Raw genomic sequence first — 57671 nt, forward strand, 5'->3', positions numbered from 1 at the left:
AATGACTTTCCCTGGCCTGATGTCGGGATTTCCTTCACCGACAGCATCAGCCATAACAAACTCACCGCCTAGTTCATTACACAAAGCTTGGGCGATTTTTGCAGCTTCATTCACACTAAACACAGGCTGGTCTACCACAATCATTTTTGGCTTGACGGTGAATTTTGTGCTACTTGAACTGCCTTTGCCGTTATCTGTATCTGTAATCACCTGTTCTGTGGAGGCTGTAGAAACAATTGCCTTTTTGGTAGAGTAATCCCAGCCGCGTACTTCCACAGAACTAACTTGTTCTGCACTGCTAACACGAACCCGAAAGTTATGGATATCTTCTAACCATTTGAGTGATAAAGATTCGTTTTGGGCGGGTTGACGAAAGTTTAATTTACTATCCTGCACATATAATTCAAAGCCGAGGCGGGCGGCTCGTTCCCGCAAAAATTCCATATTGGTCTGATTTTCTTGAAAGACGTAATCATGAACAATAGTGGTAGAGGTAACTGTACCTGCTGTAATACCTGCTTCACCGATAACTTGGTTTACCACATCGCTATCGGTGACATTTTGAAAGGAGCGATTATAACGTCCTCGGTGCAAGCGGTGGGACATATCATAGCCACGAATGATGATAGGAGCTTGAGAACCACTAGTGAACTCAGTTTCTATGGCGGTAATTTCCCCTTCTAATACGTAACCTTGCTCTGCATCTTCAAAATCTGCGTTTTGCGTTGTGCTGGAAATAAAGCCAATTTTAATTTTCTTACCAATAGCAAATAAACTTTGATGCTTCCAAGTTGCTTCTGTTGTCTGTCCTGGAAAGTAATCATTACGGATTACTAAAGTAAACATTCCTGGTAGATGTAGACTCTCTTCAACTGTGATTTGCAAAATATCATTGAGCAAATCAGCAGAAGCATTAGTGTTATCAATTTGTAATAGTGGCTCAGGGATGTAAAGAACAGGCATACACATTGGCAAGAGGTGATTGCCAATAGCCTAGAGAAGATATTGTGATACACGCTATTCCCCAAAGGTCGAATTAACTGCGGCTACTTCTGCTGTCGCCAGTGCGGTCTACGCTGCTAGATGTCCCCATACCTGGCTGAGATATTGATTCATCCACTTCCTCTAGGGTGAGGTTAACTTTGGCACGTACTGGTGTACCGTCTGGTAAAAACAAAGTCAGGCTGTAGTTAAGAGATTGGACAAAACAGCGTAAATATTGCTGGTCGCCCCAAGTAAATATATATACGGGTGGCCTTTTTTCTTTACCTGCGCCAGCTTCAGCAAAGTTAACGGCTTTTTCAAATTTTTTCAGATGAGTGAGGACGCTAGTACCGCTTTCGTAGGTATCAAATATGATGTTATTAATACTGAGTTTGCATGGTTCTGGGTAAGCAAAACTAACTTTTGGTAAACCTCGCCCGGTACGCGCACCGCTACTTTTGGTCAAATTAATTTGCTGCGAGAAGTCTAACTGGCTGGGGTTAAACATAAACTCGATATCTGGCGCAGCTTGTTCTGTGGCAATGAGTTTTGCTTTGACTAAACGAGTTGTCATGGTTGGGGAGTGGTGATGAAATTTAGAAAGTAAAAAATAAAAAGGCAAAAGTAAAAAGGAACTAATCTTCTACCTTTTGACTTTTTCCTTTTGCCTTACTAGCCCCTATTGCCTATTATTTTTGCTCAACTGTCAAGGTATACTTACGGTTCACATTAGGATTAAATGTGCCGACCCAAATTTGATAAATACCTTTTTTCCAGTTGCGATCGCTAATACTAGCATCTTTACTTCTACCAGTGTCATCGCCGCAACGAATTGTGTCATTGTCTGGGCCTTTAACTAGCAAAGTTGTATCGGTATTACCAGTGTTAACTAATATTGTTAGTTGCTCAAAGTCTTTTTCTAAAACCATTGTGTAATCTGGTTTGGGATCTGCGAAGCCAATACAAGCTTTTTTATCACGATCGCGGTTACTAATGGCAGATAAAGAGTAAGAACCACCTGTATAACCCGAAAATATACCTTGGGCAGGTTCAAAGCCCGGTGCTAGACTAAACCTACCAAAATTTGGTGTGTCTGCTATTACTGGTGTAGCAGTTACAACTGCTAAGATAGCTAAAACCCAGCCGATTCGCTTCTGAAGTCGGGGGCGACAGTCCTTCATGGTAGCCCTCCAACAGGCTTTGATAATTGTATTTATATATACATATTCTAATTAATTTATTCCTGACGAATTTGATTTAACTGTGCCACATTAGGATGTGACACAAAAGTATGAAGTCTGAAGTCTGAAGTCTGAAGTGTGTAGACGCGCGGCGGCTTGCCACAGGCTAGTCTAAAGGGTAGTCCGCGTAGGTGGACTAACGTAAAATCAAGAGTTTTGTCCGTATCGCAACGATTTCAGTCGCTCTCATGCAAGATGTGAATCTTCATTTCATCCTTCATACTTCACACTTCACACTTCATACTTCATACTTCATCCTTCATACTTCATACTTATTCTTGCAGTTGTAAGAAAATACTGCCTTTGAGTGCGTTTGTTTCGCTACCGTAACTACTGACGGTGAGCGATCGCAAGTTGGTAAAAAATGGTTTACCTAAGACTTCTATGAGTTTTAAAACAGGGATTTGCCTTTCTAACACTCCTTGAGTTTTTGCCCAATCTAGATATACATAGCCTTGATTGGGTTGGGGAATCGCTGCAACGCTATTTTGAAAATTGCGCTCGTCTAATAAAGATTTTTCTTTAGCTGCAAGAACTTGATTCATTGTGGCTAAGTCTGAGGCAAAAATTTCGTAATTTTCTAGGGTTGTATGTATTCCTTGGGCTTTGGCTTCAAGGGTGAATGAGGGTCTATCTTGAATTTGTGTTGGTTTAGCTGTTAACTCTGTCCAAGCAGAGATTTTTTGTTTATCTAAACTCAGGGTACTACTGCTAAGTCCTTTTGAAGATGCGATCGCATCTAATTTGGCAATTCCTTCTGGTACTTCCTCGGTTTTTTCCACAACAAAAATCCAATCGGGGAGGATTTGTCCTGTACGCGGTAAAAGTGCGATCGCATATTCTCCCTTCACCCAGCTAAAAACATCTTGATTAAAATTGATTCCCCAGGTTTTCTGCACTTCGGTTAATGGTTGTACCAAGCGGGAAATCACATCTGTTTCCGAACCAGAGATGGCTGTTTTAATTTGCGTCCAAAATTTAGCTAAATTACTGTCACCCAAGTTGCTTAAATTTGCACCGGAAATTGCCAAACCCGCCGATGCTGGAATATATTTCAACGCTTCTACTGGTTTTGTGAGTGGCGTTGTTGGTGGAGTTAGTTCGGATGTTGTTAAAAAGCTGGTTTCTGCTAATAAACCTTTAGAGTTCAAGCCTAAAGAAACAATTTGGCTATCGTAAGTGGGTTCTGCTAGTTCTAAACCTTGCCATTGGGCAATAATAGGAAAATTTAAGAAAGCCACAGCCAAAGAAGCTGATGGTAATTGCTGGAGAGCTTTTTGATATTGGGGAGAACTAGTTAAATTGAGGTCTGGTGCTTGGACGTTGTTAATTGCATCCTTGACAACGCTAGGATTATTAGCAAATAACACAAAGCCATCACCAACTACTGCGGCGGCGAGTTGGTTGTCGTAAAATACCTTCACGCCTTGATATTCTTCAGCGTCTAATTTCGCACCAGCTAATACCCGCTTTGAAAATAGCAATTCGACAAACTCACGGCTTTTGTCTTGTTGAGTGGTGGCTAAAGCCATGAGATATCCTGGCTGCTGTCCGTTAGCGGAATCACGGTCTAAATCTGTGGTAGTGACAGCTAGGGTAATTTCGTTTCCTAGCCAAGGCTGAATATCTTTTTGATACTCAATGCCACTTTTAGTCAATAAACTGGTTTTAATTTTAGAAATTTCCCCTTCTCGTTCTAAAGCTTGCAAACGGTCAGGGTTGGTGAGTAGCGACACCATGACCGGGGAAAGTTTTGACACAAAAATAGCTGCGCCAGGCTCGGAAGTTGTCGAGGTGACAATGTTCACTGGAGTTTTGCTAAAGAACCAAAAACCTGCGATCGCAATTAATACGAGTGCGATCGCACCAGCCGCTATAAAACCAAAAAATGAGCTTTGCCGATTCACCATAAAGCTATTAAATACCTAGTTTCACAGCCATTTAAGCAGAATTAATGAACAGGGTGTAAGGGTGTGATAGATAGGTAAATAGAATATTCGTTTCCCCTTTACCCCTACACCCAGCCTGAACACACAATCTTGAGACTAAGCCGAAATTACTGAGAATGGATGCTCATGCTAAGGAGAAGATTTTCTGTCAACATAAATATATAGGATCGTTTACAAAAACTTCATGACAGATCAATCCTTTGGGCAAGCTATGACTCAGATTAGTGTAGAAGAATTAGCCGAACGTTTAGCGGCTGGCGATGCAAATATTCAGTTAGTAGATGTGCGCGAACCGCAAGAATTAGCGATCGCCCGCCTACCAGGGTTTGTTAACTTACCTTTGAGTGAATACGCCAACTGGAACCAAAAAATTTTCGCTATGTTAAATCCAGAGGCAGAAACCCTCGTCCTTTGCCACCACGGCGTTCGTTCGGCTCAGATGTGTCAGTGGTTAGCTTCTCAAGGATTTACTAACGTCAAAAATATTGCAGGTGGTATTGCTGCTTATTCGCAACTAGTTGACCCCACAGTTCCCCAATATTAGTCAATACTTATTATCCTTTACACCCTACACCCTACTCCCCAGTCCCCATTCCCCATAATCAGCATTTACCCTGACGACATTTAACTTAAATGGTGAGAAAAATAAGTATCTAGCAATACAACTTACTTTGGTAATTTGTGGGAAGATACTTAATAATTTAAAAAATTAAAGTTTTTCACCAGCTTTTTAGCTGAAAAGATTAATAAGTTCGGAATTAGCAATTTAATTAATGTTGCTATAGGTAACTGTATTAAAAATAGAAATTTTGCTATCTTAATTAACTAATATTAATCTTTTGTTGCATTAGCTCAAATAATTTTTTTCAAATTTTTCTTAAATTTGCTTTCAGCAATAGGCACTTTATGGAAGTCCAGTTGACAAATCGACAACAGCACATACTTTGGGCAACAGTACGTCACTACATTGCTACAGCCGAACCTGTTGGCTCGAAGGTTTTGGTTGAAGAGTATGACTTGGGTGTTAGCTCGGCTACCATTCGGAATGTGATGGGTGCATTAGAAAAATCTGGGCTACTTTATCAACCACACACCTCAGCAGGAAGAATCCCTTCCGACTCAGGTTATCGCATCTATGTTGACCAGCTAATTACACCATCAGAAACCTTAGCCAAAGAAGTAGAACTGTCCCTACAACAACGGCTGCACTGGGAAGATTGGAGTTTGGAAGCCCTCATCCACGGAGCCGCGCAAATTTTAGCTTCATTAAGTGGTTGTATTAGCTTGATTACTATGCCCCAAACTGCAACAACATTAGTGCGACATTTACAACTGTTGCAAATTGAAGCAGATAGAATCATGCTAATTGTAGTCACAGATGGCTATGAAACCCATTCTAAAATGATGGATTTGCCGCCGAGAAAAGATGATTCTCAAATTGATGCGGAAGTAATAGAGCGCGAGTTGCAGATTGTTTCTAACTTTTTAAATAGCCACTTAAGAGGGCGGAGCTTATTAGAAATAGTCAACTTAGATTGGAGCCAATTAGACAGAGAATTTCAACGTTACGGGGAATTTTTGAAAAGTTCAGTTGTAGAATTAAGCCGTCGCACTCAAGCACCAACTACAACACAAATTATGGTGCGTGGTGTTGCAGAAGTGTTGCGTCAGCCAGAATTTTCACAATTGCAGCAAGTTAAAACAATTATGCAATTGCTAGAAGAAGAACAAGACAAATTATGGCAATTAATCTTTGATGAACCAGAAATAGAAGATACAAGTAAATCTAGGGTGACAGTGCGAATTGGTGCAGAAAATCCATTAGAGCCAATACGTACCTGTAGCTTGATTTCTTCCACCTATCGCCGTGGTTCTGTACCTATAGGTAGTGTCGGGGTGTTAGGCCCAACACGCCTAGATTACGAAAATGCGATCGCAGTTGTCGCCGCAGCCGCTGATTACCTCTCTGAAGCTTTCAGCTAAAAGTTTTCTAGTAAATATACTGAATAAAACTGTATATCTCATCACTATTGATGATTGGTCTTCATTTAGGTTTTAATGGAGTTTATTCCTGCGCGCGTTTCTAATTTACATCAAATGCCAGGGGATCATCTCGGAAACTATACCGTTACCAAAAAGAGAAACGCAGCTGGAGAGGAAGAATAAACCTTGTAAGCGCGGTTAGGGGATTCAGTCAATGATACAGGTTGTGTTGTTAATGACCGGATTTTGGTTATTAATGCTTTATGACTGTATTCGCAATGAACCGAAGCAGCGATTATGGCTATGGATTTTGATTATTGCAAATTTTCCGGGTGCGATCGCTTATTTTTGCAAACGCTGGCTACTGCGAAGAAAAATCTCACTTCCTCATTATAGAAAACGTAGCCACCAACTTTGGGCAGCAGACACACAAAGTATTAGTAAAACTCATCATAATGAGGCTTTAAATCATAATTTGCTTGATGATTTAGGAATGTTTGAGCAAGCCGAAACAGACTATCAGCAAGCATTGGAAAATACAGCCGATAGCCTGCAACCTCTGTGGAATGAAGTATTTATTGATATTCAAAATCAAGACTTTAATTCTGCTCAACAGTATTTACAAACTATCTTAAAAATAGACCCTGATTATAAATATGGTGACGCTTCCTTAATTTATGGAGAAACACTATTTGCTTTAGGGGAAAGTGCAGCAGCTAAACAGCATTTAGAAAAACACATCCAAACTTGGAGTCATCCACAAGCTTATATAACTTTAGCGGAAATTCTCTCTCAACAGGGGGATGTGGAAAATGCGTGTAATTATCTAGAAACCATTATTGTTAAAATAAAAGAATCTTCCTACTTCCACTACAAACGTAAACAGCTAATAAGTAAAGCAGAGAAACTCTTAAGAACCCTAAAACGTTAAAATAAACTTATTTTTAAGTTTATGTTGAGGAAGATAGCACTAGTTTCTCTTTGGGTTGGATTTTTTGTGTACGCTTTTTTCTTGGCCCCACCTGAGCAACCCGGTACATTTGAGTTAATCAAAAAACTTTCCCTTGTTCAGTGGGAAGGGATTAATCCTGTAATTATTTCGTTATTCAATATCATGGGAGTTTGGCCTCTCATTTATAGCACATTAGTATTTGCTGACGGGAGATGTCAAAAAATTCCAGCTTGGCTATTTGCTACTGCTTCTTTTGGGGTGGGAGCGTTTGCCTTGTTACCTTATCTGTTTTTACGAAAACCAAATACCGAGTTTGTTGGTCAAAAAAATGTTTTTATTAAGCTGCTAGATTCGCGTGTGACGGGTATCATCCTCACAGTAATTGCCAGCATCATAGTATCTTACGGCGTGCAAGCTGGAAACTGGCAAGATTTTATCCAACAGTGGCAAACTAACCGCTTTATTCACGTAATGAGTTTAGATTTTTGTTTGCTGAGTGTATTATTCCCGGTATTGCTAGGAGATGACATGGCACGTCGAGGCTGGAAAAATAATCAAATATTTTGGTTAATTAGTTTGCTGCCATTATTTGGCCCGTTAATTTATTTGTGTGTACGTCCCGCTTTACCAGAAGCTGAGACAACAGGTATATCCAAACAACAAGTGACAGCTAATTAACCTTCTTTGAGGATGCTGTTGGCGAATGCAAGGTCAGACCTTTCATTCAGCAACAAATTAGTTGGTAGATTCACATCTTGCACCTAGCCCCAGCGAATGGAATTCGCGGCTAGACAAACGAAGTCCGCCTATGCGGACTAACGCAATATCAAGGGTTTGGAACCCGCGCAGGCGGTGAGGGGGTCGCAGTCTTGGCGGTTCCCGTCGATTGCGTTAGCGCAGCGTTAGCGACGAAGGAGCGTCACCCCCGAACCCGTTAGCGCAGCGTTAGCGACGCAGGAGCGTCAGGGGTTTTGTCTGTGTAGCCGCGACTTCAGTCGCCCTCGTGCAAGATATGAGTAGAGACGCGAAATTGCGCGTCTCTATCTAGGGTACAATGTATAACTCCCTATTCGTTATAATCTCAGCTTCAAACCCTGAATGGAATAATCTAATAATTCCATTGGGTGGATAACAGAAATATTTTTACCTTGTAATTGCAAATGTTTAGTAATCTGCAATGTACAACCAGGGTTAGCAGAAGCAATTAAATCTGCACCAGTATTTAACAAATTCTGGACTTTTTGCTGACCTAATTCTTCAGCGACTTCGGGTTGCAGCATATTATAAACACCTGCACTACCACAACATAAAGCTGCATCTAAAGGTTCTCTTAAAGTTACACCAGGGATTTGTCTTAACAATTGGCGTGGTTGCAAGCTAATTTTTTGTCCATGCAATAAATGACAAGCATCTTGATAAACCAATGTTAAGGGTTGATGACTGAGTGGTGATAATTTTGCTGTTAAGCCAATATTTGCTAAAAACTCTTGCGCGTCTTTGACTTTAGCCGCAAATTCTTGAGCTTTTTCCTTATATGCTGGGTCATCTTCTAAAATATGACCATATTCTTTCAAGGTATGTCCACAACCAGCAGCATTGATAATTATAAAATCAACATCAGTATCAGCAAAACTATCAATCATCTGTCTGGCTAAGGCTTTGGCTTGTTCTGTTTGTCCTTGGTGTTCGGGAAGTGCAGCACAACAACCTTGTGATTTAGGAATGACAACTTCGCAACCATTTGCTGTTAATACTCGCACTGTTGCTTCATTTACAGGTGAGAAAAACAGCCTTTGTACACATCCTACAATTACGCCGACTCGGTAGCGTTTTTTGCCTTTCGCTGGAATAATATCTGGTAAATTATCTTGAAAAGTTTTGAGAGTAATTTTTGGCAGAATTGATTCCATTGCTGCCAGCCGAGGAGATATATTTTTGAGAATCCCAGTAGATTGAATTAACTTAGAAACTCCTAACTTTTGATAGAAAAATAATGGTATTAGTAAGATTCGCAACAGGTCAGGGTTAGGAAATAGTGTAAATATCAGTTGACGAAAAAGTTTATCTGGTAAACTGCGGGGATAATTCCGTTCAATTTGATGGCGAGTGGATGAAATTAACTTGTCATATTGCACCCCAGACGGACAAGTTGAAACACAAGCCAGACACCCCAAACAACTATCAAAATGCTCGACTGTAGCTGTATTGAGGGCAATTTCGCCTTCGTTAATCGCATCCATTAAATAGATGCGTCCTCTGGGCGAATCCATTTCTTTCCCAATTACCCGATAGCTAGGACAAGTAGACAAACAAAATCCACAATGTACACAAGTATCAATTAACTTTGGTTCGGGTGGATGATTAGCATCGAAACCTTTTAAATTTTTTATACTAGCAACATTATTAATAGAATCGTCTGAAATTTGCATAATTCCTCTCTGTGCATCCCTGTAACTTTGGTGGTTTGCTGTTAGATTCCACCGACAAACCGACCTGGACTTAAAATATTTTTGTGATCAAATTGTTCTTTAATGCGACGCATTAATGGCAAGGCGTTACCTGTATATCCCCAAACATCAATTTTTTGTTTAACTGCTACAGGTGCATCTAATACAGTTAAAAAACCTCGATTAGCTAAAGTGCGATCGCGCAATTTTAAAATCTGATTTTGCTCCTCTAATTGCAGCCAGCCTAAGCCACTACTAATATGAATTAAACCAATGTTTACCTGATTCAAAATATCGACAGCCGCGCTAGGTAATACTCCTATTTTGCAGGTAATAGTCGATTCTGTAGCAGGAAAGTGGATTTGTTTTTGTAATCTCTGCCATAGATTCACATCATTTTCATCGGCATATATCGCCCCATCTAACCCTAAATTTTTCCCGACTTCTAAGAGTCTATTTGATTGTTCTTTGACACTCTCACTAATACTTTGAAACCGGGCAATTAATCCTAATCCTTTACCTAAACCTAAGTTAGAGACAAGTTGTGCAGATAGCAAGTCAGCTTGCGTTGGTGTTAATGCTGAACCGCGCAGAATAGATGCAGCTTGATTTATCGCATCGGCTGTACCAGTTAACACTACGCTACCTGAGACTTCCTGCATGGGGTAAACACGGAAAGTAACTTGACTAATTATTCCTAATGTACCGTAAGAACCAGTAAATAACTTCATCAAGTCGTAGCCAGCAACATTTTTCACTACTCTTCCGCCAGCTTTGGCAATTTGGCCATCAGCACGCACAAAGGTAATACCTAATAGCTGATCTCGCACACTACCATAACGTTGTCGCAGAGAACCTGTATCACCTGTGGCAACAATACCACCAATAGTTGCCGTTTCTGGGTGAGTCGGATCTAAGGCCAGAAATTGGCGAGATTTTGCCAAAATTGCTTGGAGGTGGGAAAATTTCATCCCAGTTTCGACTGTAACGGTTAAATCTCCGATCGCGTGTTCGATTAGCTGATTGATGCGTTCTGTACTAACTACAATATCAATACCTTGAGCTAAACCACCCCAGGTTAGTTTACTGCTATTGCCACACGGCAAGACACGCCACTGATTGCGGTAAGCTGCGGCTATGACTGCGGCGAGTTTTTCTGGCGTTGGCGGATAGACGATACAACTGGGCGGATTAACAGAAGTCGTTGTCTGTTGAATAGATTTTTGCTGACTAATTTCGAGATTTTCCCAAGGGTAAACCGTATTTTCTTCGCCGACGATAGATGCAATATCAGAAGCGATTTCTTTCATCAGTAATTTTCTTATCCTTACATTTAATGATTAAGCTTTTAGCTCCCCAACTTCTTCAACAAGTCGGGGAGCTTGCTGTTTAAAAATATTGAAGACTGCTATATAGACATCCTAAAACATTCATGAACAACAAAATTCCCGACTTTTAAAAAAGCCGGGAATATTAACCTACCTATTTGGACAAATCAAAAATTAAACATTGACTGGCTGTCTCGTATCTGAACCTTTGTAATATTTACTACCCTCATTCTCAACTTTGAGCGGCGATTCTAGCCCGGTGATTAATCTTGCGCCACGCTTACGGGTGATGTAGTTCCATGCCCACTGAATCATGACTAATAGTTTGTTGTCAAACTCGATTAAGAAGTAGAGATGGATTACCAGCCAAAATAGCCAGGCAAAGAAACCTTTGAGTTTCATAAAGCCTAAATCTACTACGGCTAAGTTTTGCCCGATCATCGCTAGGCTACCATGATCGCTATAGTTAAATGCAGCTACAGTGTTACCTTTCAGCTTTTGCTTAATTAAGGCGGCAACATATTCTCCTTCTTGCATAGCTACTGGTGCAACACCAGGTAGGGGTTTGCCGTTTTGATGGGAGAAGTTGGCTAAATCTCCAACTACGTGAATATTAGGGTATCCTTTAATACTTAAGTCTGGTTCCACAACTACTCTGCCGGCACGATCGCATTCTGCACCTGTGCGTTCGGCTAAGACTTTACCCATTGGCGAAGCTTTGACACCAGCGGCCCATAATATTGTTTTGGCAGCAATTTCTTTAACTTCTTCACCTTGTTTGAGGGTGACTACATCATTTTCAATATTGGTTACTAAAGTTTTGGTTTGAACAATCACACCTAATTGCTGCAAAGATGCTTGTGCTTGTTGTGATAACTCTGGTGCAAACGGAGGCAATATCCGATCTAGTCCTTCTAAGAGTAAAACTCTGGCTTCGGAGGTGTCGATGTTGCGGAAGTCTTCTTTGAGAGTTTGATAAGCTAATTCTGCGATCGCTCCTGCTAATTCTACGCCTGTCGGGCCGCCACCAACAATTACAAAGGTTAACCAAGCCCGACGTTTTTCTGGATCTTTTTCTCTTTCGGCTGCTTCAAATGCTGAGAAAATCCGGCGACGCATTTCTATCGCATCTTCAACAGTTTTTAAACCAGGCGCAAATTCTTCCCAGTTATCTTTGCCAAAATAAGAATGTTTAGCACCCGTAGCGACTATTAATGTATCGTATGGTATTGCTTGTTCGCCCAAGAGAACTTGCTGTGCTTGGGGATCTATATCGTTGACTTCGCCCAATAATACTTTTGTATTTTTACTTTTGCTAAGTACGGAACGCAAAGGTGAGGAGATATCAGCTGGTGATAGCGTACCTGTAGCAACTTGATATAACAGTGGTTGAAATAGGTGAAAGTTCCGTTTATCAATCAAGGTAACTTCTACTTTCGCCTTAGCAAGTGCTTTTGCCGCGTAAAGCCCACCAAAGCCACCACCAATAATCACAACCTGATGGGGTGGTTTATTGTCAAGGGAGTCTACCATAAGAAATATTGCCTGGTGTTACGAGTGCTGTAACTATTCTTAACAAAAAAGTATCAAACTTGTCATATATAATTCTGTTCACTTTGCACAAACAAAAAAAATGTCATTGTAAGCAAAATTACAGAAAAATTTTTCACTATTAACGTGCACCACCTCTAGGAGTAACCGATCGCTGCAAGTTAGCGAGCGCGCGATTGTAATCTAAAATTGCGGTGACTCTATTACCTTCAGTTCGGGTGAGGTCGTTTTCGGCAGCTATGACATCTGTTTGTGTGCCGACACCAGCTTGAAATCTAATTCTGGCAATATTTAAAGCTTCTCTAGCTTGTTCTAAAGCAATGCTAGAAGTTTGCACATTATTTAAGTTAGATTGCAACTGAGCATAATATTGTTCGACATTAAAGCGGATTTGATCGCGCTGATTAGCAAATTGAGTTTCCGCAATGGCTATATTACTTCTTGCTTGCGCGGCTCTAGCTTTAGCTGCACCGCCATCAAATAAATTGATGCTACCTTGCAACCCCACAGAATAACCATCAGTGACACCTACACTATCGTTAAAGCGATCGAGTAAGTTATAGTTTCCTACTACACTAAGTTGCGGCCCTAACTGCGAAAGTGCTTGCCGTCGTTGCTGTTCGTAGATGTTGCGTTGTGCTAACTGCTGCGGCAATTCTGGGCGATTTTGAAAAGCTTCTACAATTGTTTGTTCTAGAGTTTGCTGCCATAGTCCCGCTAGCTGTACCGGATCTGCGGCTGTAATATCTACAGACTGCGGCAGACTCAATAGCGTACCGAACTGACGACGCGCAATTTGCTGTTGTGTGATTGCATTTGTCAAGTCTTGTTGAGAATCAGCTAAATTAACTTGAGCTTGCAACACATCAAACCGCGTTCCTACACCAGCTTGTTCTCTAGCTATGGCATCGCGTAAACTTGCTTGAGCATTGGTAACTGCCGACTGATTGATTCTGACTTGTTCGTCGGCTTGTTGCAAATTGTAATATTGCGTCGTGACATTTAAATCAATTTCTCTGGTTTGAGTTTCAACATTCAACTCATCTACCCGCAATTGTTCTTCTGCTTGTCTAATAGTGGCCTGACGACTGCCGGAAGTGTAAAGGTTATAGTTCAGTTGCGCTGTACCGTTGAAAGAAGTAGTGCTATTAGAGGGTGATGGATTGTCAATAATTCCCTGACCGCTATTAGTGACACTGCTATTAATATCGACAGTGGGGAATAAAGCCGCTTGAGACTCCCGTAATGCAGAACGGCTGCGCTGTAATTGTAATACTGCTACTTGTAAATCTCGGTTATTGCGTCGTGCTAATTCTAAAGTCTGTGCCAAAGTCAGAGGTACTGTTTGTTGAATCCGCACTTCCTCTGGTTTGGTGGGAAATTGTAGAGGATTGGGATTAGGGTTCAAATTAGGTGTAACTTGGGCAGAATTATTCAGCAATGGGGCAGTTTGAGCATCAGCAGTGTTAGCCAAAGCTGGCATCAAAATCGCTATCGCTACAGCCGCCCAAGTAGAATGCACATAAAATAGGTTGAAACTCATAACCGCACAATTAACCGACACTAAACAAAATTTGCAAGCCCGATAATTAATATACATTCATAATTGATTTAGATTAACTACCTATCTTTCGGGAGAAATGACAACTTTATTGATTAACTTTAGACAGATAGTAAATATATAAAAGCCAAATAAACTATATAAAGATTAAAGAACAGCATAAAATAAAATTATTTATCTATAAGCCAAGTAGTAATTTTTTATTTGGTTTAGGCTTTTTATTTAACGCCAGTTTATTTATACCACAAGCTCTCACAATTATTAAAACTAAAAATGCTCAGAATATCTCTTGATTAACTTTTGTTGGCTTCAATTAAATTCGATTAAATCGGACTATTTATTGTTATTATCATATTTTGTTGTATGGTAATTTAATTATTTTTTCGCTTTGCTGTAACTGCATTAACAATATATTATCGAAAATCATAACTATGATTTAACTATTAAACCATCTTGGACGCGAATAATTCTTTTAGTTTGAGCGGCTATATCTGGCTCATGGGTAACAATAACAATGGTGATGCCTTGCTCATTTAATTCGGTGAGTAAATTCATCACTTCATAAGAAGTTTCTGTATCTAAAGCACCTGTAGGTTCGTCTGCCAAAACTAGTGCAGGTCTATTAACTAAAGCCCGCGCGATCGCTACCCGTTGTTGTTGTCCTCCAGAGAGTTGACTAGGACGGTTGAGAACGCGTTCTGCTAGACCGACTCTGTTTAAAGCATCTAAAGCTCTTTGCCGACGTTTATATTTAGGCAAATTAGCATAAACCATTGGTAGCATAACATTTTCTAAAGCCGTTGAACGCGCCAATAAATTAAATTGCTGAAAGACAAAGCCGATTCTTTGGTTGCGGATATAAGCTAACTCATCATCATTAAAAGTAGTTAAATTTCGCCCTTCAAAAATATAGTTACCTTCTGTCGGTCTATCTAGACAGCCTAAAATATTCATCAGTGTAGATTTACCTGAACCAGAAGCACCCATGATGGCCACATATTCACCCTCTTCAATTGCCAGGTGAATTCCCTTAAGAATCGGAACTTTCATTTCTCCTAATTGGTAAGTTTTAGTAATCGATTCCATCCAAATCATGTTAGCCATATTTTTGAGTGCTGAGTGTTGAGTTTAAAGTACTGAGTGCTGAGTATTAAATACTTCTGCCTGCTGCCTTCTGACAATTAGTCACTACGTAAAGCCGTAATCGGGTCTAACTTAGACGCGTTACGTGCAGGAATTACGCCTGCAACTAAACCCACAAATAACGATAATCCAAACCCAACAATGACTGATAAAACAGAAATAACAAAGGGAAATTTAAAAATACTAGCAGCAGCAAAAGCAATTAAAATACCGCTACCCATACCGATACCGCCACCCAAAATAGAAATAACGATCGCCTCAGTTAAAAATTGATTAAGAATAGCTGAATTAGTTGCGCCGACAGCTTTGCGAATGCCAATTTCTCGCGTACGTTCCACCACAGAAACTAACATAATATTGGCAATACCAATGCCGCCAACCACAAGAGAAATTCCGGCGATCGCCACTACCATGATTGTGAATAAACCTACAACATTTGTGAAGGTACTAACAATATCAGCTTGGTTAGTAATTCTAAAATCATCTATTTGTGGCGGATAAATCTCATGTCGCAAACGTAAAATGTTCGTGACTTGAAATTGGGCTGCTTCTAATTGCTCTTGATTACTAGCTTTAATTAAAATTCCATTCACAGAAACCCCTGTTAAAGCATTATTTCCCACTAATCTCCCCGACATACTTGTGAGGGGAATAAAAATTTGGTCATCTCGATCCATCGGCCCTTGAGAACCTTTTGGTTCAGTCACACCAATAACTTGATAAGTTTCCCCTTGAATGCGAATTTGCTCACCAATAACTTTAGTACTATTGCCAAACAGTGTTCTTTTAACAGTCGGCCCAATCACCGCAACTTGTTTTGCCGAATCAAGTTCATCTTGATTAAAAAACCGCCCTTCTTGAGGATAAGTGTTTCTCGCTTCTGGATAATTTAAATCTGTGCCATAAATTGTAGTTGAGGTGTTTTCCCCTGCATAAACTACTTGAGCAGAACGTTGCAGATAAGCAGAAACTAGTTGTGCTGATGGTGCTTGTTGAGCTATAGCTTTGGCATCTTCCCAAGTTAAAGTACTGGTAGAACCTAACCCTTGACGAACATTACCAGTTCTGGGCGCACCAGCCAAAACTTGTAACACATCAGTACCTAGTGCTTGTATTTGTTGTTCAACACTTTTTTGCACCCCTTGACCAACAGAAGTAATCGCAATCACCGAAGCAATACCAATGACTACGCCTAACATAGTCAGACCTGTGCGTAATTTATTACTCCACAGTGTTTCTACAGCCATTGACAATATTTCTGTCAACGGAACTGTCTGCTTGTTGGGAACTTTTTTAAATTTATATAAACCCTGAATCATGCCAATTTTAGATTTTTAGATTAAAAGCATTAGTATTCAAACTCTTTGACTTTTACCTTTTGCCTTTAAGGAGCATTACCACCAGAACGGCCACCGCCACCACCTTGACGACCACCGCCACCGCCCACACCTGGGAACACACCTCCGCGCGGTGTTGATTGTGGTCGTGAACCTGGTGGGAAACTCAGCATGACTTTCTCATTACCTGATAATCCCGACTTAACCTCAGTAAAGTTATTCACGGTAACTCCAGTCTCAATGCGAGTAAATCTCGGTTGATCATTCGCACCTAAGACATATACGCCTGTACCATTTTCGCGGCGAACAACTGAAGCTGTGGGTACAACTAAGGCATTTTCTAACTGACCAACTTGAAATTCTACGTCTACATTCATTCCAGAGCGCAAGAGATTTTGCGGATCTGATAGAGATGCTTTGACTTGAAAACTAGTAACGTTTTGCTCGACGGTAGCTTGAGCGGCAATTTGAATTACTTGACCCTCAAAAACTCTTCCTGGGTAAGCATCGGCTTTAATTGTGACTTTTTGACCAAGGCGAATTTTAGAAATATTTGATTCTGAAACATTGGCGACAACTTGATTGGTGGAAGCCAAAGCCAAAATAGAGGAAGAAGTAGCAGAAGAAACAGCACTACCAGAAGTAGTTGGCGTAACGAAAGCCCCCGGGTCGGCAAATTTTTGCGTGACAACACCAGCAAAAGGAGCACGAATTATCGTGTTATTAATTTGAGCTTGGATATCTTGGAGTGCGCCACGAGCCGAGGTGACTTGAGCGCGAGCTGCTTGAATATCTTCTTGGCGTGTTCCGGCTTTGAGTAAGTCTAAAGCTTGTTGTCGTTGTTGGACTGTGGCTCTGGCTTGTTGAATATCTTCTTGGCGCGAACCTGCTTGTTGCAAAGATAATGCTTGCTGTGCTTCATTGACTTGGGCTTGGGCGGTGTCACGCGCTGCCCGTGATTGGTTGACGACTTGCAAAGCGATCGCACCAGAGCTATATAATTGCTGATTGCGGCGTAAATCATCTTCGGCTTGATTCAAGGTAGCTTGCGCACTTCTTAAACGTGCTTGAGCCTGGCCAATATCTTGAGGGCGATTTCCTGCTTCTACCTTCCGCAGATTTGCCTGCGCCTCGTTAAGTTGTGCCTGTGCTTGGGCAATATCTTGAGGGCGATTCCCTGCTTGGGCTTTTTGTAAATTTGCTTGGGCTTGTGCTACTTGTCCTTGTGCTTGAGTCAGATTACCTTGCAGATCAGTATCATCCATGTAAGCAAGAATTTGTCCTTGTTTAACAGAATCTCCTTCTTTGACTAGCAATTGTTTTAATATGCCAGAATTTTTTGGGCTGACGTTAATTGAGCGTTCCGGTTTAATTGTGCCATTGGCAGTAACAGCGATCGCTAAATTTTGTCTTTGTACTGGCTGAGTTACCATTCTGCGTCTGGCTTCTTGGCGAGGCACAACTGTTACTTGGTAATAAATTGCATAGCCAATGCCACCCAACAAGCCAAGAATCAGTAGCCAAGACAGCCAATTATACTGGCGTGGCTTTTTTGGCTCTGGAGCCATCACTGGTGATTCTACGGTTTTTGATGTATCAAGTTTCATAACTATATTTGTGGTCAACAAAGGCTACTGAGCTATTTTGTCAGGGCTAAAACTGGAAATTACTAACCCTGAGTGTTAATTTCCTCTTTTTTAATCGTTATCGTGACTATACAAATTCAGCAAACTTGGCACAATTATCAACGGCTATATTTTGACTATGAGGGAAACTATCTGGCGATAGATTTACGTTTAAGTATTGGCAGGTGGAAATAAAGTTAAAATACTATGACACAGTTTTTTGGCGATATCATTATTGAATCCTAATTTATCCGAAAATTTGCTAAGTCTAAAGTTGCGATAACGTAAATAAGAAATTGGTTTAGTTAATTATCAACCAAACACTTGCACCTTTTAGCATGACAAAAGTCACCAGTATCGCTGATTTCCTGTATGACCAAAGTCACCAATTTACTGATATTAATTGACAAAAGAAGCTTGGTATTTATTTGTTAATATGATGATTTTTACGGCGGCGATCGCTCAATTAAAACTTAAATATTTTAGCCAAGATTATTGAAAAATAGTCAGAAGTCAGAATTGATCAGGAATGTAGTCTGATTTATATATTGAGTCATTAAATATTATTCAACCTCTGGAAATATTTTGGCTCCTGGATTCTGACTCCTGAATCCTGATTTGTATCATTTTTCCAGTGAACCGATATCAGTCCAACGAGTTAAGTAACTCGTTGAGAAAAAACCGAATTATGTTAAGAAAAGTTAATTAACCTAAAACCTTTTCCCAGTGATAAATATTTATGCCGCTCTACTTAAGCTCAGGTGATGCTTCCGTCCAGTGCTAACAATTGTCAATTTATACTAAGTTGCTTTGCTAAAATAGTAGTATTCTTACTCACTATTCCCTACTCCCCACTCCCAGCCTAGCTTACTATCTTTGACTGCAACTTGATATTACCTTTCGCCGAAACCTGGGCAGATGGTTTAAGCTAGCTGAAAGATTATTTGATTTGTGGTCAAGAGGCGGTAGTGTGCCTAAACACGTTCGGTTAATTTCGTTGCTGGTTGCTTGTAGTTTGTTGAGTCTGCCCAAAGTTGCTCACGCACAGGCACTCATTCCTCATACACTGCAACTAGATCCAGCCAAGTTAGAGAAACAAGGGTTGACGCTGGCACAAGAGGCGGCTCAACTAGCACAGTTTCAACAAATTGATTTAGCTTTACCGCGAGCGCGACTAGCTAGCCAACTGGCCCCCAAAAACGATAAAGTATGGTTTTTATTGGGTGGCTTGCATTTGCAAAACCGGGAATTTGATCAAGCAATCACAGCTTTGAACAGAGCCAAGTCGCTCAACCCCAAAAATGCTGACGTTATTTTTGCTATCGGTTCGGCTAACTTCCAGCAGAAAAAGTACGATGTGGCTATTGCCAATTATCAAGCAGGTTTAAAGCTCAAACCCAACGATCCAGAAGCCTTGTTTGATTTAGGTAACGCCTACTATATGCAGGGTAAACTACCAGAGGCGATCGCCCAGTACAATCAGGCAGTAGCTCAAAATAAAAAATTCTGGGCAGCAATTAATAACATTGGCTTAATCCAATACGAACAGGGTAATGTTGATGCAGCCATTAAACAATGGCAAACTGCTGTGTCTATTGATAAGCAAGCAGCCGAGCCTCTATTAGCTTTAGCCGTGGCGCTGTACACTAAAGGCGATGTTCAACAAAGTCTGAAATTCGGCGAAGCGGCTTTACGCATCGACCAGCGTTACGCTGACTTAGATTTCCTCAAAGAAAATCTTTGGGGTGAACGTCTACTAACTGATACAAAGAAATTTTTGGAACTCCCCCGCATCCAAACTGCTCTACAGCAACAGCCTGCCCAGCAGCAATAACAAGTAAAAAGGCAAAAAGCAAAAGTAAAATAATTTTAGCCTTTGACTTTTTACTTTTGCCTTGATTAACTACTTGCGGAAAATAGTATCTTATAGTACACATATACTAGATAAAATGAAAATATTCGCCCAGAACATTTTGGGCGAATATTTCTAACTAAGTCTAGTTAATTCTTGTGGTTATTAGCCAGGGAGAAGTGCCATGATTTGGTCAACAAATTGTTGGTGGTCGACAACAGGTTTAGAGATATAACCATCAGCACCACTTTGCTTGAGGAAGTTCTCGCGATCGCCTTCCATAGCGTGTGCTGTTACTAGAATGACAGGTAAATTTGCTGTTTGTGGATCAGATTTCAACATTTGGGTAATCTTGATGCCATCCACCGATTTACCTTGATAAACACTTCTAGATAAAGAAACATCCATTAAAATTAGGTCTGCTTCCCCTGATTGAGCAATTTGAATCACTTCTTCTACATTTTCAGTATGTTTTACACCTAAGCCACCACGCTTAGTCAAAATTTTGGAAAACACGCGAGCATTAATCAGATCGTCTTCAACAATTAAAACAGTTTTCATGAGAATTTTATTTATAGAGGTGAAGGGGAGAAAGACTTGAACAATAATAGCTGTCTAGCTCCTTTTTAATCATCAAAGTGCGTCCCCGTCATCATGGATAATACTACTGCTTTTTATCCTTTGACCATCAAGAATATGTTAGGAATACCTTTACATCCGTTATGCTGTGTTTGCTGCATTGTTCAGTTATAGCGATTTTTGTGTAATTAAATTTCAGGGAAAAAACTCATGGCAAAACAGTTAAACCTTCTCTCCACGGGACAGGTAATTACAACAGCCCTGCACACCGAGATGCAGCGCTCTTACCTAGAATATGCCATGAGTGTGATTGTTGGGCGAGCCTTACCAGATGTCCGCGATGGCTTAAAACCTGTGCATCGTCGGATTTTGTATGCGATGCATGAACTAGGTTTAACACCCGACAGACCTTATCGCAAATGCGCCCGTGTGGTTGGGGATGTGCTGGGTAAATACCACCCCCACGGCGACCAAGCAGTTTACGATGCTTTAGTGCGGCTAGTGCAAGAATTTTCTAGCCGCTATCCCCTACTAGCAGGACATGGCAACTTTGGCAGCGTCGATAATGACCCACCTGCGGCAATGCGTTACACCGAAACTCGTCTAGCATCCATTAGCCATGAGGGGATGCTGTCAGAAATCGGTGAAGAAACTGTAGAATTTATCGGTAACTTTGATAATTCTCAGCAAGAACCGACAGTTTTACCTGCACAGTTACCCTTTTTGTTACTCAATGGTTGTGCGGGGATTGCCGTTGGGATGGCCACGAATATTCCGCCGCACAACTTGGGGGAAATAGTTGATGGTTTAATTGCCTTAATTGACCAACCAGATTTAACCGATGATAAATTACTAGAGTTAATTCCTGGGCCAGACTTTCCCACAGGTGGGGAAATTGTTGGCGATACCGGGATTCGAGAAGCATACACCACAGGTAAAGGTGGGATTGTGCTGCGGGGAGTCGCCCAAATCGAAGAGATTGCTGGCGGTAAAGGAACCAAACGCCGCACAGCAATTGTGATTACCGAATTGCCTTATCAAGTAAATAAAGCAGGCTGGATTGAAAAGGTAGCGGAGTTAGTTAATCAAAGTCGCTTGCAAGGCATTTCGGATATTAGAGATGAAAGCGATAGAGAAGGGATGCGCGTAGTCATTGAACTTAAACGCGACACTAACCCCCAAGAAGTGCTGCAACATTTGTATCACCAAACCGCATTGCAAACTAATTTTGGGGCAATCCTTCTAGCGATCGTCGAAGGACAACCCCGACAATTAAGCTTACGGCAATTATTACAAGAGTTTTTAAATTTCCGCGAAGCAACTCTTAACCGTCGCTATAATTACGAGTTGGGCAAAGCCGAAAGTCGCTTGCACATCGTAGACGGTTTACTCACAGCCTTATCTCATGTGGATGAAGTAATTCACATTTTGCGGCAAGCTGCTGACGGTAGCACAGCAAAAATAAATTTGTGCAATCAACTAGATTTGAGTGAAGCACAAGCAGATGCAATTTTAGCCATGCCTTTGCGCCGCTTGACTAGTTTAGAACAACAGAACTTACAGCAAGAATTTGAGCAACTCACCGAACAAATTGCCTTATTGGAAAAGTTACTCAACGATCGCCGCGAATTATTAAAGTCCCTGAAAAAAGATTTGCGATCGCTCAAACGTAAATACAGTGATCCGCGACGCACGCAAATCATTACTAACATCCCAGAAGAATTACCGAAAACCAAAGCAGCAGAAGGTAAAAGAAATCGCAGCACCGACGAAGATGAGGACTTAACCGCCGAACAACCTGCCCAAGAAGCAATTTTAGAGTTTACTCAACGGGGTTACGTGCGCCGTCTGGCCACCTCTGGGAAAAAATCAAAAGCAGAAAACGGTCTACCCGATAACGATTTCCTCATCCAAACTGAGTTAACCGACACTAACCAAGACTTGCTGATTCTCACTAGTGGTGGCAAGGTTTACCCTGTGCGTGTCGGGGATATTCCCTTAACTACTGGCCGTTCTCCACGGGGAACACCATTAATTACGACACTCACAACTACTGCCCAAGGTACTCAAGAAGCTGTAGTCAGTCGCTTTTTATTACCGGAAGATTTAGACTCCAAGCAAATGATTCTCCTGACAAAACAAGGCAGAATTAAACGCTTATCTTATGCCGAATTTGCTAACCTCACTCGTCGTGGTATTACCATTGTCAAACTCAAAGACGATGATGAGTTGTTATTTACTCAATCAACTACCACAGGCGAGCATTTAATTTTAGCTAGTTCTGGTGGGCGGTTACTGCGGTTTGCAGTGAATGACGAACAACTCCCAGTCATGGGCCGCACAGCAATGGGTTTACAAGCCTTCCGGTTGTTGAGAAGTCAGCAAATGGTTGGCTGTGCAACTGTGGGCAAAGATGACCAATTGCTTCTAGTTTCTCAACAAGGATATGCCAAGCGGATGGCAGCCAACCAATTAAGAGCCGCTAACCGAGGCGATTTAGGTACGCAAGCACTGAAATTTGCGAATAAATCTGATAACTTAGCCAGTATGGTGAAAGCGACTACGGCTGAAGTTGCTCTAGTAACCAACAAAGAGCGTGTAGTCAGACTAGCTGTAGATACAGTACCTATTTTGGGTCGTGACACTACAGGCGAAAGTATCTTGCAACTCAACCGCGATGAGAAAATTATCTCGGTTGCTGAAGTCCGTTAGTGCCGATGCTCCAAAAAATTGTACATTTTTGGTTACGACACATCCATCCTCGTCTAGCCCCCTTAACTACCACAATTGGTATTTTTGGGCTGGCTAGTTGTCTATTAATTCTTTTTGTTTTAGCAGAGCTTTTTGAAGAAGTTTTCGAGCGAGAAGCTTTTGCATTTGATACACATTTTTTGTTGTGGTTACATCACTTTGCTAACCCTACTCTAGACAATGTGATGCTGGGTATAACGCACCTGGGTAATCCTAATGTGGTGGTGATTGTTGTCGTTGTTAGTGTAGCTATACTCCTGTGGCGACGTTACTATCAAGAAGCCAGAATATTCGCCATTGCTTGTTTGGGTGCTTTTATTCTCAATACTGGGCTGAAGTTGGTATTTACTAAACCTCGTCCTCAACTTTGGCCTCAATTAATTACTGAAAAATCTTTTAGTTTTCCTAGTGGTCATGCACTAGGTTCTTTGGTGTTGTATGGGATGGTGGCTTATTTGTTGGCAACGCACTATCCTAGGTTTTCTCAATTTATTTACATTGTGGCGGTTATGGCGATCGCTGCTATCGGTTTTAGTCGCCTATATTTAGGCGTACATTGGCCTACAGATATTATTGCTGGTTACGGTGTCGGATTTCTGTGGCTGACGATGTGTATCACAATGCTAAAGCTGCAAAAACTCAGAGCAAATTAGTGTGAACTTTTTTAATGATTTCTAACTTTAGTAGTAAAATTCTGAATAAACGTTACATTTTTTAAAATAGTTGTTATATTAATTTACATAAGGCAACAATCCATAGTAAATCCTGATTGGAGTGCAAACCATGACTAACACAACCACAAACATCACTGCCCCTGTAGTTGAAGACCGTAACGCTTGGCGTTGGGGCTTTACGCCTCAAGCAGAAATTTGGAATGGTCGCTTGGCTATGATTGGCTTTTTAGCTGCTGCATTGATTGAGCTTTTCTCAGGTCAAGGTTTTCTCCACTTTTGGGGCATTCTGTAATACCAATTTTGGATTTTAGATTTTGGATTAATTGGCTATTCCAAAATTTTGAAGCAAGTCTTCCTATACCAAATTGGTATGAGTTTTAAAAAAACAAAATTGCTGAGATATAAAAAAGAAAAACCTGGTAGTGATAATTAACTACCAGGTTATTTATTGTTGAGTCAATATCTACTTTTGACTATTTATCTTTAGATTTTGAATTTGAGAATTTAAAATCTAAAATCTAAAATCCAAAATCTCAAATTAAATGATTACCGAATGTATTCTTTGAGGACGCTGTTACGGTTGGGGTGGCGTAATTTGCGGAGGGCTTTGGCTTCAATTTGACGAATACGTTCGCGGGTAACATTGAAGATTTGGCCGATTTCCTCGAGGGTTTTCATCCGGCCGTCATCCAAGCCATAACGAAGTCTGAGAACATCGCGTTCGCGGGGGCTGAGGCTATCGAGGACTTTTTCTAAATCTTCGCGCAGCAAGTTTTTAGAAACCTGATCTTCTGGGGTTTCACCATCGGACTCAATAAAATCGCCAAGTCGAGAATCTTCTTCTTTACCAATGGGCGTTTCTAAGGAGATGGGCAACTGGGCTGATTTAGCAATAAACCGGAGTTTCTCGATGGTCATTTCCATACGAGTAGCGATTTCTTCTTCTGTGGGTTTGCGACCCATTTCTTGAGAAAGCAGCTTAGTGGTTTTCTTAATCCGAGAGATGGTTTCGTAAAGGTGAACCGGTAGGCGGATAGTCCGAGATTGATCTGCGATCGCGCGTGTAATAGCTTGACGAATCCACCATGTAGCGTAGGTGGAGAATTTATAACCTTTTTCGTGGTCAAACTTCTCAGCCGCACGAATCAAGCCCAAACTACCTTCTTGAATCAAGTCTTGGAATGACAAACCACGATTCATGTATTTCTTGGCAATAGAAACCACCAATCGGAGGTTCGACTGCACCATTTTATCTTTGGCTCTGCGACCAACGTGCAGGCGATAGCGGAATGCTGGCAAAGGTAATTGCACTGCTTCTGCCCATTCACTATCACGGGGATCGCGGTCTAACTGTTCTGACAGTTTTTCCCGGATTCTTTCTAATTCCAATAAATCAGCGATTTTGCGCGCCAATTCAATTTCTTCGTCTGCCCGTAACAAGCGAATTCGCCCAATTTCTTGGAGGTAAAGACGAATGGAATCTTCTGTGTAGTGCTTTTTCTTGCTTTGTGTGCGACGACGCGATTTAGCGGCTTTTCCAGACTTTGCGTCGTCCTCATCAGACTGAGGCTCTAAAAATTCATCCATTTCCCCCTCATCGACGAGAAGTAAGTCGTCCTCCTCTTCAATTAAGAGGTCTTCTAACTCCTCGAAATCAGGCTGATTTATTATTTCTAGGTCAGGCTGAAAATTGCTTTCGAGTACGTTGTTAGCCTGGTTCATGCCGCGTTCCTCATGCTCCTTGCAGAATCAATTACTTCAATTACTCAAGATTTATCTAGCTCTCTTTTTTTTGAGGGCTAGTTAACAACCGAAAATTTTGTTTTAGGCTGTTTTCCTTGAAAGTTTATTGGCAGTTTTACTCCATATTGGAGGAGTTTCTTATTGAAGTGTGAAAAGTCACATTTATGCTGACTTACTCACTTTTTGTAACAGTCGCGTGTTGCTGTCGCACACAACTTTTAACTTGCTTGTTTAAAACAGGACTTGTCTTTGCTTTGAGAAAAAATTCACCCTTACTAATAAACAGTTATGACTGTTGGCATATTTTCTGACAAAGACTGTTCCGATTGTAGCCTGTTTCACAGAAAATGCACTCTTTTTGTGTGTTAATCATGAAGTCATTAAGTAAGTTAAAGCCACTACTATCAAAAAGATATTGAAAACGGTAGGTATACCCTTAAATTCTTTTTTAACCTTTTTGGAATCACAGTGGCGATATCTTTACATTCAAAGGAAATTGTTCTCACCTTTACCCAATTTTAGGTATTAACTACAACATTAATCACCTAGAAACAGTGCGTTTTATATTAGCCTAGGTGAGAATCATTTAGGATGATCTTTTTACATTTCCTTCATAAATGACTCATGCCCAACATTTAAACGGGAATTCCCGTATGGTAGATCCTAAAACACTGAACTTTTGTTTATGCCAGCTAGCTTAACTGAGGAGTTGAGGCTGCGACAAAATCTGCCTGGTGGCGTTCAATTGAGTTTTATTGATTAGGTCTTATTCACACATTAGCGCACAGATGAGATTTCCACCCTATGAATCTTGACAAACTGTTCCTATTGTATACAAAGATATTTTAATCAATTCATTAAGAATTTGGCAGTTAAAAATTTGAATATTTGCCTACTTCTGGCAAAAGTTCATGAGATACAGATAAAGCCACAGTTTTGATTAGCACAAGATTAAATATGTTTGTGTGTTTGCCATCAGCAATTTACTGTCGCTAGTAACTAGTAATTTGATCATAGAGTAGTTAGTCCCTGAAGGAATCTATTAGTTGATCGGCTTACGTACGCATATGTTAAATATAACACTGAGTTTTCCAACAAACTCTTGCTACTATCCTATGATACTTAGTTTCAAGGATTCTGCATTTCCAATATGGTGGATACGCTGCTAGTTGATAGAAAGTTGGCACACAATTGATCAAGTCAAGACTTTTAAATTTTATCGAATGGCAACGAAAGTTAAAAGGCATGAGCAAAACTCAATCTTTAAAATAGCTTGACAATAATGTTGTTTTGTGTATTTGTTTGTGAATCGAAAGCTGATAGTTTTAGTAATTAATACTTATGTATTTTATCAAACAAATTACTGACCAGAAAATGCTCACCAAAAATTTTCTGGTGTTTTTAGGTATGCTAGGCAAGAGAGAACCATCAAAACACCACTGATTGTTTATGCTTGAGCTTAAAAAAGGTAATGAGCGATCGCTCATTACCCACCATTACTGCACATCAGGATAAGCTAGATTGATATTAGCTTGACATTATATATCTAATTCCGCAAGATTCAACTTAGAACCGTAGGTTTCGATAAATTCGCGTCGAGGTGCAACGCGATCGCCCATTAAAATGGTAAAAATGCGATCGGCTTCAGCAGCGTCTTCAATTTCCACTTGCTTGAGGGTGCGGGTTTCTGGGTTCATTGTGGTTGTCCAGAGTTGTTCGGGCATCATTTCACCCAAACCTTTGAAGCGTTGAATGGTATAGTTCGCATTAGCCGGGAACTTAGCGATAGCTTGTTGTAGTTCTCTGTCGCTATAGCAATACTCGTGATTTTTACCGCGTTCTACTTTATATAAAGGAGGACAAGCGATATAGATGAAACCTTGCTCAATGAGCGATCGCTGGTATCTGTAGAAGAATGTTAACAGTAATGTGCGGATGTGCGCCCCGTCTACGTCCGCGTCGGTCATGATAATAATGCGGTGGTAGCGCAGCTGGGTAGAGTCGAATTCTTCACCTTTGACCCCCAAACCCAAGGCTGTGATTAACGCCTGAATTTCGTTATTTTTATAGATTTTAGAATCGTCAGTTTTTTCGATGTTCAGGATTTTACCACGTAGGGGGAGGATCGCTTGAGTGCGGCGATCGCGTCCTTGTTTGGCGCTACCACCCGCAGAATCACCTTCTACAATATAAATTTCTGATTCGCCAGGATCACGAGAACTACAATCAGCTAATTTTCCTGGTAACGGCGAAGATTCTAAAACTGATTTGCGTCTAACTAGTTCTCTGGCGTGACGTGCGGCTTCTGCGGCTTTAAAAGCTTGGATGGCTTTATCGAGGATAGAGTCTGCTATTCCAGGATGAAATTCGAGGTATTCCGTGAGAACTTCACCTACCAAAGAATCAACAATCCCGCGTACTTCAGTATTACCGAGTTTGGTTTTGGTTTGTCCTTCAAATTCAGGATCAGGGACTTTAACAGAAATGACTGCGGTTAAACCTTCGCGGACGTGTTCACCACTGAGGTTCGGTTCATTTTCTTTGATTTTATTTCGTTTACGGGCGATCGCATTCAACGTTCTCGTTAAAACTGCCTTTAAACCTTCTAAATGCGTCCCGCCATCAACCGTGCGGATATTATTAGCAAAACCCAAAACGTTGTCTGTGTAAGCATCAGTACACCACTGCAACGCCACTTCGATTTGAACGTTGCTGCGTTCTCCCTGCACATAAATAATTTCTTCATGTAGCGGCTGCTTCTCCCGGTTGAGGTAAGCGATATATTCTTTAATCCCACCCTTGTATTCATAAGTTTCGACCTTGGGTGTATCGCTTTTGAGAATTTCTAACCGATTGTCTGAGAAGGTAATTTTCACCCCTGCATTCAGATAAGCCAACTCTCGCAGACGGCCTGCTAGGGTGATGTAATCAAACTCAATCCCAGTAGTAAAGATTTGAATATCGGGTTTGAAAGTTACAGAAGTCCCGGTTCTGGCTTCTTTATATGGCTTTGCTACCAGTTCTGTCACCGGAACACCCCGTTCATAGCGTTGGGTGTGAACTTTTTTATCCCGCCAAACTGTAACTTCGACAACTTCCGACAAGGCATTAACTACAGAAATCCCAACCCCGTGCAATCCTCCAGAAACTTTGTAGCCGCCACCACCAAATTTACCGCCAGCGTGCAGCACTGTCATTACGGTTTCCAAAGCCGATTTCCCAGTCCGCGAATGAGTGTCGGTAGGAATACCCCGACCATCATCTGTTACACTCACAGAACCATCCGCATTAATCTCTATCTCTATATGCGTGCAGTATCCTGCTAATGCTTCATCAACAGAGTTATCTACCACCTCATAAACTAAATGGTGAAGTCCTCGCGGCCCGGTAGAACCAATGTACATCCCCGGTCGTTTGCGGACGGCTTCCAGACCTTCCAGAACTTGAATCTGATCGGCACTGTAACTGCTCGTCATGAAAATTCTCCTGATGCGTGGGGTTAAAGTCGCCCAAAGGCTAAAAAAGCAAAAACACACCAAAATTCTAACACAAAAGCCTTAGTGACGGCTGTAGGGCATTTTTGTGAGAAGTTTATGTAGGGGCTGTATCCTCATAAGTTTTTCGTATGAATAGCCTCGGTTTTTCAAAATGGACTGATTGACTCTAGACTCCGTAAGCTTGGAGTAAAGACAGCTGATTCTAAAACGACAGAAGCGAAGGTAATGGAACAATTCAGCCTTGATGTTATTTCTGGGTGAGTATTTGTTTTACCATGCTGCGAGATTGTAACATAAAAGTTTTGAAGGCAGTTTCACAAGCAGACAGAGGCGCAGGGGAGAATGACTATTGACTAATGACTAAATTAATTGTGATTTGTGGCGCGACTGCAACAGGTAAATCAGGATTGGCTTTAAGTTTAGCTACGCGCTTAGGTACGATGATTTTAAGTGCCGATTCGCGTCAAGTGTATCGTGAGTTTAATATTGGCACAGCTAAACCAACTTTAGCCCAACAAAAATTAGTACAACATCATTTCATAGATATCTGCGAACCAACAGAGACAATGACGGTAGCAGATTATCAAGAGCAAGCACAGGCTTTAATTGCGTCGGTTTCCGTTGAGCCGATTTTGTTAGTAGGGGGAACTGGTTTATACATTCGTTCTATTGTACAGGGGATGAAAATTCCCAGAGTTGCACCTAATTATGAGTTGCGATCGCAATTAGAATCTCTCGGACAAAATCAACTTTATGCCATATTGCAACAAGTTGATCCCAAAGCCGCACAAAAGATTCATCCCAACGATACCTTGCGGACTTTACGTGCATTAGAAGTATTTTATATAACTGGAATTCCTATCTCTGAGCAACAAGGTGAAAATCCGCCCGACTATCCAATTCTACAAATTGGATTAGATTGCGATGTTGAAAAATTAGATACACGCATTCACAAGCGAACTGAACAAATGATAGCCGATGGTTTAGTCGCTGAGGTGGAATATTTGTGTCATAAATACGGTGCTGATTTATCTTTGCTAAACACCTTGGGGTATCAAGAAATCAAGCAATATTTAGCTGATGAGATTTCTTTGAACGAAGCAAAAGAATTAACAGTTTTGCATACACGCCAATTTGCCAAGCGTCAACGTACATGGTTTAGAGCCTATCCGCAAATCGAGTGGTTTAATGCCGATGATCCTGATTTAGTAGAAAAAGTTTGGCAGCGTATTGATGAGTTTATATAGCTCAATACAGTTCAGTTAAGGCAACAACTTAGACTGGTGTAGGTTGGGTGGAGGAACGGAACCCAACATTCACGCATACTTTGTTGGGTTACGCTATCGCTACACTTAACCTACTATTCTCTTAACTTAAAAAATTTAAGGGGTGATTTGGTAATCACCCCCATATTCCCCTCAGATTAGAATTTACTTTTAGCACCCTTGTTGAGAATCTATTTTTACTTTGAAATATTAACTAAACTTTCCACTTGAGCATTAGCCAAAGTTGGTGCAGTAAAAATTTGAGAGTAAAGACTTGCTGGTTGTTGACGAGCTACAACTGGTAGAACTTGGCGAGCGTGAGTCGCAATTTCTACTGTTTTCACATCATAAGTCTGCGTTACTAGTTTGGGATACAAACCAATACCGATGATGGGAAGTAGTAGAGAAGCAGTGATAAACAACTCACGAGGTTTAACATCAGGAACTACAGCATCTAGATGTAACTCTTCACTTTGCTTACCGTAGAACACTTGACGCAGCATAGACAGCAAGTAGATTGGTGTCAAAATCACGCCGACTGCTGACAGTAGCACAACTACAATCTTGAAGCTGGAACTGTAAACATCACTGGTAGCAATACCGAGGAACACCATCAATTCGCCGACGAAACCACTCATTCCGGGTAAAGCCAGAGAAGCCATTGCACCAGCAGTATACAAAGCGAAGGTTCTCGGCATTACTTTACCAATGCCACCCATCTTATCCATCATTAAGGTGTGGGTGCGTTCGTAAGTTACACCAGATAAGAAGAATAAACTAGCAGCAATCAAACCGTGGGAAACCATTTGTAACACGGCTCCACTGATACCCACTTCTGTGTAAGACGCTAAACCAATCAGCACAAACCCCATGTGGGCGATAGAAGAGTAAGCCAAGCGGCGTTTGAGGTTGGTTTGAGCAAAGGCGCAACAAGCACCGTAAACAATATTGACTACACCTAAGATTGCTAAAACTGGAGCAAAGTAAACATGAGCGTTAGGTAACATTTCGATGTTGAAGCGGATTAAGGCATAACCACCCATCTTCAACAACACACCAGCCAAAATCATGGAACCAGGTGCAGATGCTTCACCATGAGCATCGGGTAGCCAGGTGTGTAAGGGGAAGATAGGCAACTTCACACCAAAGGCAATCAAGAAACCAGCGTAAACTAATAATTCAAAAGCTTTAGGATATTGTTTCATTCCCAGAGATGCGATGTCGAAGGTGAAGTTGTCACCAGAGAAAGCCATCGCAAAACCAGCTACAAGAATAAATATGGAAGCAGCAGCAGTATAGAGAATAAATTTGGTAGCAGCGTAACGGCGTTTAGCACCACCCCAAATGGAAATCAACAGGTATACAGGAACTAGCTCGATTTCCCACATCAGGAAGAACAAGAGCAAGTCTTGGGCAAGAAACACACCCAACTGGGCGCTGTACATCACCAACATCAACCCATAAAACAATCGCGGCTTGTTGGTTACTTTCCAAGCCGCGAATATTGCGAGGGTATTGATTAAGCCTGTTAACAAGATGAGGGGCATCGATAAGCCGTCAACTGCTACAGACCAATTTAAACCGATTTGGGGAACCCAGGAGTATTTTTCGACAAATTGATAAGTTGAACTTTGGAAGTCGTAGCTACTCCAAAAAGCATAAATCATTAAGGCAAAGTCCGCGATCGCTACACCTAAACCATACCAACGGACTGTTTTTCCTTCTTTGTCTGGAATTATGGGGATGGCTAGGGCAGCCACCAAGGGCAAGGCAATTATGGCAGTTAGCCAGGGAAAATCCATAGCATTCATCACTTCTGACAATCGTTTTTTGTTTTCGCTTTTAATTACATTATATTAAGGAATCGTTACTTTTGTAAACGTCATTTATCTCCATAAAATTAAATTTTGGTTATTGATGAGTATCTATACTTATCAATTCTGTGATTTTGACCATAAACAGGAATAAATACTCATCCTTTTTGATGGCTAGTCCATTCTAGGTATAAATTTTTGTAACGTCAACAAAAACGGTGGCTTATACCACCGTTACATTTCTTCATAAATTATCTGTCTCAAGGGAAAATTTACCCTCAAGATATTGGGTTGTGCGCTAAACAATACGGTTGACAATCGTCCAAACTTCCCCATCCGAACGAACATAGGGAACCGAGATGGTCTTGAATCCGGTAATGAAAGGTTTGTAGTAAACCTGCCAATATAAAGGACTGAGATAATCAGCAGTGGCTTTTAACTGACGGATTTCGTCGGCTAATTCTGCTGCTAGTTCGTTAACGCGATCGGCGTGAACCTGTGCTACTTTTTTCGCTTCTTCTAGTTGCTGCTGTATCGTCAGTTGTTTGGATTCAACTTGCCAACGTGCCAGTTCGGCTTGTTTTTGTTGTAGCTGGTTTGTCAAAGCAGCGATCGCATCATCGATACCTTTGAGTTCCACTGATAACTGGGGATTTTCTCTGGCTTGACGACGGTACGCCTCAACAATTGCCGAAGGTGAATGATCATCGCCAGATATCCCATTATTTTGATTAAGTGCAGCCCGTTCTTGCTGAAGAACTTGAATTTCTGATTTGAGTGCTGCTATTTCGACTTGAATCTGCTCCATAGTTAAAAAGTATGAAGTGTGAAGTATGAAGTATGAAATTTTATTTTGACTTTTGACTTTTGCCTTTTGCCTTCTTCAAAGAAGGGTTGCGCCTTGGGTATCTAAAGCAAGCGATCGCACTTCGGCATCAATACCTGCGTTTTTCCAGGCTGAAGCCATCGCCAATTCTACAGCTTGAGAATGTGCCGCATCCGCCAAAGCTAAGAGCGTCGGCCCTGCACCACTAATCACCATACCGAATGCACCAGCCGCCACCGCCGCCGCATTCACCACATCGTAACCAGGAATCAAAGCTTTACGGTAAGGCTGATGCAACTTGTCTTGTAAAGCTGCCCTTAACCATTCTCCCTTACCAGTTTCTAAACCGCGTAACAATAAACCTAAATGGGCAGTATTAAAAATTGCATCTGCACGACTAAATTCAGTTGGTAAAACCCGCCGCGCTTCTGAGGTGGAGAGTTCAAAATTGGGAATAGCCACCACTGGGACAATATTTTTATCCCAAGGAACATCGCAAATTTCCCAACCAGCATCACTAGTAGCCGCCAGACGACATCCACCGATTAATGCTGGAACTACATTATCAGGATGTCCTTCCATTGCGATCGCCAACTCCATCACCTGCACTTGAGATAGAGGTTCACCCGCAAGTTGATTCGCAGCCACCAAACCCCCAACAATTGCCGTCGCAGAACTCCCCAAACCCCGCGCTAGAGGTACACCTAAACCAATCTCAATTTTCACAGGCGGCGGTGTCTGATCTATATATTGATAAAACTTCAAAAATGCCTGATAAAGTAAATTACTCTCATCAGTTTGCACTCGTTCAGCTTCTGCACCTGTGACATGAATAGTTAAACCACCTTCATCTAGGCGTGTAAACTTAAACTGGTTACAAAGCGTCAAAGCTGCACCGATGCAATCAAAACCTGGCCCCAAATTCGCAGTTGTAGCGGGGACATTAACCGTAACAGAAGAAATAACAGACATCTGCAAATAACTCACCTAACCAATCAACCAGCATCCCATGTAACTGGTTGATTTGTTCATTTGTCCACCTCATTTGGGATATATATGGGATATATGTGGGGTACAAATGGGGCCTATATGGAAGTTCTACAACTAACGACAACTGTTGATGCTTCTGGGCATTTGCATCTTGACATTTCAACACAGCTATCGCCTGGCGAAGTAAATATTGTGGTTGTGCTGAGTCCGGTAACATCAGACAGCACACAAAAATCTAATTATGATTTTTCTGATATTGCTGGTAATTTAGTTTGGCAGGGAGATGTACTAGCAATGCAAAAAGTGTTGCGAGATGAGTGGTAGTTGTTACTTATTGGATATAAATGCAAATGCCTGAAGCCAACCCAAAAACGGCAGAAACTCCAATGTCTGGACTAAATCTCTACGAAACAGATTTTTATGCTTGGACGCAAGAACAGGCAATGTTACTCCGCAGCAAACAATGGAATCAAATCGACCTGCCAAACCTGATTGAGGAGATTGAATCTTTGGGTAAGCAGCAACGGCAGGAACTTCGTAACAGATTGAGTGTGCTAATGGGACATTTGCTGAAATGGGAGTATCAACCTCAAAATCGCAGCCGTAGTTGGTTAGCAACAATTCGTATTCAGCGTCGGGACACTTTACGATTACTGAAAGACAACCCAAGTCTAAAACCTTATCTTGATGATGCACTAAAAGAAGCGTATGACAATGGTAGGGACTTGGCGATGGGAGAAACTAATTTACCAGAACAGACATTTCCCCTGACTTGTCTTTATACTCTAGCTGAAATTTTCGATGATCGCTTTTATCCAGGTGATCCGAGTGAATTAGTAGACACTTCAGAATCATAGTCATTGTTTTGTAAAAACTTGACATGGATGCTTTAATTCAAGAACTCGAAACCAAGCTGCGCCAATGGCAGCCTGACATTGTTACACAGGTACGGCAGTGCATTACCGAGATTATTGAACTAGCAGACCAAGATGCTCACGATATTCTTCGTTCTAGACTAGTTGAGCAGGAAGTATTGGATCTGATTGATGAATCCGAAACAAGGTGATATTTGGCTGATTGATCTAGGTCTGTCAGCTAAAACACGCCCTGTTATCATTGTGTCTCGCTATGACCTACCCAAGCGATCGCATAAAGCCAAAGACTGCTCTAAGCTGCACAAAATACTTTAAGCTTTATTAGACAAGTTTTCAGTTTGTGTCGATTGCAATGATGTTTCCAAGCGTCGCTTAATTGGAAGTTTTATAACTTTATGTCCGTGAGCTATCTGTTTTTTGCGTAGATCATTAAAGATTGCATTCAAATTATAGTTCAATGATTTAGCGTATTCTTCTCTGTACTGGTGAATTTCTTCTAGGATTTCATCTTTATACATATTTTATTCTCCTACAATGTCATATCCCATCAATTCATAAGGTGTGCAAATGATGGGTAACTCATATCCAAGTTCAGAGCTAATTTGTGATAATTTTTTCTGGATTTGGGCGTTTGCCATGTGCTTACAGTTCCATGTTAACAAGTAGTCCAAACCATAAACTGTTGCTAATGCTATATGTAAAGCATCATTAGAGGCTTTGGGTGGTAAGTTACTCTGCTGTAAAAACTCCTGTGCAAGTTCTCTAGTTTCTTCTGTGAGATCGAGAAAGGGGAGAGATTGTAACAAATTTAACCTTTGAGCAGCGATCGCTGCATCTCCTCTGGCTGCTTCATCCTCTACAATCTCAGAAGCATACAGCACAAAAGAATTACGACGAATATTCCACCAATCTTGGGTAATTTTCATGTTTGCTGCCAGAATCAAATTGTCTGTTGATCTGGCAGTTAAATATCCCAAAATACTAGTTTCAATATAAACAGTTTCGCTCACAGGAATATCTGAAATTATTTATCGATAACATACCGTGCTGAGTGCTGAGTAAGAAAAAGAGTACTCAGCACTTTCGTACCCGGTAAATGCCCTGCCCCTTGCGATGCACTGAGCTTGTCGAAGTGTGGGCGGTCTTTTAACTCAGCACTTTCAACTCAGCACTCTTCATTAGAAGTTATCGAAATTAGCGATCGCATCCTGCAATTTCTGTATCACTTCATCTACAGAAATTGCGCCTAATTCCCCAGAAGCGCGGGTACGAATACTTAAGGAGTTGGTTTCCACTTCTTTTGCACCTACCACTGCCATGACTGGTATTTTATCTTTTTCGGCGTTGCGGATTAATTTACCCAAGCGATCGCCACTGGTGTCAACTTCTGCACGGATACCCAAAGCTTGCATTTTTGCCACTACAGATTTAGCAAAATCTAGCTGTGCATCACTGACAGATAGCAATCGCACTTGCACAGGTGCTAACCACAAGGGAAAATCACCTGCATATTCTTCAATTAATATCCCAATCAGTCGTTCTAAGGAACCGAAAGGTGCGCGGTGAATCATCACCGGACGTTTGCGCGAACCATCTTCAGCAACGTACTCTAAATCAAAACGTTCTGGTAAGTTGTAGTCAACTTGCACAGTTCCTAATTGCCATTCTCTTTCCAACGCATCTTTAAAGATAAAGTCCAGCTTCGGCCCGTAAAATGCCGCTTCCCCAATACCTTCAAAATGTTCCATTCCTAACTGTTGAACAGCGCGGCGAATTGCACCTTCGGCTTTATCCCAAACTTCATCGCCACCAATATATTTATCACTCGCAGGGTCACGGAAACTCAGTCTAGCTTTGAAGTTCTTGAGTTGCAGTTTATTGAACACCGATAAAATCAAATCCACCACATTGAGGAATTCGCTATCGAGTTGTTCTGGGGTGACAAACAAGTGCGAGTCATCCACAGTAAAACCGCGCACTCTAGTTAAACCGCCTAATTCTCCTGACTGTTCATAGCGGTAAACAGTACCAAATTCGGCCAAGCGCATCGGTAGTTCCCGATAAGAGCGCAATTCACTCTTATATATTTGGATGTGGAAGGGACAGTTCATTGGCTTCATGACAAAGCCTTGCTCAAGTGCGGCGGCGGCTTCATCCTCAGCCATCAAAGGAAACATATCTTCCTTATACTTTTGCCAGTGGCCGGAGGTTTTAAATAAATCCACCCTAGCAATGTGGGGAGTGACTACAGGTAAATAGCCACGCTTGAGTTGTTCTTGCTTGAGGAAGTCTTCTAAGATACTCCGCAATAAAGTGCCTTTGGGAGTCCACAATGGTAAACCCGGCCCCACTAAGTCGGAGAAGATAAATAATCCCAATTCTTTGCCGAGTTTGCGATGGTCACGGCGCTGTGCTTCTTCTTTGCGGCGTTTATATTCAGCTAGTTGTTCTGGAGTTTCCCAAGCAGTACCGTAAATGCGCTGTAGTTGTGCTTTGGTTTCATCCCCACGCCAATATGCACCCGCAACGCTTTCTAAATCTATGGCTTTGGGGTTTAATTCTTGAGTATTTTCCACATGAGGCCCGGCACACAAATCCCACCATTGATCACCCAAGTGATAAATAGTAATGGGTTCTTTTAAATCTGCCAGAATTTCTAATTTATAAGGTTCGTTGATTTCCTTAATGCGGCGTTCGGCTTCTTCCCGGCTGACTTCTTCTCTAATTACTGGCAATTTGCGATTAATAATCTTAGCCATCTCTTTTTGGATGGCTTTGAGGTCTTTGTCAGTAAATGGCTCTGGACTGTCGAAGTCGTAATAAAATCCATTTTCAATCCAGGGGCCGATTGTCACTTGCGCCTTGGGAAACAGCTTCTGCACTGCCATTGCCATCACATGAGAAGTTGTGTGGCGAATCTTTTTTAAAGTCTCTGATTCGCTGGTACGGGGTAAAGAAATTTTTTCTGGTTGTGCTGCTTGATGCAGATTTTGATTAGGCGACATTGGCTGCTGAACCATTGGCGAAGTAATTGCAAAAAGTAATTTATTAGTTAAAATGCTGAAAAGCTTACCCAAATATAACATAGGGTTATATTTCAGCTTGACGGACTTTTAGCTGTCCTGGATGCACTCTAGCATTGTATGAAGTGTGAAGTCTGAAGTATGAAAGTTAATCTTAGCTTGCAGACTGTGTTTTCTTTTATCTACAGTCTTTGGCTAAATTTTTTAGGGTAAATACATCATACCCTGATTCTTAAAATTTGAATTTCGTGACTATTATGACAGATTTTTTTTACTATCTTTCTGGGGACATAGCATACAATAATGTTAAGTTTTGTAAAAAATGTTAATATTAATAAGAAAAATAGAAGTATCCTTCATAGCTATGCAAGACTCAAATTTACCAGGGACTGAGTTGCTGAAAACAGTCTTAGAGCCTTTGTTAGAAGACTTTGACTATTGGTTTGGGCGATCGCGCAATCTTTTAGAAACTGAGCAACTCTCATTTATGAGTCATCAAGAACAATCTGACCTGCTGTTACGAGTCAAGCAAGCACAAGCAGAATTAAACACAGCAAAGATGCTATTCGCCGCCACTGATCAACAAGTCGGAATTGACATGACAACTTTAGCTCCTTGGCATCAATTGGTGACACAATGCTGGAATGTAGCTATGAGATTCCATCGAGAAAAAGAAGGATAAAGTCAAGCAGCTAATTTTCCTAGCGATAGAGGAAATAATTTGCATAGATACTATAGAATCCTTAATAAAATTTTTATTAACAAATAATGTATCGTATGCTACCGTAGATTGAATAGCCTTGACAAATTTTTCTAAATAAATCATATAGGCGCACCAAAAAGTGCGTTAGACATTTACACCCGCTGCAATTCCCAACATCAGCGAAGCTTTTCAGTATAAGGTTTTTAAACTTGCTGCCCCTGGAGGAAATCCCTATGTTGCACCTACTTTACATTCTGGCTTTTACTGTTCTTGCTTGTATCGCGGTTGCTAATTTAATTCGCAACTTGATCATGTTTAGTTTTGACCGAGAGCGAAGTTATCCAGCGAGAACTTCAGCGATGGGTAATCAAGGTTATGTTTCATCTAAAAAACAAGTACCCCATCCAGAATTATTAGATAGCGCAGGCAATTTAATTAAAGAACCACTTTTGGTTATGCGCTCAATTAATGTTGAAGATGCTCGGCAACAGTTAGATGCTATTTATGAAGCTTCTCCAGGACAAAAAAGTGAAAATCATGAAAAGTAGGGAGTAGGGAGTAGGGGCTAGCGACTAGGTATTTATAGCTAAAGCAACACAAAAGTATAAAATTTGAACTTCTAACACCTAACCTCTAGCCTCTAGCCTCATTAATACTTCATATTATTTGATTAAGCTTCGATAACTACTCGGAGATTGCCACGTTTTTTAGCTACGCGGCAGGCAGTAGTATTACCAGAACGCTCGAATTCTAAATCTAAAATAGTTGTGCCTACTCGCAAATTGTGGAAACAGAGATGATTAATCGACTCTGGTAAAGCGGGGTCGATAATTCGTAAGCAGTTATTTTGCGCGTCAGGTACTAAATTAACAATCATTTGCAGCAATTGGAAGACACTACCAGTTGCCCAAGCTTGCGGTGTACAAGCAACGGGATATTGTACAGGGGCATTGTCACCATTGCGTTCATAACCGCAAAACAGTTCGGGAGGGCGTTGATAAGGTTGCGCGCTTGTCATATCGAATATGCCTTGAAAAAGTTCCAAAGCTTGATCGATTAAACCGAGCGATCGCAACCCTATAGCAATCAAAGAGTTATCATGAGGCCAAACAGAACCAATGTGATAACCCATCGGATTGTAAGCTGGCGATAAACTGCTTAAAGTCCGAATTCCCCAACCATTAAACATATCGGGGGCGCGTAACCTTTCGGCCACACTGTAGGCTTTTTCTGGGGTAAAGATGCCCAAGTGTAAACAATGACCAGGGTTAGATGTAATACTATCTACTTGTTTGCCCTCGCCATCTAAAGCTAAGGCACAAAAATCTTGGTCTTCCATCCAAAAATCTTGATTAAACCGCACCTTCAGATTTTTGGCTTCTTCTTGCCAACGGTCTGCTAAATCTAAGCGCTTCTTCATTCTGGCAATTTCAGCTAGGCGGATTTTAGCAGCATAAACATAAGCTTGGACTTCACACAAAGCAATCGGGCCGTTAGCTAAATCTCCCTTACGGTCAACAATACAATCGCCTGAGTCCTTCCAACCTTGGTTAGCTAAACCGCGCTTAGATCGGCGATAGTAACTAAGATAGCCAGTATCTGGCAGATTGCGGTCAATCCACTCCATCGCCGCTAAAGCATTTGGCCAAAGTTGTTCTAAGATTTCGTGATCATTCGTCCAACTGTAGTATTCTGCGTACAGTATTAACCACAAAGGTGTAGCATCAACAGTGCCGTAATAAGGTGTATGGGGAATTTCTTGACAACGGGCCATTTCTCCTAAACGTAATTCGTGCAGAATCTTACCTGGTTCTTCTTCACGCCAATCATCATCAACTTTTCCTTGATATTCTGCCAATAACATCAAAGTTTCTTTAGCGATTTGCGAGTTTAACATCAAGGTTTGGGAAGCCGTAATAATCGAATCTCGTCCGAACAACGCCGAAAACCAAGGTACACCAGCAGAAACAGTCTTGTACTTGCCAAAGGACTGACGTAACAAGTACATATCTTGTTCAGCGCGCTCAAGGACGCGATTAAGTATGCTTTTGTCTGAGGTGATACGGGTAGTTTGTTGTACCCAATGTTGTTCTTCCATCAATTCTGCGGCTTTGGCTTGTCCTAGGGTAAAAGCTGCACTGACGGTAGAACTAGAGTTGTTGTTAGTGAATAAATTGATGCGGTAGCCAATTTTTTGAGTTTCATGGGATGCTAACTCTAACCGCCACACGGCTGTATAACCTTTGAAGGAGTCTGGTAGGCGATGCTGGAATTGGATACGCGATTCCATGATTAAGCCATCTAGCCCTTGATAAGCTAATGTTAAAAATTCTTCTTTGTGTGTACCAGAGTAAGGTGAAACAGCCGTAGCCGCATCAACTGTGTGGTTTTCTTCGGGTGTTGGTTCTACTAAGCGTAAAATTTTACCGCGTTTATCACGGTCATAGCCCCGCACTTCAAACAAATCCACAAAGTCTGCATCAAAGCTAATACTAAGTTCAAAACTAACGGTAGTTGTGCTGTAATTGGCGATTTCTATTTCTTCAAATAATGCGCCATTCAGGACAATTTCTCTACGTAATCCTACTGTATCGGCTTTGAGGCGATCGTCAATTTTGGGGTTGGTACACAAAACCGATAGGGAAAATCCTTTTTCGGCAGTGCTGCTGAGGAGTACAGGCGAGTGCCCTTCAATTTGTAATTCTAGACGATTGAGAAATCGTGTATCACAACAAAACAATCCCATACTAGGATTGCCCTCATTCAGGGAACAGCCTGAAATGTTCCCCATCGTATCTGTAACTAAAAATAAATCATCATCTTTGACTGTGAGGGTGGGTTGTGGTCTTTCACTCACAACACAAGGCCACTCTGGAATAGGTAATTGTTCTGCTGGGATAAAAGTTTTTCCGTCCAAAGAAATTTTTTCCTGGTTAATTTGCAAATCCGGTGTCATCAGGCAATATTCCGTGTACAAATCAAATAATTTGAGATTTTGGATTTTAGATTTCAAATTTCAGATTGACAACTTGCACCGACAAAAAGTAGGTGCAAGTTGTAATCTAACAAATCTTTATAAATTTATATTGTCTGAATTTAAAGTCAAGGCTGATAATAAAGGGTTTTTGGGAAAATTACATCAATCTTGTTACATACTCTGGTGTGACTAGCTTTAACCCCTATTTTGAAGATCAATCTATTTACGAGGTAAGTCTTACTAGTGTTATGCCGTTTCACTTGAAGTTTGATACAAATGGGTCGCAGGGGGCAGGCTGACAGGTGTAGGTTTTTTACTTTCTGCCCCAAAAACATTGATTGAGGGTGTAGGGGTTTAAGGGTGTGAGGGGAATGGAACTCTGATTAAATAGTGATTTTTAGAGTCGCTACTCATCACTGGGTTAAAAACCTAGACTTGTGAGAAAATTCTCCCCTTGCACCCTGCTCCCTACACCCCTGCTAGGGTCTACACGGCAATTTTGGTTTGGTGAACTATTCGACTTGTGGTAATAGACTATGTAAAAAATGCTTCTATTCCCCATCTCAGCAAAATTATTTATGACACAAAAAAACCCTAGAGATATGGAGACTAATCAAAGCCATTCATAACTCTAGAGCTGTGTGTTTTAGGTCATAAAAAACTTCAAAACGTTTAAATTACTTACAAACGTATAATCCCATAAGTTCAAATCATCAAAGCAGATACGTAGATTAAATAAACAATGTTTTCTTAAATTAAACTAAAGTTGAATTTTGCAATATTTACTGATGCTTGGACTATCACATTAGTGAGGAAATAATAACTGATGACCCGGATATGAGATAGGCGATCGCACCCAGCATCACCTAAAATCCATATTGTACAGTCGCAAACAAAACATCTGGAGAAGTGCTTGCCTAAATCGATTCACTCCACACAACCACCATTAAAATTTATTCCCCAACGGTTCAACCCGCTAGCTCTCCAGATGATGCGATGGTTACTACCAATAGTGCTACGTTTTCGCACTCGACCTTGGTTAACCGCTGGAATTGTCAAAATTGAAGCCGAAAATACAGAGAGATTAGCCCAACTCTATCAACAATTCCAAGCAGGCAAAATCAGGTTTTTGTTAGCGTTTCGCCACCCAGAAGTTGAAGACCCCTTGTGTATGCTTTATTTGTTGTCGCGCATTCTTCCTAAAGTAGCGCGTCAGCAAAACATCCAGTTAAACGAACCACTTCATAGCTACTTTATGTACGAACGAGGTATGACACTCTGGGCGGGAAATTGGTTGGGGTGGCTATTTTCGCGTGTTGGGGGTGTTCCAGTCCGGCGGGGTAGAAGAGTTGACCGAGTTGCGATTCAAACAGCGCGAGATTTATTTGCTAATGGCAAAATGCCGATCGCGGTGGCTCCAGAAGGTGGTACTAATGGTCATAGTGGCATTGTTAGTCCCTTAGAACCTGGTGTTGCTCAATTGGGTTTTTGGTGCGTGGAAGACTTACAAAAAGCCAACCGCACAGAAACAGTCTTAATTTTACCAATAGCTATTCAATACAGTTACGTTCAGCCACCTTGGGTGAAACTTAATTGGTTATTAAATCAACTAGAAACTGATAGCGGTTTATCAGTCCAATCAATTACCAATTCAGCAATTAATAACCCAGCAGAATATCATCAACGCATTTGTCGCTTAGGCGAACATCTCATCACCGAGATGGAAGAATTTTATCGCCGCTTTTATCATCAAGACTTGCCAGAAATACCAGATCAAACATTAATTACCAGACTGCATCGCCTACTAAATACAGGCTTAACAGTTGCTGAACAATATTTTGGCATCCAAGCACAGGGAAACTTTATTGACCGCTGTCGCCGTTTAGAAGAAGCAGGTTGGAATTACATTTACCGCGAAGACATTCCAGATATTCACGCACTACCACCATTAAAACGCGGACTGGCAGATTGGATAGCAGAAGAAGCCGATTTGCGAATGCAGCATATGAGAATAGTCGAAAGTTTTGTCGCCATTACCGAAACTTATCTCCAAGAACAACCAACTAGTGAAAGGTTGGCTGAGACGGCCTTACTCATGTATGATATGCTTTCGAGAATTAAAGAATCAACATTACCCGGAAGACCCCGTTTAGGTCTACGACAAGTAAAAATCACCATAGGCGAACCAATCTCTGTCACTGAACGCTGGGAAAAATCGCAAAATAACCGTCACGCAGCTAGACAAGCCGCAAGTACATTAACCAATGATTTACATTTAGCATTGGAGAACTTGCTCAATTAATTTAGGCGAATGCACTGATGGGTAGGTGTATAAAACTACTTTTTACTTCTGTTACTTGATCAAAGCACGTCAGCATTCCAATTCCTGCGGATGCACCTGTGATCACAATGGTTTTGTTTGCAAAACTCATGATTTATATTTCTAATAACAAAAATGTGTTGATTATTTCTTTGTGTTAAAGATAAGTATTCAGGAGCCATAATTCAGGATTCAGAAGGGTTAAAAAATGAAGAGGAATATTTGAATAAATTAATTTATTCTATTTATATACTTCTAAATTATGACTTCTGACTCCTGGGTGCTGAATTCTTACTGTTAAAGTTTTGCGGCAATTTTATCAAGGCGTTCATTAGCTTTATCAAGGCGATTACTAGCATCTTTTGCAAGTTGGACAAATACCATACTGGAAACAAGTCCGCCAGCAGTAGTGACTGTTCCTTCCGAAGCTTTGCCACACAACAAATATGCTACGCCAACAAAACTCACAATAGCACTTGCTCCAGTCATTAGCAAAGCCAGAATAAAACTGTTACGTGCCATATTAAAAGACTGTTGCGCTTGGCGTAGACCTTCTTCTGCAATACTGTTGATTAAATCTGATGTTTCATCAGATGTAGATACAGACTGAGGTAAAGATAAATCTAAGCTTTGGACTGAGATATTTTGAAAATTGCGATCGCTAACATTTTTCATGGCTAACTCCTGAAATTGATTTTAGTAAATTAGTGGCACTTATTAACATTAAACACAGGATATTGATTAACTACACCTCATATATATTCAGCATTTTTCAGTTAATTTATTAGGTTTTTATTAAACAAATAGGCAACTAAATATTTAACCTAATAATTTATTAATCTAATTTTAAAAATCTAATTAATTGTTATGTTAATCTGCCATACCTAATAACTTGTTAGGTAACAAAAATTCTTACCTAATAAAGCATCAGTTGAATTTCTAAGTAATTAATTTCGATATATTTTTCTTATCTATTAAAATTTTCAGCACTACATAAAGAAAATTTAGCCTATGATAAAAGTCATAGATATCTATTAGTAAAAGTCAGAGGTAACAGTCCAGAATATAAAGTGAAAGCCAGTTTGCTCTTTTTATGCTTAATTATGACTAAAGTCATAGGTGAATATCAGCTTCCTTGCTGTAAAATTCTGGATAATTATTTGGCAAGTTTGGCTGTAAGACAATATTGTATGGGTTAAAGTCTATGACATCTATTGATTTTCCAGAATTAAGCGAAGCTGCAAACAATTGGTATCTAGATAAATTATATGAAGATTTAGCTAGTTGTAAAAAATCGCCACTTTCAGATTTTGAAACAAAATCTTTATGTGCATTACTTTGTCGTCGTAATATTAGCTATATAGCTTTGCGTCTTCGTTGGTCTGTAGGTGCAGTCAGGACAGAGCTTTGTCGGGGATTATATCAATATCTCAAGTTACTAACATCTGAAGACAGAATAGTATGGAATCAGGTGGCTGATTTACTAGAATTACAATATAGAAAAGAGAAAAAAGTATTTACTAACCAAGAGAATAACTGGCTATCAAATATAGAAGCTGACTTAAGGGCTACGCATATAGTAAACCTAATTGAACAGGAGATGTTAAAACAAATAGATAAAGATAATTATCAAGAAATTCCAGTAAATATAAATGTAATAATTGACTATGGAGATTACAAATATAAAGCCAAAGATTATCGCGCTGCTATTCAATCATATAAAGAAGCAGTATTACTTGATACATCCTGTTTAGGAGTTTTAAATAAAATTGCTCTTTGCTATTATCAAATTAAATTAATTGAAGATTGCCAGATAATGTGTACTTTCGTTCTCAGCAATTCAATTAAAGATGAGGTAAAGGTTGATTCTTATAACTTAATGGGTTTAATTTTTCAAGAAATGGCAGAAAGAGAATATAAGGAGTTATATGTACAATCAGCTATTTATTTTTTCAAACAAGCAAGTACGTCTGCTAGATTTTTAAATGTGATACCTGCATGGAATATAGTAGATTTACTACTTACCTTTAGTAAAAATCAACCTGCTTATATTTCTAGAGCTAAGTTAGCTTTTTATGAATTTAAACAAATTGCTGCTCAATCAGAGTCAAATTTTCACAAATATCGAGATAATCTTCTCAAAGAAGCAGTATCTGTATTAGATGATGACCTTGATGAGTGGTGGCGTAATCAACTTGATGATTTACTAGCAATTCCAACTGTACAATAATATTAACTAGAGAGTCAAGCAATGAAAGTCCAAAGCCAATGTTTTGTAAGTTATAAATTTGCCTTAAAGCTATTTTTTGTAGGCATATTTATGAGTTGTCTTACCTGGGATAGTAAGGTAATAGTAAATTACCAAAATATTAGTGAATTATCACCTGCACAAAAGCTAATTTTTGCCAAACTTGTTCCTGATATTGACGATATCAAAAATAAATTTCAAATTTAAATAACATTAAACAAGCATTTTGATGAAATTAGAAACGATTCAGCTAATTTGAAATAATTGAGTAAGCATCTACTCAACTAACTTTTGTAATGCATTATCCAAATCTGGAATTTCAGTTAAGCTCAAGCAAAATATTTCTGTTAGTGCGGTACGTAAATCTTTCACATTATTGAGTATACTTAGATGTTTTTGACCATCCAAATAATGGGTTGTAAGTTTGTTGTTTTGCAGTGTGTATCGACAATTAACATCTGCTTTAGCAACCATAAGTGTGTTGACAAAAGGTGAGTTTGGATGAGTGGAAACATACCAATTACTTACTTCATAATCAACGATTTGTTGCTCTTGTAAATCGAAACTATAAAGTGATTTCCATTCTTGACTAATATATGCCTGCATGATGTAGCTGCGATCGCTCATCATCAATCTAAAATTTTCATGGGATGTACTCTGTTCTACATCTGGGAGCAAACATAGCGGTGTAGTGAGTGTTAATCCGCCAAACCCTACATCTGCAATGTATTTTCCTTCCTCCATCTCTACTAAAAGCAACATATGAGAGCGAGGACTAATTGTTCCTGCTGGACGGTTCCACAGCACACGGGCTGCTAAGTTTTTTACCTGAAAACCGAGACTTATCAAGACTGAACGCAGTAATAAGTTTTGCTCAAAACAATAGCCACCACGTCCTTGATACACTAATTTTTTTTCTAAGGATTGGAGATTCAAGGACACAGGCTGTTTGAGCAGTGGAGTCAGATTCTCAAACGCAATCGTCTTGGTATGACATAAGTGAATTGCTTGTAGAGTTTGGAGTGTAGCACAGCGATCGCCACCATAGCCTATTCTATGAAAATAGGCATTTAAATCTACTGCATCCGATAATTGTTCCAAAATTCTCTCCTGAAAACTAGTACAGGTTGGCGTAAATACACAGACTATCTGGAATTGCTAAACGGCTTGTGGTTTACTTTTGCCTTTTTTTACTAGCCACATAGCATCCTGAGTTATACCAAAGTACCATCTCTAAACTAACAATTAATGACTTCACCAATCATCTCAGTAACAACAGCTATGGAGCAGTTCAAAGTTTGCTGAAGGAATGTAAAGAAATCGAGCTAAACCACTTTACATAGCATAGCTTAATAGTTATCAACTTGTATAACTACTAACAGTATGGTGAATACTCTGGCTGTAGGTAGTAAAAAATATGAATGCAATACAGTCACCCTCAAATCTACGTTTTTCTTCTGTATATGGCCCTGTAAAATCTTGGCGATACGGTAAATCTTTAGGCATCGACCCTATTGGGATAGTATCTACTTGTTCTTTCGACTGCGTTTATTGCCAACTGGGGAAGATTCAAAATCAGACAAATCAGCGACAAATTTTTGTACCGACAAAAGATATTATCTGCGATCTGCAAGAGATGACAAACTGGGAAGATATTGATGTTGTTACTCTGAGCGGTAGTGGTGAACCTACCTTAGCCCTGAATTTAGCAGAGATTCTGACTGTTGTCAGACAGATTGCAAAACGACCAACTATAGTATTAACTAACAGTACTTTGCTAGGAGACTATACAGTACGAGGTGCTTTGCAATTAGCAGATATTGTGGCGGTAAAACTAGATGCCGTTTCACCCAATCAACTAAAGCGAATTAACCAACCTATCACAGCAGTTGATTTACTAGATATCGTCACGGGTATTGAGCAATTTCGGCAAGAATACCAAGGACATCTAGCTATACAGACTATGGTTTTATCTCGTTGGAAACCAGAGATATTGGCAACTTACATTCAATTGCTTGAGCTTTTGCAACCAGATGAAGTGCAACTGAACACACCTTCTCGCCCCCGTGTCTTAGTTCGGCAGTTAGATGCTAGAGGTAATAATATTACACCTTCTAGTAGCTATGTTTGTCAAAATCTTAGGTGTGTCAGCCTGGATATCTTATCAAAACTTGCTCAACAAATTCATACTGCTACTCAAATTCCAGTACGTTATCCAGCCTTAAATTAAAATGAAACACACTTGATACCAATTCGCAATGACGCTCGCAGGCTCGCTAACGCTGCGCTAACGCAATGACGCTCGCAGGCTCGCTAACGCTGCGCTAACGCAATTAAAAAACTTAGATACAGCTAGGACTTACGCAAAATATCTCTCAAACTCTCATTTCTCCGTGAACTCTGCGCCTCTGTGGTTCGATTTTCCGTAGCTTGTGCGTAAGTCCTGACAGCAAAGCTTTCATGGTTTACATCTGTATCATATTTTTCGTGAAATGGTATGAGCTAAGGCAAAAAAGGCTGATCTGAATTTTATTTGGGTATCTAAATATAGAAAGTAGAACAGCTAAGGTTCTTTAGCTGTTCTGACGTTAGTGTGTTTCCTTACCACTAGGCTAATAAATGGTTACTTGTCATGCCCTCTGTCGTGAGAAGTATGAATTCATCTATCTCAATGGTGTTGTCAATCAACAATTTAAAATTATGTAATACAATTTATACTTGTTGTATCTAAGTGTTAAGGTGATATAAAATTTTCAATAAGTGGGTAGTTTAAGTTGAGTAGTTAAGAATAATACATTTTATTGTTGAGGGAACTACCACAAATGAATCCCAGGATCAAGCCAGAACTGCAAGCGAAATTCTTACAATATCTGAATAATCGTCACAATCAAGCAAATGAAGGTTTTACCTTGATTGAATTACTGGTGGTAGTAATTATTATCGGTGTTCTGGCCGCGATCGCATTACCATCATTACTTGGTCAAGTTAACAAAGCCAAACAATCAGAAGGTAAAAATAACATCGGTGCAATTAACCGCGCCCAACAAGCCTATTATTTAGAAAATCAAGCTTTTAATACTGATCTGACTGTTTTGGGTATTGCCATTAAAACCCAAACTGACAACTATAACTATACCAGCGTGATTAACGGTGCTACAACCGGAAGTAATCTGGCTGTGATCTCTCATAATGCACTGTCCCGCAAAGTTGCGCTGAGAAGCTATATCGGTATCGTAGGCACTACAACAGGAGATGGCGCAACTAGCGAAGCTCTGACACTAGCTTATGCTTGTGAAACAGATGATTCAGGCATCAAAAACGCTGTAACTATTGCTACAGGTCATGGTTGTCCAGCAACCTTCAGGTCTTTAGCACGATGATATTTTTCTTGGCTTTATGTATGAGCAAATGGGTTAATGTAAGTTAGGCAGGTGCGATCGCACCTGCCTGCAACGTTGAGTAATCCAACTAGTTTATAGTTTTGTCAGATTATTTCTTTTTCGCCACCAACAAACCTAGCCCTAAAATAGATAACCCTACAATAGTACTTGGCTCTGGAATAGGATAACTAGTGTAACTAACAGTCTGAACCGTATTGGCATCGATAAAACTGCCAGCGTTGACTGTGAAAATATCCGGCACAACAAATTGCAATCCTAAACCTTGATTTGCCGGAATTTCACCCAAGAAATTGGTCAAAACAGAGGCAAAAGAATCATTTGCTTCGGTATAGGTTTGACCACCATAGGCAGCAAAAATCTTCAGTCCTTCATCAACTGTCACTAATTGGTCATCTTGAGCCGCTGCTTGGTCAAAGGAAAAACTACCAATAAGAGTTTTATCAGCATTCGAGAAATCATATCTGATAATTGCCGCCTGAGCAGGTAATGTTTTCCCAGCAGCAAACATCAAAACAGTTCCTATGGTTGTGGCTGCTAATTGTTTGAACATTATTTTCTCTGAATAATTTTGTAGAAGCAGAGATGAATAATTAGCCATCTCTGCAATTCAATGTTTAAGTTGCGGAGCCTGTTAGGGCAGCTTTCATGGTGCGGAAGATATGAGTTTGATCGACTACACCTCGAACGCCAGGGATAGTATGAGTACCTTTGCTATCTGTGTATTGGACACTTTGTCCCAATAATCTAGTTAGGGTTTGCGAAGAAGCACCTTGATAGTAAACAGGTACTAACCGACGGCTGTGGCTACCCCAGAGATACTTGTATCTTGGGTCAGAACCCCAAAAGTGACCAGCATCTTTTGGATTGTGCTTGTTGTAAGTTATTTCCTTGGCGTTATATTTCAAGCCTCTGGCGTTTTTGGGACTAGAATTACGCTGGAGCTTAGAGACAAAATCATTATTCAAAGTTAAATAATGGTCGTGGTCAGCAGTTACTAATAACAAGTTTTTACTCCAACCACCATGACCATCAATCCAAGTAATCACCTCTTGAACAGCTTTATCAAAGTCGTTTACCGTCCCAATGAGGTTATCCATGTTGTCGTCATGGGCTGACCAGTCAATATCGCCGCCTTCAACCATTAACCAGAAACCATCTTGGTCTTTACCAAGTACGGTAAGAGCCGCTTTCGTCAAATCAGCCAAAGTCGGGTTTTCATTTACTTCTCTGGCAATAAAACTAGCATCAGTTTCACCAGGAGATAAAGGCCGGACTGTATCAGGCGTTGGTAAGTTAGGGGCAGTTGGATTACCCTTGGCATCAACAACAGGTACACAATCTCGATAAGTACCAGGAATTATCTGCCCTGATGGACAAGCAGGAGGAGTCCCAGTCGCGCCCTTCACAACAGAAGTATAAAGCGAGAAGTTGTCTAAACCTGTGGTAGTGTAGTCGCCTTTAGATGAACTTGTAGGTAAATTACCATTTTGCCCACGAGCGCCGTATAACCCGAATAACTTACCGCCTTGGTTTGGATTGATGTTGTTAGCTGTATCTAACAGTGTTTGAGCAGCATTTGGCCCGCGTTCCAAAAATGTATAACCGTAGCGATTACTATCTGGATTCGGGTTGTTATGCAGATGTTCGTATGTATCTTGAGTGATGTAGGTGTAATTGTAGACTGGGCCTACATTAGTTTTATTTTCAAAGTCTAAGGGATGCCCCCCACCTAACAAAACATTAGGTTGGAAGTTAAGTAATATCTGTTGGAGAATACTATCTTGGTTAGTTTTTGTAGAGTCGTATACACTATCGTACTTGCTACGACGATTGACAAAAGAAGCCGCTGCACCAGGTGTAGCATGACTTATAGGTACGGAAGTAACTAGACCTGTAGATTTGCTATTTTCTTTGGCAATTTCCAAGATAGTTTTTAACTTCTGCTCGTAGATGTCTACACCCATCGCATTGTTATAGCTCTTCACACCTGTGTATAGGGTAGTAGCAGTATTGGCAGAGTCGGGATAACTATACTTGATATAGTCTTTGTCATACTTACCAGGATTCGCTGGGGTTAGCGGTATCCAAGGAGCCGGGCCACCTCTGGAAATGTCATAACCTGTGATGTTACCAGGATCTGTAGTACCGCCATCAAAGTATGTGCCTGGGTTAAACGGAGTAGGCAAAAACGAGAAGCCAGGACGCTCAGGACTTTGCCCAGTAATTAGATTAGACCCATCTAAAGCAGAGTTACCTGTTAAATGTACTTGAGTGGGATTAGTAGGTGTAGTACTCTGAATTGTTGTGCCGTAAGTGGTGACTAAGCCATATCCGCTTAAGTTTTGAAAACTCAGACCGGAGCCTTTACCACTGGTATAGAAAGGTGCGCCTTTAGCTAATGCTCCGGCTCTGGCCATTTGCCAACCCATCCCATCACCAATCATGATAATGACGTTAATTCCGTTACCAGCCGCTAAGGCTGAGTTGGGATGACCAAATGTCAACAAAGTAGTAGAAAAAAGGCAAGCCATAGCAAAGCCAAGCGCTCGCCTAGACTTTTCCAAAAATGACATCATTGCAGTGCGCCTTTGAATTATTGAAGTAAGGGTTTGCAGTTAATATTGATAAAAATTGGGTTCGTCGTGACTCGATAAGAATTCTGGGGGATTAGTGGGTATGATTGTATAGTTTGTTTGGGCTGTAACTGTTTGTTGTGCTGTGGTTCCCAAAGATAGTACAACTGTTAAAGCTATACCAGATAGAAACCAACCTAATAAACGCCAGTGTTGTTGGATTAAGGAAATCATCAAATTAGTTCCTCCAAGGATGGAAATAACACTTTTTCTGCACTTGGGCGATCGCTACAAATTTCTGGTGGTAAACTGCACATACAACTACCATTGGTAATATCACTAATCTGACCACGCAGAGATTTCACACTCTCAATGACTAAATAAGCGGCAAATAAGGCGATAAATACTGCTACTACTAAGCTGATGACTCCATCTGCCCATGTCCAATTTAACCAGAGAACTGCGATCGCGGCTAAAACAGCACCGACAGAACTAGCGATATCTGCCAGTATATGTAGAAATACTCCTTTAATGTTGAGGTCTTGATGGCTACATCCATGTAGATAAAGAGCGTTAAAGCTGTTAATTCCTAAGCCAATCAATGCCGTTGTCAACATTGGTAAACCAAGAATCTCCACCTCTGGAGATTGCAGTCTCACCAAAGCTTCTTTGACAATCCAAGCAGCGATACAAGCTAAACTAATGCCGTTAATTAAAGCTGCTAAAATTTCTGGTCGATAGCGACCAAATATGATTTGTTTAGAGATAGACTGAGATAACCAAGATGCAGCGATCGCTAAACCCAAAGCTGCCACATCAGAAAGAATATGCTCCGCGTCTGCTAACAATGACAGACTGTGACTCCAAATTCCTGCACTCAATTCCACACAAAAAAACGCACTCAGTAAAACTAAGGCAGTCCATAAAGCCTGAGACTTCTTTTTGACTTGTCTTAATTGCATCAAATACAACGTGAGGTAATTGCTGATATCTATTTTTAGAAATAAATAATCAGGCAGATAACCGCGTGCAGCAAGCACCATTCTTAGATACCTAAATATCTGTACATTCCCGCGTTTAATCTATCAGCCGCAAGGTTAACAAATGAATAAATAAGGTTTAATGCCAGGTAAAAATCCGTAAAAGCTTTTAACTTTTATACAATAATGATAATCATTTTTATAAGTAGTGTTTCTAATTTAATCAAATTAGGACTTACCCATGAAAACGAAAATCAAGGTGTATATATTCAAAACCCTGACACCCCTACACCCAGTCTCCACAGACAATCTTTGTACGTAAGTCCCATAGATTTTTTATCAAATTTGTACATGATTTATCGATAAATTTTTGTAATTGTAGTAAAAATTAAATCTCAACAAACAGTCACATTTATTTGATTATTTAACCTAAATTAAATCTATTCTTAACCTCAAATCAAAACTTAAAATAAGATCATAATAGTCCAGTTAAAAGTACAGTCTGCAACACCACTTTGTCACACTTAATTATATTTACCTAATAGCTATTATGAATAAATCTAAAAAGACTAGTAAAAATATTAATTTAACTAATTCTCATTATTATTTTAATCGAGAACTAAGTTGGTTAGAATTTAACCGACGAGTACTAAGTGAAGCATTAGATACCCGTACTCCATTGTTAGAAAGATTAAAATTTACTGCCATCTTCAGTTCTAATTTAGACGAATTTTTTATGGTTCGTGTGGCATTTCTCAAAGAACAAGTCAAAGCACAATTTAGCCAACAAAGTATCGATGGACTCACCCCCCAACAACAATTAGAAGCCATCTATCAATGCCTACATCCAATGGTGATAGAACAACATCGTTATTTTGAGCAAGTGCTAAAGCCAGAAATGGTATCACATGGTATTCATCTTCTTAATTACGTCGATACTACTACTGAACAACGTAGTTATCTACAAAAACTATTTCAAAAAAAGATTTTTCCAGTACTCACACCCCTAGCAGTCGATCCTAGCCATCCTTTTCCACTGATGGCTAATCTTAGTTTAAATTTAGCAGTCGTCGTCAAAGCTCCAAACACAGGAGAAGAAAAATTTGCCAGAGTTAAAGTGCCAAATATTCTGCCTCGTTTTATTTCCTTACCTCAGGAATTACAACCAAATAATGGCAAAGTCAATTACTGGACAGGTGTAGCTATAGAGCAAGTAATTGCTCACAACATAGAAGCTTTATTTCCTGGCATGATTATTAAGGAGTATCATCTATTTCGCTTAACTCGTGATGCTGATTTAGAATTAGCCGAAGAAGAAGCAGATGATTTGTTATTGGCAATTCAGCAAGAATTACGTAAGCGTCACTTTGGTGGTTCTGTAGTGCGGTTAGAAATACAGCCATCCATGCCTACCGCAGTGAGGCAAATGTTTATGTCTGAAATGGAACTGACTGAAAGTGATATTTATGAAATAGACGGCTTATTAAATTTAAAAGATTTAATGTCGTTGATGAAATTGCCCTTACCTCAACTGAAAGACCCAGCGTGGACACCAATTATTCCATCTCGTCTGCGACATTTTCATCAGCCCAGTAAAATCGCTAATATCGATGGGGAAGAAAACAATATTTTCTCTGTAATTCAGCAAAAAGATTTGCTCTTACATCATCCCTATGAATCTTTTAGTAGTTCTGTAGAGTTATTTATTGCCCAAGCTGCCCGCGATCCTCATGTATTAGCAATTAAGATGACACTTTATCGTACCTCTGGAGATTCTGATATTATCAGTTCTCTGATTGCTGCGGCGGAAAGTGGAAAACAAGTTGCCGTAATTGTAGAACTGAAAGCTCGCTTTGATGAAGAAAATAATATTACCTGGGCTAATAAATTAGAACAATCTGGTGTTCATGTAGTTTATGGATTAGTAGGACTGAAGACGCATACTAAAATCGTACTAGTGGTACGCCAAGAAAGCGACAATATCCGTAGATATGTTCATATTGGTACTGGAAATTATAATGCTAAAACTGCTAATTTATACACTGATGTTGGGTTACTCAGTTGTCGGGAAGATTTAGGCGCAGATTTAACGGATTTGTTTAACTATTTGACAGGATATTCCTGCCAAGAAGCTTACCGTAAATTGTTAGTCTCTCCGGTCAATATGCGGACTCGGATTATTGACTTAATCCATAGAGAAATTACACATTCTCAAAATGGCAATAGCGGACATATCATTGCCAAAATGAATTCTTTAGTTGATGCGGAAATTATTAAAACTCTATACGAAGCATCTCAAGCTGGAGTCAAAATTGACTTGATTGTTCGAGGTATTTGTTGTTTGCGTCCTGGAGTTAGCGAACTGAGCGAGAAGATAAATGTTATTAGTGTTATTGGTCGGTTTTTAGAACACTCACGGATATTTTATTTTGAAAATAACGGACAAAATGAAGTATATATTGGTAGTGCAGATTGGATGCCTCGAAATTTAGATCGGCGAGTGGAAGCTGTTACCCCAGTTGAAGATGTTGAGATTGCACAAAATTTAAAGAATATCCTAACAATTTTGTGGCTAGATAATCGACAAGCTTGGGAACTACAATCAGACGGTTCGTATATTCAACGTCATCCCAAACAAGAAGAGCAAGAACGTAGCTCTCAAAATACTCTCATGGCAAAAGTAAATTGATAACCACTATCTGTGTGCGGGTTTCAGCATTGCCAACTTAAACTAAGTCTACACCCGATTGATTTTGACAGGTCGCAGGTGTACAGATGCTCCCCGACTTTTTGAAAAAAGTCGGGGAGCTATGACATATTAACTAACTAGAACAGTGCAAATAAACCGAAGTATGTAACGAAAAATAAAGTTGCTTAAAACCCTTTTTCCTTCTGTCTTATGCCTTATGCCCTCTGCCTCCTGCCTTGTCATAACGACAATTTTTCACATCAACCTACTTAAAATTTTCGTGACATAAATAGTTTATTTTATTAACCAACTAAATCTGAGTAATTATCAATGGCTGAAATAGGTATTAACTGTTAGCTCCAAACACTATATTTTGATGATAAAGCAGACAAAATTTAGGTAAGACTTTTATAGATAATCTACTACAAATAGGGACAAAAAGAATTCACTTGTATCTATTTTTAGCTGTTAAATAGCTAACAAAATAACTTTACTAATGACTAAAATATAAAGGCAAATTAAGCTCTTAGGTAACTAAAAGCTTAATTGAGAACAACAACTAAAAAGCAGGAGAAAACTGTTAATGGACAGCCAAAAAAGACACCATAACAGCCAAGTTGAAATTACCGACTTAATTCCAGAACTAGTTGAGAATGCAATTGCCAGACGTAAACAAGCTCTACAAGACAATGCTTTGTTAGAGTTATCTGAAGCAGAAGCAACAAACATTGCAGGTGGTCAAATTACCTTAGCGATTATTAAACCTATTATTCCACCAATTATCATAGGTTTAATTGCTGTAGACCCTAAGATATTAATTGAATAATTAGCCTTCAAATGCAAAATATATTTTTGACTGGAGGCTCAATTGAGAGAACATATTGCTCCAAATACAAGCACACTCTGTCCCAGTACTAGACCTGAATCAGAGGGTAGTGTTGTTTTTGGTTTAATTAGTGGGACAGTAACAGAACCTCGTGTAGCTTATCTTAAACAGCCACTGCCTGTCACTGAAGAACTGATAGCAAAAACTAGCCCAGTCACACCAGCAGAAATTTTTCGGACGGCTGCACCTTGTGAGGCTAAAGGTTGTCAGCATTTTGATGGCAATAATTGTCGTCTAGCAACACGAATTGTCGAGAAATTCTCTGCTGTTGTAGCAGAATTGCCCCCTTGTTCTATACGCCGAGATTGTCGTTGGTGGCAACAAGAAGGCAAAGTGGCTTGTATGCGTTGTCCACAGGTAATTACAGATAACTACAGTTCTTCTGAACTCATACTTCAGGTGGCAACACCAACAGAGCTAGTTAGTTGAAAAAACTAACTTCATACTGCTACTGATTTGCGCGATGTAAGGAGAAAACAATGTCTTTAGACAATGTTAAAGCTTTTTATTCAAGGCTAGCAAATGATGAAGCTTTTCGCACAAAAATGCAAGGTGTGAAAACTAAAGAAGAGTGCAGCCAAATAGTTAAAGAAGCTGGCTATAATTTCACTCAAGAACAGTTTGAAGAATACACTGCTCAGTTATTAGAACAAAGTTCTGATAATGATAGTGAAATTAGAGATTTAAATCAAAAAGAGTTAGAAGCAGTTTTTGGTGGTGCTTCATCAATCATAGGCAAGCCAATCATTAGACCTCTTTATGGTGTGATTGTTTGGCCACCTGTGCAGGCAATGTATGGAGTTGTTATCAGTAACGATAAATAGCTAATTGTTACTGAGTTAATAGCTCACATTTTAGAAGCAGTCATTACAATATCCCTGACTATTTAAAGCTCAGGGATATA

51 protein-coding genes (1 of these 51 only partly in view) are annotated in these 57671 nt (G+C 40.2%); 24 read left to right on the forward strand and 27 right to left on the reverse strand.

The genetic code is table 11. From position 1 onward, the window contains the following. From H6G69_RS14540 to H6G69_RS14555, 4 genes are all read right to left on the reverse strand, one after another. A protein-coding gene (locus H6G69_RS14540) for a VgrG-related protein (RefSeq protein ID WP_190688010.1) crosses the window boundary here: on the reverse strand, positions 1-963 show its start. It extends 1005 nt beyond the left edge of the window; 963 of the gene's 1968 nt are visible here — the first part of the coding sequence; its start codon is at positions 961-963; its stop codon lies off the left edge, out of view. Between the two features lie 73 nt (positions 964-1036). Next, positions 1037-1558, reverse strand: coding sequence for a hypothetical protein (locus tag H6G69_RS14545; protein ID WP_190688013.1), 522 nt, complete (start codon positions 1556-1558; stop codon positions 1037-1039). Positions 1559-1673: 115 nt separating this feature from the next. Then, entirely contained in the window at positions 1674-2165 is a 492-nt protein-coding gene (locus H6G69_RS14550; protein WP_190688016.1) for a hypothetical protein, read from the reverse strand. A gap of 332 nt (positions 2166-2497) precedes the next feature. Beyond that, entirely contained in the window at positions 2498-4135 is a 1638-nt protein-coding gene (locus H6G69_RS14555) for a DUF3352 domain-containing protein (protein ID WP_199335995.1), read from the reverse strand. Between the two features lie 223 nt (positions 4136-4358). On the opposite strand from H6G69_RS14555, the gene H6G69_RS14560 reads away from it, so the two are divergent. From H6G69_RS14560 to H6G69_RS14575, 4 genes are all read left to right on the forward strand, one after another. Further along, on the forward strand, positions 4359-4718 hold the full coding sequence (locus H6G69_RS14560) for a rhodanese-like domain-containing protein (protein ID WP_190688018.1): 360 nt from the start codon (positions 4359-4361) through the stop codon (positions 4716-4718). Between the two features lie 362 nt (positions 4719-5080). Next, positions 5081-6157: a heat-inducible transcriptional repressor HrcA gene (gene hrcA, locus H6G69_RS14565; RefSeq protein WP_190688021.1), complete on the forward strand. Its 1077-nt coding sequence runs from the start codon at positions 5081-5083 to the stop codon at positions 6155-6157. A gap of 214 nt (positions 6158-6371) precedes the next feature. Beyond that, entirely contained in the window at positions 6372-7088 is a 717-nt protein-coding gene (locus tag H6G69_RS14570; RefSeq protein WP_190688023.1) for a tetratricopeptide repeat protein, read from the forward strand. Between the two features lie 21 nt (positions 7089-7109). Continuing rightward, entirely contained in the window at positions 7110-7787 is a 678-nt protein-coding gene (locus tag H6G69_RS14575; RefSeq protein ID WP_190688026.1) for a DUF2834 domain-containing protein, read from the forward strand. 395 nt (positions 7788-8182) lie between these two features. On the opposite strand, the gene H6G69_RS14580 is transcribed toward H6G69_RS14575, so the two are convergent. The 7 genes from H6G69_RS14580 to H6G69_RS14610 all read right to left on the reverse strand — a co-directional run bounded on the left by H6G69_RS14580 (position 8183) and on the right by H6G69_RS14610 (position 18083). After that, a complete protein-coding gene (locus H6G69_RS14580) occupies positions 8183-9538 on the reverse strand; it encodes a (Fe-S)-binding protein (RefSeq protein WP_190688029.1) in 1356 nt (451 codons plus the stop codon). A gap of 41 nt (positions 9539-9579) precedes the next feature. Then, on the reverse strand, positions 9580-10866 hold the full coding sequence (locus tag H6G69_RS14585) for an FAD-binding oxidoreductase (RefSeq protein ID WP_190688032.1): 1287 nt from the start codon (positions 10864-10866) through the stop codon (positions 9580-9582). 192 nt (positions 10867-11058) lie between these two features. Next, positions 11059-12417 carry an NAD(P)/FAD-dependent oxidoreductase gene (locus tag H6G69_RS14590; RefSeq protein ID WP_190688034.1) on the reverse strand — a complete coding sequence of 453 codons (1359 nt, stop codon included), beginning with the start codon at positions 12415-12417 and terminating at the stop codon, positions 11059-11061. A gap of 139 nt (positions 12418-12556) precedes the next feature. Beyond that, the gene (locus tag H6G69_RS14595; RefSeq protein ID WP_190688038.1) at positions 12557-13978 is read right to left on the reverse strand and encodes a TolC family protein; all 1422 of its coding nucleotides are present in this window, start codon (positions 13976-13978) and stop codon (positions 12557-12559) included. Positions 13979-14425: 447 nt separating this feature from the next. Then, positions 14426-15100 carry an ABC transporter ATP-binding protein gene (locus H6G69_RS14600; RefSeq protein ID WP_277883389.1) on the reverse strand — a complete coding sequence of 225 codons (675 nt, stop codon included), beginning with the start codon at positions 15098-15100 and terminating at the stop codon, positions 14426-14428. A gap of 77 nt (positions 15101-15177) precedes the next feature. Further along, positions 15178-16458, reverse strand: a complete 1281-nt coding sequence (locus tag H6G69_RS14605) for an ABC transporter permease (RefSeq protein WP_190688042.1) — start codon at positions 16456-16458, stop codon at positions 15178-15180. A gap of 65 nt (positions 16459-16523) precedes the next feature. Next, positions 16524-18083 (reverse strand): efflux RND transporter periplasmic adaptor subunit, encoded by a 1560-nt coding sequence (locus tag H6G69_RS14610; RefSeq protein ID WP_190688045.1) that lies wholly within the window; start codon positions 18081-18083, stop codon positions 16524-16526. A gap of 988 nt (positions 18084-19071) precedes the next feature. Here H6G69_RS14610 and H6G69_RS14615 point away from each other — a divergent pair. Next, positions 19072-19935, forward strand: a complete 864-nt coding sequence (locus H6G69_RS14615; RefSeq protein ID WP_190688047.1) for a tetratricopeptide repeat protein — start codon at positions 19072-19074, stop codon at positions 19933-19935. Positions 19936-20118: 183 nt separating this feature from the next. On the opposite strand, the gene H6G69_RS14620 is transcribed toward H6G69_RS14615, so the two are convergent. Beyond that, positions 20119-20514 (reverse strand): response regulator, encoded by a 396-nt coding sequence (locus tag H6G69_RS14620; RefSeq protein WP_190688050.1) that lies wholly within the window; start codon positions 20512-20514, stop codon positions 20119-20121. A 228-nt stretch (positions 20515-20742) separates the two neighbouring features. Here H6G69_RS14620 and gyrA point away from each other — a divergent pair, with 228 nt between their 5' ends. From gyrA to H6G69_RS14635, 3 genes are all read left to right on the forward strand, one after another. After that, positions 20743-23244: a DNA gyrase subunit A gene (gene gyrA / locus H6G69_RS14625; protein WP_190688053.1), complete on the forward strand. Its 2502-nt coding sequence runs from the start codon at positions 20743-20745 to the stop codon at positions 23242-23244. A gap of 5 nt (positions 23245-23249) precedes the next feature. Further along, complete coding sequence (locus tag H6G69_RS14630) at positions 23250-23936, forward strand: phosphatase PAP2 family protein (RefSeq protein ID WP_190688055.1); 687 nt, start codon at positions 23250-23252, stop codon at positions 23934-23936. Between the two features lie 130 nt (positions 23937-24066). Beyond that, entirely contained in the window at positions 24067-24249 is a 183-nt protein-coding gene (locus H6G69_RS14635) for a chlorophyll a/b-binding protein (RefSeq protein WP_190688058.1), read from the forward strand. Between the two features lie 254 nt (positions 24250-24503). Here H6G69_RS14635 and rpoD read toward each other — a convergent pair whose 3' ends face one another. Together rpoD and gyrB are read right to left on the reverse strand one after the other, a co-directional pair. Further along, a complete protein-coding gene (rpoD, locus tag H6G69_RS14640; protein ID WP_190688061.1) occupies positions 24504-25679 on the reverse strand; it encodes an RNA polymerase sigma factor RpoD in 1176 nt (391 codons plus the stop codon). A gap of 1559 nt (positions 25680-27238) precedes the next feature. Then, positions 27239-29176: a DNA topoisomerase (ATP-hydrolyzing) subunit B gene (gyrB, locus tag H6G69_RS14645; RefSeq protein ID WP_190688064.1), complete on the reverse strand. Its 1938-nt coding sequence runs from the start codon at positions 29174-29176 to the stop codon at positions 27239-27241. 377 nt (positions 29177-29553) lie between these two features. Here gyrB and miaA point away from each other — a divergent pair, with 377 nt between their 5' ends. Next, a complete protein-coding gene (miaA, locus tag H6G69_RS14650; protein WP_190688067.1) occupies positions 29554-30444 on the forward strand; it encodes a tRNA (adenosine(37)-N6)-dimethylallyltransferase MiaA in 891 nt (296 codons plus the stop codon). Positions 30445-30659: 215 nt separating this feature from the next. Here the strand turns inward: miaA and H6G69_RS14655 are convergent, their stop codons facing one another. The 3 genes from H6G69_RS14655 to thrB all read right to left on the reverse strand — a co-directional run bounded on the left by H6G69_RS14655 (position 30660) and on the right by thrB (position 34074). Then, positions 30660-32273 carry an NAD(P)H-quinone oxidoreductase subunit 4 gene (locus H6G69_RS14655; protein ID WP_190688070.1) on the reverse strand — a complete coding sequence of 538 codons (1614 nt, stop codon included), beginning with the start codon at positions 32271-32273 and terminating at the stop codon, positions 30660-30662. A gap of 301 nt (positions 32274-32574) precedes the next feature. Next, positions 32575-33084, reverse strand: a complete 510-nt coding sequence (locus H6G69_RS14660; RefSeq protein ID WP_190688073.1) for a hypothetical protein — start codon at positions 33082-33084, stop codon at positions 32575-32577. A 75-nt stretch (positions 33085-33159) separates the two neighbouring features. Next, positions 33160-34074, reverse strand: a complete 915-nt coding sequence (gene thrB / locus H6G69_RS14665) for a homoserine kinase (RefSeq protein WP_190688075.1) — start codon at positions 34072-34074, stop codon at positions 33160-33162. A 117-nt stretch (positions 34075-34191) separates the two neighbouring features. Here thrB and H6G69_RS14670 point away from each other — a divergent pair, with 117 nt between their 5' ends. Genes H6G69_RS14670 through H6G69_RS34670 form a run of 4 tightly spaced genes read left to right on the forward strand, consistent with a single transcriptional unit; the run spans position 34192 to position 35282 of the window. Beyond that, on the forward strand, positions 34192-34416 hold the full coding sequence (locus H6G69_RS14670) for a hypothetical protein (RefSeq protein ID WP_190688078.1): 225 nt from the start codon (positions 34192-34194) through the stop codon (positions 34414-34416). Between the two features lie 26 nt (positions 34417-34442). Then, complete coding sequence (locus tag H6G69_RS14675; RefSeq protein ID WP_199335999.1) at positions 34443-34949, forward strand: DUF29 domain-containing protein; 507 nt, start codon at positions 34443-34445, stop codon at positions 34947-34949. A gap of 23 nt (positions 34950-34972) precedes the next feature. Continuing rightward, complete coding sequence (locus H6G69_RS14680) at positions 34973-35158, forward strand: hypothetical protein (protein ID WP_190688084.1); 186 nt, start codon at positions 34973-34975, stop codon at positions 35156-35158. Then, complete coding sequence (locus H6G69_RS34670) at positions 35139-35282, forward strand: hypothetical protein (protein WP_313950983.1); 144 nt, start codon at positions 35139-35141, stop codon at positions 35280-35282. Before H6G69_RS14680 ends, H6G69_RS34670 begins: the two co-directional genes overlap by 20 nt. On the opposite strand, the gene H6G69_RS14690 is transcribed toward H6G69_RS34670, so the two are convergent. From H6G69_RS14690 to thrS, 3 genes are all read right to left on the reverse strand, one after another. Then, positions 35279-35485 carry a hypothetical protein gene (locus H6G69_RS14690; RefSeq protein WP_190688088.1) on the reverse strand — a complete coding sequence of 69 codons (207 nt, stop codon included), beginning with the start codon at positions 35483-35485 and terminating at the stop codon, positions 35279-35281. The two genes, H6G69_RS34670 and H6G69_RS14690, sit on opposite strands and share 4 nt — an antisense overlap. A 3-nt stretch (positions 35486-35488) precedes the next feature. Next, positions 35489-35977, reverse strand: a complete 489-nt coding sequence (locus H6G69_RS14695) for a PIN domain-containing protein (protein WP_190668383.1) — start codon at positions 35975-35977, stop codon at positions 35489-35491. Between the two features lie 168 nt (positions 35978-36145). After that, complete coding sequence (gene thrS, locus H6G69_RS14700) at positions 36146-37987, reverse strand: threonine--tRNA ligase (protein ID WP_190688090.1); 1842 nt, start codon at positions 37985-37987, stop codon at positions 36146-36148. Between the two features lie 367 nt (positions 37988-38354). On the opposite strand from thrS, the gene H6G69_RS14705 reads away from it, so the two are divergent. Beyond that, complete coding sequence (locus H6G69_RS14705) at positions 38355-38672, forward strand: DUF2605 domain-containing protein (RefSeq protein WP_190688093.1); 318 nt, start codon at positions 38355-38357, stop codon at positions 38670-38672. Positions 38673-38926: 254 nt separating this feature from the next. Then, positions 38927-39241 carry a DUF2973 domain-containing protein gene (locus H6G69_RS14710; RefSeq protein WP_190688095.1) on the forward strand — a complete coding sequence of 105 codons (315 nt, stop codon included), beginning with the start codon at positions 38927-38929 and terminating at the stop codon, positions 39239-39241. Between the two features lie 122 nt (positions 39242-39363). Here the strand turns inward: H6G69_RS14710 and H6G69_RS14715 are convergent, their stop codons facing one another. Next, the gene (locus H6G69_RS14715; RefSeq protein WP_190688098.1) at positions 39364-41649 is read right to left on the reverse strand and encodes an amylo-alpha-1,6-glucosidase; all 2286 of its coding nucleotides are present in this window, start codon (positions 41647-41649) and stop codon (positions 39364-39366) included. A 934-nt stretch (positions 41650-42583) separates the two neighbouring features. Here H6G69_RS14715 and H6G69_RS14720 point away from each other — a divergent pair. Then, positions 42584-43972: a 1-acyl-sn-glycerol-3-phosphate acyltransferase gene (locus H6G69_RS14720; protein WP_190688101.1), complete on the forward strand. Its 1389-nt coding sequence runs from the start codon at positions 42584-42586 to the stop codon at positions 43970-43972. Positions 43973-44287: 315 nt separating this feature from the next. On the opposite strand, the gene H6G69_RS33900 is transcribed toward H6G69_RS14720, so the two are convergent. Beyond that, on the reverse strand, positions 44288-44665 hold the full coding sequence (locus tag H6G69_RS33900) for a TRADD-N-associated membrane domain-containing protein (protein ID WP_242072065.1): 378 nt from the start codon (positions 44663-44665) through the stop codon (positions 44288-44290). A 529-nt stretch (positions 44666-45194) separates the two neighbouring features. Here H6G69_RS33900 and H6G69_RS14730 point away from each other — a divergent pair. Then, positions 45195-46220 carry a hypothetical protein gene (locus H6G69_RS14730; protein WP_190688103.1) on the forward strand — a complete coding sequence of 342 codons (1026 nt, stop codon included), beginning with the start codon at positions 45195-45197 and terminating at the stop codon, positions 46218-46220. Between the two features lie 21 nt (positions 46221-46241). Then, entirely contained in the window at positions 46242-46445 is a 204-nt protein-coding gene (locus H6G69_RS14735) for a hypothetical protein (protein ID WP_190688106.1), read from the forward strand. Positions 46446-46514: 69 nt separating this feature from the next. Here the strand turns inward: H6G69_RS14735 and H6G69_RS14740 are convergent, their stop codons facing one another. Continuing rightward, positions 46515-47339, reverse strand: coding sequence for an arylamine N-acetyltransferase (locus tag H6G69_RS14740; protein ID WP_190688109.1), 825 nt, complete (start codon positions 47337-47339; stop codon positions 46515-46517). Between the two features lie 316 nt (positions 47340-47655). On the opposite strand from H6G69_RS14740, the gene H6G69_RS14745 reads away from it, so the two are divergent. Then, positions 47656-48468, forward strand: coding sequence for a radical SAM protein (locus tag H6G69_RS14745; protein WP_190688110.1), 813 nt, complete (start codon positions 47656-47658; stop codon positions 48466-48468). A gap of 592 nt (positions 48469-49060) precedes the next feature. Then, on the forward strand, positions 49061-49618 hold the full coding sequence (locus H6G69_RS14750) for a type IV pilin-like G/H family protein (RefSeq protein WP_190688113.1): 558 nt from the start codon (positions 49061-49063) through the stop codon (positions 49616-49618). Between the two features lie 109 nt (positions 49619-49727). On the opposite strand, the gene H6G69_RS14755 is transcribed toward H6G69_RS14750, so the two are convergent. From H6G69_RS14755 to H6G69_RS14770, 4 genes are all read right to left on the reverse strand, one after another. Next, the gene (locus tag H6G69_RS14755; protein ID WP_242072066.1) at positions 49728-50189 is read right to left on the reverse strand and encodes a PEP-CTERM sorting domain-containing protein; all 462 of its coding nucleotides are present in this window, start codon (positions 50187-50189) and stop codon (positions 49728-49730) included. Between the two features lie 64 nt (positions 50190-50253). Continuing rightward, positions 50254-52170, reverse strand: a complete 1917-nt coding sequence (locus H6G69_RS14760; RefSeq protein ID WP_190688117.1) for an alkaline phosphatase — start codon at positions 52168-52170, stop codon at positions 50254-50256. 84 nt (positions 52171-52254) lie between these two features. Beyond that, the gene (locus H6G69_RS14765; RefSeq protein ID WP_190688120.1) at positions 52255-52446 is read right to left on the reverse strand and encodes a hypothetical protein; all 192 of its coding nucleotides are present in this window, start codon (positions 52444-52446) and stop codon (positions 52255-52257) included. Next, entirely contained in the window at positions 52446-53255 is an 810-nt protein-coding gene (locus tag H6G69_RS14770) for a cation diffusion facilitator family transporter (RefSeq protein WP_190688123.1), read from the reverse strand. Before H6G69_RS14770 ends, H6G69_RS14765 begins: the two co-directional genes overlap by 1 nt. Before the next feature lie 487 nt (positions 53256-53742). Between H6G69_RS14770 and ppk1 the strand changes: the two genes are divergently transcribed. The 4 genes from ppk1 to H6G69_RS14790 all read left to right on the forward strand — a co-directional run bounded on the left by ppk1 (position 53743) and on the right by H6G69_RS14790 (position 57591). Beyond that, positions 53743-55881 carry a polyphosphate kinase 1 gene (gene ppk1, locus H6G69_RS14775; RefSeq protein ID WP_190688126.1) on the forward strand — a complete coding sequence of 713 codons (2139 nt, stop codon included), beginning with the start codon at positions 53743-53745 and terminating at the stop codon, positions 55879-55881. A gap of 583 nt (positions 55882-56464) precedes the next feature. Beyond that, a complete protein-coding gene (locus H6G69_RS14780; RefSeq protein WP_190688129.1) occupies positions 56465-56707 on the forward strand; it encodes a hypothetical protein in 243 nt (80 codons plus the stop codon). A 42-nt stretch (positions 56708-56749) separates the two neighbouring features. After that, positions 56750-57196, forward strand: a complete 447-nt coding sequence (locus H6G69_RS14785) for a nitrogen fixation protein (protein WP_199336001.1) — start codon at positions 56750-56752, stop codon at positions 57194-57196. Between the two features lie 50 nt (positions 57197-57246). Beyond that, positions 57247-57591, forward strand: a complete 345-nt coding sequence (locus H6G69_RS14790) for a Nif11-like leader peptide family natural product precursor (RefSeq protein WP_190688132.1) — start codon at positions 57247-57249, stop codon at positions 57589-57591. The last annotated feature ends 80 nt before the right edge of the window (positions 57592-57671 follow it).

It is taken from the genome of Nostoc sp. FACHB-110 (genome assembly GCF_014697425.1).
Classification (GTDB): Bacteria; Cyanobacteriota; Cyanobacteriia; order Cyanobacteriales; family Nostocaceae; genus Nostoc_B.

What these genes read in the sequence shown, in the direction of transcription:
- H6G69_RS14545 (WP_190688013.1), bottom strand. Translation starts at nt 1,558, where the DNA reads ATGACAACTCGTTTAGTCAAAGCAAAACTCATTGCCACAGAACAAGCT.
- H6G69_RS14550 (WP_190688016.1), bottom strand. Translation starts at nt 2,165, where the DNA reads ATGAAGGACTGTCGCCCCCGACTTCAGAAGCGAATCGGCTGGGTTTTA.
- H6G69_RS14555 (WP_199335995.1), bottom strand. Translation starts at nt 4,135, where the DNA reads ATGGTGAATCGGCAAAGCTCATTTTTTGGTTTTATAGCGGCTGGTGCG.
- H6G69_RS14560 (WP_190688018.1), top strand. Translation starts at nt 4,359, where the DNA reads ATGACAGATCAATCCTTTGGGCAAGCTATGACTCAGATTAGTGTAGAA.
- hrcA (WP_190688021.1), top strand. Translation starts at nt 5,081, where the DNA reads ATGGAAGTCCAGTTGACAAATCGACAACAGCACATACTTTGGGCAACA.
- H6G69_RS14570 (WP_190688023.1), top strand. Translation starts at nt 6,372, where the DNA reads ATGATACAGGTTGTGTTGTTAATGACCGGATTTTGGTTATTAATGCTT.
- H6G69_RS14575 (WP_190688026.1), top strand. Translation starts at nt 7,110, where the DNA reads ATGTTGAGGAAGATAGCACTAGTTTCTCTTTGGGTTGGATTTTTTGTG.
- H6G69_RS14580 (WP_190688029.1), bottom strand. Translation starts at nt 9,538, where the DNA reads ATGCAAATTTCAGACGATTCTATTAATAATGTTGCTAGTATAAAAAAT.
- H6G69_RS14585 (WP_190688032.1), bottom strand. Translation starts at nt 10,866, where the DNA reads ATGAAAGAAATCGCTTCTGATATTGCATCTATCGTCGGCGAAGAAAAT.
- H6G69_RS14590 (WP_190688034.1), bottom strand. Translation starts at nt 12,417, where the DNA reads ATGGTAGACTCCCTTGACAATAAACCACCCCATCAGGTTGTGATTATT.
- H6G69_RS14595 (WP_190688038.1), bottom strand. Translation starts at nt 13,978, where the DNA reads ATGAGTTTCAACCTATTTTATGTGCATTCTACTTGGGCGGCTGTAGCG.
- H6G69_RS14600 (WP_277883389.1), bottom strand. Translation starts at nt 15,100, where the DNA reads ATGGCTAACATGATTTGGATGGAATCGATTACTAAAACTTACCAATTA.
- H6G69_RS14605 (WP_190688042.1), bottom strand. Translation starts at nt 16,458, where the DNA reads ATGATTCAGGGTTTATATAAATTTAAAAAAGTTCCCAACAAGCAGACA.
- H6G69_RS14610 (WP_190688045.1), bottom strand. Translation starts at nt 18,083, where the DNA reads ATGAAACTTGATACATCAAAAACCGTAGAATCACCAGTGATGGCTCCA.
- H6G69_RS14620 (WP_190688050.1), bottom strand. Translation starts at nt 20,514, where the DNA reads ATGAAAACTGTTTTAATTGTTGAAGACGATCTGATTAATGCTCGCGTG.
- gyrA (WP_190688053.1), top strand. Translation starts at nt 20,743, where the DNA reads ATGGCAAAACAGTTAAACCTTCTCTCCACGGGACAGGTAATTACAACA.
- H6G69_RS14630 (WP_190688055.1), top strand. Translation starts at nt 23,250, where the DNA reads ATGCTCCAAAAAATTGTACATTTTTGGTTACGACACATCCATCCTCGT.
- H6G69_RS14635 (WP_190688058.1), top strand. Translation starts at nt 24,067, where the DNA reads ATGACTAACACAACCACAAACATCACTGCCCCTGTAGTTGAAGACCGT.
- rpoD (WP_190688061.1), bottom strand. Translation starts at nt 25,679, where the DNA reads ATGAACCAGGCTAACAACGTACTCGAAAGCAATTTTCAGCCTGACCTA.
- gyrB (WP_190688064.1), bottom strand. Translation starts at nt 29,176, where the DNA reads ATGACGAGCAGTTACAGTGCCGATCAGATTCAAGTTCTGGAAGGTCTG.
- miaA (WP_190688067.1), top strand. Translation starts at nt 29,554, where the DNA reads ATGACTAAATTAATTGTGATTTGTGGCGCGACTGCAACAGGTAAATCA.
- H6G69_RS14655 (WP_190688070.1), bottom strand. Translation starts at nt 32,273, where the DNA reads ATGAATGCTATGGATTTTCCCTGGCTAACTGCCATAATTGCCTTGCCC.
- H6G69_RS14660 (WP_190688073.1), bottom strand. Translation starts at nt 33,084, where the DNA reads ATGGAGCAGATTCAAGTCGAAATAGCAGCACTCAAATCAGAAATTCAA.
- thrB (WP_190688075.1), bottom strand. Translation starts at nt 34,074, where the DNA reads ATGTCTGTTATTTCTTCTGTTACGGTTAATGTCCCCGCTACAACTGCG.
- H6G69_RS14670 (WP_190688078.1), top strand. Translation starts at nt 34,192, where the DNA reads ATGGAAGTTCTACAACTAACGACAACTGTTGATGCTTCTGGGCATTTG.
- H6G69_RS14675 (WP_199335999.1), top strand. Translation starts at nt 34,443, where the DNA reads ATGCCTGAAGCCAACCCAAAAACGGCAGAAACTCCAATGTCTGGACTA.
- H6G69_RS14680 (WP_190688084.1), top strand. Translation starts at nt 34,973, where the DNA reads ATGGATGCTTTAATTCAAGAACTCGAAACCAAGCTGCGCCAATGGCAG.
- H6G69_RS34670 (WP_313950983.1), top strand. Translation starts at nt 35,139, where the DNA reads ATGAATCCGAAACAAGGTGATATTTGGCTGATTGATCTAGGTCTGTCA.
- H6G69_RS14690 (WP_190688088.1), bottom strand. Translation starts at nt 35,485, where the DNA reads ATGTATAAAGATGAAATCCTAGAAGAAATTCACCAGTACAGAGAAGAA.
- thrS (WP_190688090.1), bottom strand. Translation starts at nt 37,987, where the DNA reads ATGGTTCAGCAGCCAATGTCGCCTAATCAAAATCTGCATCAAGCAGCA.
- H6G69_RS14705 (WP_190688093.1), top strand. Translation starts at nt 38,355, where the DNA reads ATGCAAGACTCAAATTTACCAGGGACTGAGTTGCTGAAAACAGTCTTA.
- H6G69_RS14710 (WP_190688095.1), top strand. Translation starts at nt 38,927, where the DNA reads ATGTTGCACCTACTTTACATTCTGGCTTTTACTGTTCTTGCTTGTATC.
- H6G69_RS14715 (WP_190688098.1), bottom strand. Translation starts at nt 41,649, where the DNA reads ATGACACCGGATTTGCAAATTAACCAGGAAAAAATTTCTTTGGACGGA.
- H6G69_RS33900 (WP_242072065.1), bottom strand. Translation starts at nt 44,665, where the DNA reads ATGAAAAATGTTAGCGATCGCAATTTTCAAAATATCTCAGTCCAAAGC.
- H6G69_RS14730 (WP_190688103.1), top strand. Translation starts at nt 45,195, where the DNA reads ATGACATCTATTGATTTTCCAGAATTAAGCGAAGCTGCAAACAATTGG.
- H6G69_RS14735 (WP_190688106.1), top strand. Translation starts at nt 46,242, where the DNA reads ATGAAAGTCCAAAGCCAATGTTTTGTAAGTTATAAATTTGCCTTAAAG.
- H6G69_RS14745 (WP_190688110.1), top strand. Translation starts at nt 47,656, where the DNA reads ATGAATGCAATACAGTCACCCTCAAATCTACGTTTTTCTTCTGTATAT.
- H6G69_RS14750 (WP_190688113.1), top strand. Translation starts at nt 49,061, where the DNA reads ATGAATCCCAGGATCAAGCCAGAACTGCAAGCGAAATTCTTACAATAT.
- H6G69_RS14755 (WP_242072066.1), bottom strand. Translation starts at nt 50,189, where the DNA reads ATGTTCAAACAATTAGCAGCCACAACCATAGGAACTGTTTTGATGTTT.
- H6G69_RS14760 (WP_190688117.1), bottom strand. Translation starts at nt 52,170, where the DNA reads ATGGCTTGCCTTTTTTCTACTACTTTGTTGACATTTGGTCATCCCAAC.
- H6G69_RS14765 (WP_190688120.1), bottom strand. Translation starts at nt 52,446, where the DNA reads ATGATTTCCTTAATCCAACAACACTGGCGTTTATTAGGTTGGTTTCTA.
- H6G69_RS14770 (WP_190688123.1), bottom strand. Translation starts at nt 53,255, where the DNA reads ATGGTGCTTGCTGCACGCGGTTATCTGCCTGATTATTTATTTCTAAAA.
- ppk1 (WP_190688126.1), top strand. Translation starts at nt 53,743, where the DNA reads ATGAATAAATCTAAAAAGACTAGTAAAAATATTAATTTAACTAATTCT.
- H6G69_RS14780 (WP_190688129.1), top strand. Translation starts at nt 56,465, where the DNA reads ATGGACAGCCAAAAAAGACACCATAACAGCCAAGTTGAAATTACCGAC.
- H6G69_RS14790 (WP_190688132.1), top strand. Translation starts at nt 57,247, where the DNA reads ATGTCTTTAGACAATGTTAAAGCTTTTTATTCAAGGCTAGCAAATGAT.